46 protein-coding genes (1 of these 46 cut by a window edge) are annotated in these 55,808 nt (G+C 64.9%); 36 read left to right on the top strand and 10 right to left on the bottom strand.

Annotation, left to right across the window (positions count from 1 at the left end; translation table 11 throughout):
- The 4 genes from AC30QB_RS17650 to AC30QB_RS17635 form a co-directional block, all read left to right on the top strand.
- The coding region (locus AC30QB_RS17650; protein ID WP_489547562.1) for a phospholipase D-like domain-containing protein at positions 1–631 on the top strand (631 nt) is incomplete at its 5' end.
- 161 nt (positions 632–792) lie between these two features.
- Complete coding sequence (yghU, locus tag AC30QB_RS17645) at positions 793–1,665, top strand: glutathione-dependent disulfide-bond oxidoreductase (protein WP_489547561.1); 873 nt, start codon at positions 793–795, stop codon at positions 1,663–1,665.
- Positions 1,662–2,294: a glutathione S-transferase family protein gene (locus AC30QB_RS17640; protein WP_489547560.1), complete on the top strand. Its 633-nt coding sequence runs from the start codon at positions 1,662–1,664 to the stop codon at positions 2,292–2,294. Before yghU ends, AC30QB_RS17640 begins: the two co-directional genes overlap by 4 nt.
- Before the next feature lie 79 nt (positions 2,295–2,373).
- Positions 2,374–4,008, top strand: a complete 1,635-nt coding sequence (locus tag AC30QB_RS17635) for a Vgb family protein (protein ID WP_489547559.1) — start codon at positions 2,374–2,376, stop codon at positions 4,006–4,008.
- An 80-nt stretch (positions 4,009–4,088) separates the two neighbouring features.
- Here AC30QB_RS17635 and AC30QB_RS17630 read toward each other — a convergent pair whose 3' ends face one another.
- The 3 genes from AC30QB_RS17630 to AC30QB_RS17620 all read right to left on the bottom strand — a co-directional run bounded on the left by AC30QB_RS17630 (position 4,089) and on the right by AC30QB_RS17620 (position 5,751).
- Positions 4,089–4,493 carry an LIC_13387 family protein gene (locus AC30QB_RS17630; protein ID WP_489547558.1) on the bottom strand — a complete coding sequence of 135 codons (405 nt, stop codon included), beginning with the start codon at positions 4,491–4,493 and terminating at the stop codon, positions 4,089–4,091.
- 155 nt (positions 4,494–4,648) lie between these two features.
- Entirely contained in the window at positions 4,649–5,266 is a 618-nt protein-coding gene (locus AC30QB_RS17625; protein WP_489547557.1) for a hypothetical protein, read from the bottom strand.
- Positions 5,267–5,385: 119 nt separating this feature from the next.
- A complete protein-coding gene (locus tag AC30QB_RS17620; protein WP_489547556.1) occupies positions 5,386–5,751 on the bottom strand; it encodes a DUF6463 family protein in 366 nt (121 codons plus the stop codon).
- A gap of 81 nt (positions 5,752–5,832) precedes the next feature.
- Between AC30QB_RS17620 and AC30QB_RS17615 the strand changes: the two genes are divergently transcribed.
- Positions 5,833–6,405 carry a TetR/AcrR family transcriptional regulator gene (locus tag AC30QB_RS17615; RefSeq protein ID WP_489547555.1) on the top strand — a complete coding sequence of 191 codons (573 nt, stop codon included), beginning with the start codon at positions 5,833–5,835 and terminating at the stop codon, positions 6,403–6,405.
- Positions 6,406–6,448: 43 nt separating this feature from the next.
- Here the strand turns inward: AC30QB_RS17615 and AC30QB_RS17610 are convergent, their stop codons facing one another.
- Positions 6,449–9,196, bottom strand: coding sequence for a serine/threonine-protein kinase (locus tag AC30QB_RS17610; RefSeq protein ID WP_489547554.1), 2,748 nt, complete (start codon positions 9,194–9,196; stop codon positions 6,449–6,451).
- A gap of 531 nt (positions 9,197–9,727) precedes the next feature.
- Between AC30QB_RS17610 and AC30QB_RS17605 the strand changes: the two genes are divergently transcribed.
- From AC30QB_RS17605 to fliP, 25 genes are all read left to right on the top strand, one after another.
- A complete protein-coding gene (locus AC30QB_RS17605) occupies positions 9,728–10,270 on the top strand; it encodes an ECF-type sigma factor (protein ID WP_489547553.1) in 543 nt (180 codons plus the stop codon).
- Positions 10,271–10,628: 358 nt separating this feature from the next.
- The gene (locus tag AC30QB_RS17600; protein ID WP_489547552.1) at positions 10,629–10,889 is read left to right on the top strand and encodes a flagellar biosynthetic protein FliQ; all 261 of its coding nucleotides are present in this window, start codon (positions 10,629–10,631) and stop codon (positions 10,887–10,889) included.
- Positions 10,890–10,897: 8 nt separating this feature from the next.
- Positions 10,898–11,686 (top strand): flagellar biosynthetic protein FliR, encoded by a 789-nt coding sequence (locus tag AC30QB_RS17595; RefSeq protein ID WP_489547551.1) that lies wholly within the window; start codon positions 10,898–10,900, stop codon positions 11,684–11,686.
- On the top strand, positions 11,686–12,789 hold the full coding sequence (locus AC30QB_RS17590) for an EscU/YscU/HrcU family type III secretion system export apparatus switch protein (RefSeq protein ID WP_489547550.1): 1,104 nt from the start codon (positions 11,686–11,688) through the stop codon (positions 12,787–12,789). The genes AC30QB_RS17595 and AC30QB_RS17590 overlap by 1 nt, the downstream gene beginning before the upstream one ends.
- Entirely contained in the window at positions 12,786–14,879 is a 2,094-nt protein-coding gene (locus AC30QB_RS17585) for a flagellar biosynthesis protein FlhA (RefSeq protein ID WP_489547549.1), read from the top strand. Before AC30QB_RS17590 ends, AC30QB_RS17585 begins: the two co-directional genes overlap by 4 nt.
- Positions 14,876–15,625: a flagellar hook-basal body protein gene (locus tag AC30QB_RS17580; protein ID WP_489547548.1), complete on the top strand. Its 750-nt coding sequence runs from the start codon at positions 14,876–14,878 to the stop codon at positions 15,623–15,625. Before AC30QB_RS17585 ends, AC30QB_RS17580 begins: the two co-directional genes overlap by 4 nt.
- A gap of 5 nt (positions 15,626–15,630) precedes the next feature.
- Positions 15,631–16,395 carry a flagellar hook-basal body protein gene (locus tag AC30QB_RS17575; protein ID WP_489547547.1) on the top strand — a complete coding sequence of 255 codons (765 nt, stop codon included), beginning with the start codon at positions 15,631–15,633 and terminating at the stop codon, positions 16,393–16,395.
- Positions 16,396–16,439: 44 nt separating this feature from the next.
- Positions 16,440–17,150 carry a flagellar basal body P-ring formation chaperone FlgA gene (gene flgA / locus AC30QB_RS17570; RefSeq protein WP_489547546.1) on the top strand — a complete coding sequence of 237 codons (711 nt, stop codon included), beginning with the start codon at positions 16,440–16,442 and terminating at the stop codon, positions 17,148–17,150.
- A 92-nt stretch (positions 17,151–17,242) separates the two neighbouring features.
- Positions 17,243–17,749: a flagellar basal body L-ring protein FlgH gene (locus AC30QB_RS17565; protein WP_489547545.1), complete on the top strand. Its 507-nt coding sequence runs from the start codon at positions 17,243–17,245 to the stop codon at positions 17,747–17,749.
- Positions 17,750–17,751: 2 nt separating this feature from the next.
- Complete coding sequence (locus AC30QB_RS17560) at positions 17,752–18,891, top strand: flagellar basal body P-ring protein FlgI (RefSeq protein ID WP_489547544.1); 1,140 nt, start codon at positions 17,752–17,754, stop codon at positions 18,889–18,891.
- Positions 18,892–18,917: 26 nt separating this feature from the next.
- The gene (locus tag AC30QB_RS17555) at positions 18,918–19,238 is read left to right on the top strand and encodes a flagellar basal body rod protein FlgB (RefSeq protein WP_489547543.1); all 321 of its coding nucleotides are present in this window, start codon (positions 18,918–18,920) and stop codon (positions 19,236–19,238) included.
- A 2-nt stretch (positions 19,239–19,240) separates the two neighbouring features.
- Positions 19,241–19,672: a flagellar basal body rod protein FlgC gene (locus AC30QB_RS17550; protein ID WP_489547542.1), complete on the top strand. Its 432-nt coding sequence runs from the start codon at positions 19,241–19,243 to the stop codon at positions 19,670–19,672.
- Positions 19,672–19,995: a flagellar hook-basal body complex protein FliE gene (gene fliE, locus AC30QB_RS17545; protein WP_489547541.1), complete on the top strand. Its 324-nt coding sequence runs from the start codon at positions 19,672–19,674 to the stop codon at positions 19,993–19,995. Before AC30QB_RS17550 ends, fliE begins: the two co-directional genes overlap by 1 nt.
- Before the next feature lie 7 nt (positions 19,996–20,002).
- A complete protein-coding gene (gene fliF / locus AC30QB_RS17540) occupies positions 20,003–21,439 on the top strand; it encodes a flagellar basal-body MS-ring/collar protein FliF (protein ID WP_489547540.1) in 1,437 nt (478 codons plus the stop codon).
- Positions 21,426–22,004 (top strand): hypothetical protein, encoded by a 579-nt coding sequence (locus AC30QB_RS17535; RefSeq protein ID WP_489547539.1) that lies wholly within the window; start codon positions 21,426–21,428, stop codon positions 22,002–22,004. Before fliF ends, AC30QB_RS17535 begins: the two co-directional genes overlap by 14 nt.
- The gene (locus AC30QB_RS17530) at positions 21,992–22,759 is read left to right on the top strand and encodes a FliH/SctL family protein (RefSeq protein ID WP_489547538.1); all 768 of its coding nucleotides are present in this window, start codon (positions 21,992–21,994) and stop codon (positions 22,757–22,759) included. Before AC30QB_RS17535 ends, AC30QB_RS17530 begins: the two co-directional genes overlap by 13 nt.
- Positions 22,760–22,765: 6 nt before the next feature.
- Entirely contained in the window at positions 22,766–24,094 is a 1,329-nt protein-coding gene (locus AC30QB_RS17525) for a FliI/YscN family ATPase (protein WP_489547537.1), read from the top strand.
- Between the two features lie 7 nt (positions 24,095–24,101).
- On the top strand, positions 24,102–24,530 hold the full coding sequence (locus AC30QB_RS17520; protein ID WP_489547536.1) for a hypothetical protein: 429 nt from the start codon (positions 24,102–24,104) through the stop codon (positions 24,528–24,530).
- Complete coding sequence (locus AC30QB_RS17515; RefSeq protein WP_489547535.1) at positions 24,527–25,234, top strand: hypothetical protein; 708 nt, start codon at positions 24,527–24,529, stop codon at positions 25,232–25,234. The genes AC30QB_RS17520 and AC30QB_RS17515 overlap by 4 nt, the downstream gene beginning before the upstream one ends.
- Before the next feature lie 52 nt (positions 25,235–25,286).
- Entirely contained in the window at positions 25,287–25,706 is a 420-nt protein-coding gene (locus AC30QB_RS17510; RefSeq protein ID WP_489547534.1) for a flagellar hook capping FlgD N-terminal domain-containing protein, read from the top strand.
- Between the two features lie 10 nt (positions 25,707–25,716).
- Entirely contained in the window at positions 25,717–26,922 is a 1,206-nt protein-coding gene (locus AC30QB_RS17505) for a flagellar hook-basal body complex protein (RefSeq protein WP_489547533.1), read from the top strand.
- A complete protein-coding gene (locus AC30QB_RS17500) occupies positions 26,919–27,725 on the top strand; it encodes a FliM/FliN family flagellar motor switch protein (RefSeq protein ID WP_489547532.1) in 807 nt (268 codons plus the stop codon). The genes AC30QB_RS17505 and AC30QB_RS17500 overlap by 4 nt, the downstream gene beginning before the upstream one ends.
- A 10-nt stretch (positions 27,726–27,735) precedes the next feature.
- A complete protein-coding gene (locus AC30QB_RS17495) occupies positions 27,736–28,092 on the top strand; it encodes a FliM/FliN family flagellar motor switch protein (protein WP_489547531.1) in 357 nt (118 codons plus the stop codon).
- Positions 28,092–28,427 (top strand): hypothetical protein, encoded by a 336-nt coding sequence (locus AC30QB_RS17490; RefSeq protein ID WP_489547530.1) that lies wholly within the window; start codon positions 28,092–28,094, stop codon positions 28,425–28,427. Before AC30QB_RS17495 ends, AC30QB_RS17490 begins: the two co-directional genes overlap by 1 nt.
- Complete coding sequence (fliP, locus tag AC30QB_RS17485) at positions 28,424–29,179, top strand: flagellar type III secretion system pore protein FliP (RefSeq protein ID WP_489547529.1); 756 nt, start codon at positions 28,424–28,426, stop codon at positions 29,177–29,179. The genes AC30QB_RS17490 and fliP overlap by 4 nt, the downstream gene beginning before the upstream one ends.
- Before the next feature lie 106 nt (positions 29,180–29,285).
- Here the strand turns inward: fliP and AC30QB_RS17480 are convergent, their stop codons facing one another.
- The 3 genes from AC30QB_RS17480 to AC30QB_RS17470 all read right to left on the bottom strand — a co-directional run bounded on the left by AC30QB_RS17480 (position 29,286) and on the right by AC30QB_RS17470 (position 34,704).
- Positions 29,286–31,577 carry a hypothetical protein gene (locus tag AC30QB_RS17480; protein ID WP_489547528.1) on the bottom strand — a complete coding sequence of 764 codons (2,292 nt, stop codon included), beginning with the start codon at positions 31,575–31,577 and terminating at the stop codon, positions 29,286–29,288.
- Positions 31,578–31,648: 71 nt separating this feature from the next.
- Positions 31,649–33,004, bottom strand: coding sequence for an HlyD family type I secretion periplasmic adaptor subunit (locus tag AC30QB_RS17475; protein WP_489547527.1), 1,356 nt, complete (start codon positions 33,002–33,004; stop codon positions 31,649–31,651).
- Entirely contained in the window at positions 33,001–34,704 is a 1,704-nt protein-coding gene (locus AC30QB_RS17470) for a type I secretion system permease/ATPase (protein WP_489547526.1), read from the bottom strand. The genes AC30QB_RS17475 and AC30QB_RS17470 overlap by 4 nt, the downstream gene beginning before the upstream one ends.
- A gap of 286 nt (positions 34,705–34,990) precedes the next feature.
- Between AC30QB_RS17470 and AC30QB_RS17465 the strand changes: the two genes are divergently transcribed.
- Positions 34,991–36,172, top strand: a complete 1,182-nt coding sequence (locus AC30QB_RS17465) for a tetratricopeptide repeat protein (RefSeq protein ID WP_489547525.1) — start codon at positions 34,991–34,993, stop codon at positions 36,170–36,172.
- Between the two features lie 48 nt (positions 36,173–36,220).
- Positions 36,221–36,688: a hypothetical protein gene (locus AC30QB_RS17460; protein WP_489547524.1), complete on the top strand. Its 468-nt coding sequence runs from the start codon at positions 36,221–36,223 to the stop codon at positions 36,686–36,688.
- Between the two features lie 141 nt (positions 36,689–36,829).
- Here the strand turns inward: AC30QB_RS17460 and AC30QB_RS17455 are convergent, their stop codons facing one another.
- From AC30QB_RS17455 to AC30QB_RS17445, 3 genes are all read right to left on the bottom strand, one after another.
- The gene (locus tag AC30QB_RS17455) at positions 36,830–37,276 is read right to left on the bottom strand and encodes a GFA family protein (protein WP_489547523.1); all 447 of its coding nucleotides are present in this window, start codon (positions 37,274–37,276) and stop codon (positions 36,830–36,832) included.
- Positions 37,277–37,801: 525 nt separating this feature from the next.
- The gene (locus AC30QB_RS17450; RefSeq protein WP_489547522.1) at positions 37,802–37,924 is read right to left on the bottom strand and encodes a type II toxin-antitoxin system HicA family toxin; all 123 of its coding nucleotides are present in this window, start codon (positions 37,922–37,924) and stop codon (positions 37,802–37,804) included.
- Positions 37,925–38,449: 525 nt separating this feature from the next.
- Positions 38,450–52,597: a putative Ig domain-containing protein gene (locus tag AC30QB_RS17445; protein ID WP_489547521.1), complete on the bottom strand. Its 14,148-nt coding sequence runs from the start codon at positions 52,595–52,597 to the stop codon at positions 38,450–38,452.
- 243 nt (positions 52,598–52,840) lie between these two features.
- Here AC30QB_RS17445 and AC30QB_RS17440 point away from each other — a divergent pair, with 243 nt between their 5' ends.
- The 4 genes from AC30QB_RS17440 to AC30QB_RS17425 form a co-directional block, all read left to right on the top strand.
- Positions 52,841–53,707 (top strand): 2OG-Fe(II) oxygenase, encoded by an 867-nt coding sequence (locus AC30QB_RS17440; RefSeq protein ID WP_489547520.1) that lies wholly within the window; start codon positions 52,841–52,843, stop codon positions 53,705–53,707.
- Positions 53,708–53,941: 234 nt separating this feature from the next.
- Positions 53,942–54,700: a methanethiol S-methyltransferase gene (mddA, locus tag AC30QB_RS17435; protein ID WP_489547519.1), complete on the top strand. Its 759-nt coding sequence runs from the start codon at positions 53,942–53,944 to the stop codon at positions 54,698–54,700.
- Between the two features lie 49 nt (positions 54,701–54,749).
- Complete coding sequence (locus AC30QB_RS17430) at positions 54,750–55,628, top strand: class I SAM-dependent methyltransferase (protein ID WP_489547518.1); 879 nt, start codon at positions 54,750–54,752, stop codon at positions 55,626–55,628.
- Positions 55,628–55,808 carry the 5' portion of a hypothetical protein gene (locus tag AC30QB_RS17425; RefSeq protein ID WP_489547517.1) on the top strand. It continues 2 nt past the right edge of the window, so 181 of the gene's 183 nt are visible here — the first part of the coding sequence; its start codon is at positions 55,628–55,630; only part of the stop codon is in view: it crosses the right edge, with 1 base visible at position 55,808. Before AC30QB_RS17430 ends, AC30QB_RS17425 begins: the two co-directional genes overlap by 1 nt.

Below are 55,808 nucleotides of genomic sequence, written 5' to 3'. Positions count from 1 at the left end.
CGACGAAGACTTCGCCAGTTTTGCCGGTCCAGTTTTCGTCGGTGACGATGTATTCCCTGCGCTCCAGCCGGCCGGCGAGGTGTCGATCCACGCCGCCTACCTCAAACCCGAGGGCTCGGCGCCTGCGGTGAAGCTACTGCACCACGCTGCCATCTGCATGGCGCGCAAGAGCATACGTATTCAGAACCCGTACTTCATTCCCGAGCCTGAGGCGATCGATGCCTTCGGCCGGGCGGTGGCGCGCGGGGTCGACGTGCGAGTGATGATGCCCTCGACCGGCGGCTCGGACAACCCGATGGTTCAGCACGCCGGGCACCGCAACTTCGAGAAGTTGCTGCGCTGCGGCGTGCGCCTCTTTGAGTACCCGCACACGCTGTTGCACCAGAAGGTGATGACGATCGACGGCGTGTGGAGCGCCATCGGTTCAAGCAACTTTGATGACCGGTCGTTCGAGACGAACGACGAGATCGTGCTGGGGATCTGCGACACGGCCACCGCGGCACGGCTCGACGCGGTGTTCGACAAGTACGCACCGCATTGCACCGAGATCAAGCTTGAGGCCTGGCGCAAGCGCGGGCTGTGGCACAAGTTGAAAGACAACGCCTACTACATGCTCAACGAACTGATGTGAATCCAGCCGAGCCATTTACTGCGCAGGTGTGCTGAGCGCCGGAGAAGTGGACGCGATCGCGCAGCAGGCGCGAGCCTCGCGTAGAGCTCCGCCAAGTCCGTACACTCATTCGCAGCGGGCGCGCTCGTCGCGCCCATCGTCCACTACACGGAGTTCACTGCATGACCGATTCTTCCGGCTTCACGCCACCGACCGTCTGGACCTGGAAGACCGAGAACGGCGGTCGCTTCGCGAACATCAACCGCCCGACCGCCGGGGCGACGCACGACAAAGACTTGCCGGTAGGGCGGCATCCGATGCAGCTCTATTCGCTGGCCACGCCGAACGGCGTTAAGGTCACGATCATGCTGGAGGAGTTGCTCGCGCTGGGTCATGCCGGTGCCGAGTACGACGCGTGGTTGGTGCCGATCAACGCAGGCGCGCAGTTCAGCAGCGGCTTCGTCGCCGTCAACCCCAACTCCAAGATCCCTGCGCTGTCGGACCACAGCGGGCCGACGCCGGTGCGCGTGTTCGAGTCTGGCGCGATCCTGATCCATCTGGCGGAGAAGTTCGGCGAGTTTCTGCCCACGCTTGGGGTGGAGCGTGCCGAATGCCTGTCGTGGCTGTTCTGGCAGATGGGCAGCGCGCCGTTTCTCGGGGGTGGCTTCGGGCACTTCTTTGCGTATGCGCCGATCAAGATCGAATACGCAATCGACCGCTATGCCATGGAGGTCAAGCGCCAGCTCGATGTGCTCGATCGCCGGCTCGGCGAAGCGCAGTACCTCGCAGGCGACCACTACACGATCGCAGACATGGCGATCTGGCCGTGGTACGGCACGCTCGTGAAAGGCCAGCTCTACGAAGCGGGCGAGTTCCTGCAGGTTCAGGACTACAAAAACGTGCTGCGCTGGACCGACGAGATCGCCAAGCGCCCCGCAGCGCAGCGCGGCCGCATGGTCAACCGCACCTGGGGTCAACCGTCCAGCCAGCTGCATGAGCGCCACGAGGCGAGCGACTTCGACACCAAGACCCAAGACAAGCTCAGCGCACCATGATCACTCTTTATGACTGCGCCACCGCACCGAGCCCGCGCCGCGCGCGCATCCTGCTCGCCGAGAAAGGCGTAGCGCATGAGACGGTACTGATCGACTTGCGCACCGGCGAGCAACTCGGCGAGGCCTATCGCCAGATCAACCCGCAGTGCACTGTGCCTGCATTGCGCACCGAAGACGAGCTGCTGCTGACCGACAACGCGGCGATCACCGCATGGGTCGAGGCGCAGTTCCCGCAACCACCGCTGCTGGGCAGCACGCCGCGCGACAAGGCCGAGATCGCGAGCTGGCAATGGCGTGTCGAATTCGAAGGCTTGCTGTCGATCGCCGAGGCCCTGCGCAACGGCTCGCCAGCGATGGCCAATCGCGCGCTGCCGGGGCCGGTCGACTACGCGCAGATTCCCGAGCTGGCGCAGCGTGGCGTCGCGCGGGTACAGCAATTCTTCGCCACGCTGAACGAGCGGCTCGCGCAGCGCGAGTTCATTGCGGCCGATCAGTTCAGCATTGCTGACATCACCGCCGTCGTGGCCGTCGACTTCGCACGCGTCGTGAAGGTCAAGCCCGGCGAGGCGCACCCACACCTGCAGCGCTGGCGCGCGGCGATGGCGCTGCGGCCATCGATGTCACTCTAAATCGGTGGTGCCCTGCTGGCGACGATCCCGCGCGAGGCCTAGACTGCATCCTCGCCCAAAACAAATATCGGAGACGAGCATGAACCTGTTCATTCGTAGTGGCATTGTGGTTGCTGCCTTAGCACTCGGCGCCTGCGCATCGTCTCCCACGCGGCCAACCGCATGGGCAGCCCCCGAGCCGCTGGTCGCTCCCTCGTCGTTCGCCGGCGTGCACGGCCTGGCGGTCGACGCGAAGGGCCGGCTGCTGGCCGGCAGCGTGCTGGGCTCATCGATCTGGGAAGTCGATCGCACGACCGGCGCCGCCAAGGTCTTCATCGCCGCACCGGAAGGCCAGGCCGACGACATCGCGGTCGGCCCCAAGGGCGAGCTGGCGTGGACCAACTACCTGGTGGGCGCGCTGCGCTACCGCGAGAGCGACACGGCGCCGATGAAGGTGCTCGCCAGGGACCTGCCGGGCCTGAATTCGCTCGACTTCGACCGCCGCAACGGCAAGCTGTACGCGTCGCAGGTCTTCCTCGGCGACGCGCTCTGGGAGATCGACGTTGCCGGTACCAAACCGCCGCGCCTGATCGCGAAGGATCTGGGCGGCCTCAATGGTTTCGAGGTCGGCCTCGACGGCATGATCTACGGCCCGCTGTGGTTCAAGGGCCAGCTCGTGAAGGTCAACCCCGAGAACGGCGCGATCACGGTGCTCAACAGCGAGTTCAAGATCCCGGCCGCGGCCAACCTCGACGGCAAAGGCAACCTGTGGGCGGTCGACACCGCCACCGGCGAGCTGAGCAAGGTCGAGCTGGCCACCGGCAAGAAGACGGTGATGAAGCAGCTCAAGCCCTCGCTCGACAACCTCGCGATCGCACCCGACAGCACGATCTACGTGTCGAACATGGCGAACAACCAGGTCGAGGCCTACAACCCCGCGACCGACACGGTGCGCACACTCACCAGCGGCAGGGTCGCCGTGCCAGCCGGCCTGAAGATTGACGGCAACTCATTGTGGGTGGCCGACGTCTTCGGCTTCCGCGAGGTCAACGTGACGAACGCAGAAACGACTGACGTGTTTCGCATGCACGCGACCGACTCGCACATGGAATACCCGTTCGGCATAGGCATTTCTTCACGCTCGTTCGCGCTGTCGTCGTGGTTCACCGGCACGGTGCAGATCATCGACCGCGCGACGAAGAAGACCACCGCGATGATCCACGGGTTGAAGGCGCCGTATGACGCGATCCCGATGGAAGACGGCAGCGTGATCTACGCCGAGATCGCCACCGGCACCATCACGCGCGCCAGCGGCACTGACTACAAAACGACCACGGTCGTGGCCAATGGCCTGGGCGGTCCGGTGCAGATGATCCTCGGCCGCGACGGCGCGCTCTACGTGACCGAGGCCGCAGGCAAGCTGACGCGCATCGATCTGGCGGACGGCAAGAAGACCGAGATCGCCAGCGGCCTCGCGCTGCCCGAAGGCGTGGCGCAAACACCGTGGGGCAGCTTCATCGTCGCCGAGGCAGCGGCCGCGAAGCTGACCGAGATCGATCCGGCGACGGGCGCGAAGCGCACCGTGGCCGAGAACCTGCCGATCGGCCTGGCGCCCGGCGCGCCCGGCTTCCCGCCGCCGAACGTGCCGACCGGCGTGGCAGTGGGTGCGGACGGCAGCATCTACTTCAGCGCGGACAAGAACAACGCGATCTACCGGATTCGGCCGCAGCGCTGACCATTTCGGTCGGACGACGCATTTGCGCCATCGCGACATCGATGGATGGCTCGCCGCGCGCGGCGTCATGGCGTGCCATCTCATCGGCAGGCGACAGACAGTGCCAGCAAACCCAGCGCCACGACGAAACAATTTCTGGGCACGCTGAACCAAAACCGGTGCGCCAGGTAGATGTAGACGACCGGTACCAGCAGCAACCCCAGATTCAAGATGTTGGAGGACTGCAAGTAGCCGGGGTTTTCGAGCGCGAGCGTGGCGTAAAACCCACCGAAGAGGATCAGCCCCAGACTGTGGCTCAGATGGAAGCCCTTGATGCCATTCCACAGATTGCCGGTGGTGGACAGGCCCGCTTTGCCGCTCTTGAGTTGCGTCAGCAGGTTCGGGTCGCGGGGCTCAAACTTCGTGCTGAACAGCATCAAGGCGGCATGTCCAATACCAAGAATGACAAATATGGAGCAGCCGAGTAGCAACAGTGCAGTTTCCATTTTCAATGTGTCCCAGGGTTGGTGGTGCGCACGTGCGCGAAAAGCCTTCAGCAGCTAGGTCAGGCCCTGGTGGGCGCGGTTGGACACCAAGACGGGGGAACGTTCATCCTGACCCGGGATGGCTTCAACTTCGCAGTGCACGCCGCGGACACGTCTCACCGGGCGCCGTAAGTGGCCGTGTAAGCCGCGGGGATGCTCACTGCCTGGATCTTGCCCGCCAGAGACAGAGTGATGGCGAGAGCTGACACGGAACCGAGAACCAGCGCCATGGCGAGGCCGCGTGTTGCGCCGGCGGGAGCGGACTGACGCAACTGCCAATAGATCGCGCAGCCGATGTGGGCGAAGAGTGCCATCACCGCCAGGGTGTAGTAAGGGGCAAAGAACCACTCATAAGGCGGAACATAAAACCCTGCGGCGGCGAAATAGAAGTTCGTGTCCAGGCCCAGCGCAGAGCGCCCAAAGATCACCGCGCCCACATGGACGACCAAAAAAAACGCGATGTACGCACCAGACAGAGCCTGAAGCCAGGCCACCCGCCCGACTCTGGTTGACCACCCGCGCAAGAGCAGCCACAGCCCGGAAGTCACCTGGAAGGCCACGCAGAACAGTAGCAATGACTCGACGACCGGATGTCGATACACGCCTCGAAGCGAAGACATGACCGCAACATGGGTGGCCACGCTGTGCAGCGCTGTCAGGTGGTTGGCGATGTGGAAGAAGGCATACGCGCCAACGACCAGGGCCGAGACACGATGAAGGGAACGAAGTTGCATGGCGGTGGGCTGGGTTGGTCAGCGACTTGTCTGCGCGTTGGGCCCTGAGTGCGGCTGCTTGCGGTTTGTGGCGAACACTGCCGGCCGCGTGCCCATGCCTGGCAAGTCTTTCCATTCAATCACCACGGCAGCCAGCCCCGACCAGCACCGACAAACACCAAGGCGATCGGCAACACACTCCAAAGGGGTGACTTCGGGAAGGCCAGTACACCCACCACCCCAGCGGCCAGCAGGTAGCCGCCGATGGTGCGGACAAGCCCCAGGTCGCCTCGATCTATCGCCTGCAGCGACACCTGACCCAGCAGCGTCAAAAACGGGCCGAAGAGGATGAACCAGAATGCCAGGCGGCGCGTGTCGCTGTGCATGAAGCGCCCCACAAAGCCTTCGGCCACGGCCTCCAGCAGCGGTGCGCGATACCGAATGATGCCGAAGATGACGTGCAGCACTCCGGCGATCAGCAAGGTTCGGGCGGCGATCAACAGCATAAGAAATCTCCATACCAATGGGTATGGATATACTATTTCGACATTCAATGTTCGTCAATACCGATGGGTACGGAAATCCGCATGATTGAAAGACTGGACCGCCAAAGCTGGCTGGATGCGGGTCTGTTGCGGCTGGCCACGCATGGCCCGGAAGGGTTGGGCGTCAGCGCCATTGCGAAACAACTGGGTGTCACCAAGGGCAGCTTCTACTGGCACTTCAAAAGCCAGGGCGAATACCTGACGGCGCTGCTGGAAGAGTGGGAACGCAGCCGCACACAATTGATCATCGAGCACGTCGAACAACTGGCCAGCACGCCTGCGGACAAGTTGCGCCGGCTGCTGGCGCTGACCTTGAGCGCCGACCCGCGGATGACGCTGGCGGTGCGGTCTTGGGCGCTCAGCGACGTGCTGGCCGGCCAGGTCATCGGTCGCGTCGACAAGAAACGCCTGACCTATGCCACGGGCCTGATCGAAGCCCTGGGTTGGCCACCTGCAGACGCGGCGACCTTGGCACGCTGGAACTATTGCGCCTTGATCGGCTACTTCAACCTGCAAGGCAAGGCTCTGAGTGAAGCACAAATCGAGCTGATCCTGAGCATGCTGCTCAACCCACCGCAGGCGCGCAGCAAAGGTGCAGACCGGGCGCGTCAATAGGCTCGGGTTCGCGGCGCAATCATTTCGTTGCTCACCGCGTTGCTCACTTCGGCATGCCCAAAAGCTGGCGGATTTCCAGGGTGGCAGGAGCCGAATCACCGACGCTTGCCTGCAACTCGGTCAGCGCTGCGCGCCAAGATGCCTGTGCCGCAGCGCCATCGCCCCGCGCACGCTGCACCATGCCTTGCGCGACCAGGGCACTGCCCATCCACTCGCTGTGGTTGAAGCCGGCCTTCGCTTCTCGAGCTTGCGTGACGGCGCGACCTGCATGCGCCTCGGCGGCGTCGAGCTCGCCCAGTTGCAGCTCGGTGCGGGCCAGCAAGGTCAGCGCCCGGATGCCGATGCGATTCCTGTCGGCAGCGGCATCGAAGATGGCGACGGCGCGCACCAGCCCTGCGCGGGCACGCTGCAGGTCCAGGTGTGCCAACGCCAGTTGTGCCTGTGTCGTTTCAAGCGTGCCGAAGGTCGAGTGCCCGGGTGGCAAGATGGCCGTCAACTCGGATCGGGCCATGGACAGCAACTCTTCGCAACGAGCGAGCGCGTTGGTGAAGCACCAGGCGCGCGCACCTTGCGCCATGACCGTCGCGCCGGTGCGCTTGTCGCCACGCGCTTTCGATTCGGCGAGGGCGTGCTCGATCAGGGGGATGGCTTCCGGGGAACGGCCCATCTCGATCAACCTGTTGGCGTAGTTGCCTTCAAGTGCAGGCTCTGCGCCACCGAATCCGCGGCCGATCTCGAACGCGTGTCGGTAGGCGTCGACCGCGCCCAGCGTCTGGCCCGCTCTGGACAGCGCCACGCCAACGTTGTTGTACAGCCCGATGGCTTGCCGCGTTTGTCCGCGGCCCATCGCCTCCAGCTCGCTGATGGCAAGGCGGTACTCCTGAACGGAATCGGCCGAGCGGCCCAACTTTGCAAGCGAATCGGCCAGCGTCGCACGCGTCACGATCAACTGGGTGCGCGGCGCGCGAGCGTAGGTTCTCAAAAGCTCCATCGCGGCCTGTGCATCGGTCAATCCGGCCTTGGCATCGCCCCTCAAATTGGCGACCTCGCTGCGGCTTTGAAGGCATTGGGCGAGCGTGCCCTGGTCGGCGTCTGGTGCCGTTCGCAAGCTTGCGATGGCGCTGTCGAACAGTGGGCGCGCCAGCTCTTCTTCGCCAGCGTGGCCGTGCTCGGACGCAATCTGGCACTCGATTTCGGCTTTCAGCGAGATGTCGGGTGCATCGCGCGCGTCGCTGCGAGCACGCAAAAGAAGCGCCTGCCCCTTCGCGCGATAGTTGGCCTGTGCAAAGAGGTTTCCAACGATCAGCTCGAGATGCGCACGCTGCGCCGGGTCGTCGACAAACTGCTTCTCCAGCATCGGTTCGGCTCGCGCCAGCAGCTCGGCCGTCGTGAGCGGCTTGTCGTAGCCCTCTTCCAGCAGGAAGTTGATGAATTCGCTGCTCGACTGCGCGTAGGCCAGCGAGCGCAGTGCGTGGTCGCGCTCTTGTTGCGCCCGAAGCGCCGAGGCCTGCGCGCGTTGCGCCTGCGTGATGGTGCCGATCAAGCCGGCGGTGACCGCGAGCATGACGATCGCCGCCGCCGCCACCAAGCCGCGGCGGCGGCGCACGAACTTGGCACAGCGGTAGGCCAGAGAATCCGCTCGCGCACTCACGGGTTCGTTGGCACGGTAGCGGCGCAAGTCTTCCGCCAGGGCCGCGACGGTTTGATAGCGCTCTGACGGGATCTTGCGCAGCGTGCGCATCACGATGTTTTCCAGGTCGCCTTGGAGCTGGCGGCGCAGGCGCGGCAACGTCGTGTTGCGGTCCAGTGCCACCTGGGCCATCGCAGGCGCATCGTCCGATCGCGGCAGGGTCAGCGCGGTGGCCATGCGCAGCGGGTCGGTGTCCAAGGTGGCACGCATTACCTCGGCGGGCAAGGTGACGTCGTTGGCAGTCGGGTGCCGCCCCGTCAGCAGTTGGTACAAAAGCACACCCAGCGAATAGACGTCAGTGGCGGTCGTGACGGGTGTGCCCTGCAACTGCTCTGGTGCGGCGTACTCGGGCGTCAGCGCACGCTGGCCTTCGGCGGTGACGGGCGAGGCCTCGGGCTGGTCTTGCAGCAGCTTGGCAATGCCGAAGTCCAGCAGCTTGACGCCGCCCCCTGCGGTCACCAGGATGTTGGTGGGTTTGATGTCGCGATGGATCACGAGGTGGCTGTGCGCATGCGCCACCGCAGCCAGAACATCGTCGAACAGTGCCAGGCGTTGCTCCACGCTCAGCCGCCGCAAGCTGCAATGGTGGTCGATGCGCTCGCCGTCCACCAACTCGAGCACCAGATAGGGTTGCCCTGCGGTGGTCACGCCGGCGTCCAGCAGCCTGGCGATGTTGGGGTGGGTCAGCCGCGCCAGAATCGCGCCTTCGTGCTCGAACCTCACCGCACCCATGCGCCCCATCAAGGACAGGTGCAGCAGCTTGATCGCCACGGCGCCCTCGAAGCGGCCATCAGCGCGCCGCGCGCGCCAGACGCTGCCGGTGCCGCCCTGGCCCAGCGCAGCCTCAATGATGTAGGCACCGATCTGCTCGCCAACCAGCGCGCCTGGTGCCGCGTCGTCAGCGTGCGCAGCGATGGCAAGAAAGCTGGCCTGCTCGGCGCGGCTTGACGCGTTCAGCAGGGTGTCGAGCTCATCGGCCATGGATGCGTCAAGCGCACGCAGTTGCGCCAGCCGGTGTTGGCGCTGGTCCGCTTCAAGGTCCAGCAACTCGTCGAGCAAAGGGCTGAGCTGCTGCCAGCGCTGGCGATCCGGTAGGGTCATCTGGGGCTCTCCTCGTGAACGGGTCAAGCGGAAACAGTTCGTAAGTCAATGTCGGGCACGGCCAGGCCATTCCGATACGTCCCCATGGGCTGCGTGCAGAAACTTAGCCTTTTCTGTCCTGTATGGAACGACTGCCACGAAGGCAGCGCGCGACAAACGATGGACTCGCGAGCAAACGTCAGCGACGCTGAGATGGGCGTTGGAGCGGACAAGTTCGAATAATCGAGTCTCATTGCGCGAAGCCTTCGGACTGGCGCGCGGCAAATGTAACGGCGCATGCGGCCTTGCGTCCGGGGGGCCGGCAACTCCGTAAGTAGGGATCTCGGTACATCGCTGAGCTCGGTCGACACTTGCCACGGAGAACCCCATGCAGCGATTTGTTCTGGCCTCATTTCCTCTGATCCTTGCTGCAGCCTGCAGCAGCCTACCCCCTGTTGTTGAATTGCCGGTCCCCGAACTGCCACGTCTCGCTCGGGAGCAGGTCGCGTGAACCCGATGCCCATACCTTCACACACAGCGCAGAATTGCATCGTGAACACCCCCGAGTTTCCGCCTGAGACGCCCAAAGCAGACGCCGATGCGCTGTTCACGACCCTCTACGCCGATCTGTGCCGCCTGGCACGTCGAGAAGTGCGGCGCAATGGCGCCCAAGAGATTCTGAGCACGAGCACGCTGGTGCATGAGGCCTGGATCGACATCAGCCGGCGGCCGTCACTCGCGTTCGAAGGCAACGGCAGGTTCCTCGCGTACGCAGCGCGCACGATGCGCGGCCTGGTGATCGATCGCATACGGGCCAAGCATTCGCAGAAGCGCGGCGGGGGCCTGGTCATCACCTCGCTCGACACGCACAACGCAGACCAGGTCATTCAGCCCGAGTTTCTTCAAGGCATCACCGAGGCCCTGGACGAGTTGTCCAACCTGGAGCCCGAGCTCGCGCATGTGGTCGACCTGAAATTCTTCTGCGGTTTCACACTGGCCGAAGTGGCGACCATGCAGGGTGTCTCCGAGCGCACCGTGCAGCGCCAGTGGGAAAAAGCCCGCTTGTTGCTGTACCGCGCACTCAACGAGGCTTGAGCACCAACGCCTGACTTGGCAAATGGGGCGCGGCCACCCGCGGTCCCTCCGCTCCACGCCCCCGCGCGAACCTTTTTTTCAGCACGCACCCCGCCCGATGTCGGGGATCGGCTTCGAATTGCGATCTCCTTGACTGAGGGGCGACACCCGCGAAGCCGCGGATGCCGCTGCCCATGCTCCACACCGGCAATTTTCATAACGCGTGCGCCTTCGGGCTGCGCGCGCGAGGGGTTTTTTTGTCTGCAGAACGAATCACTGCCAGCACATGTCGGCCTGTTCGATCGCCGCTGAGCGCCTTGCTTGCCCCGTGCAAAGTTGAAGGCGTGCAGAGCGCGCCTGTTGCGGCAGGGGCAGGGTCGTGAACAGCGAAATGGCCGTCGGCCTGGTGTCCGACCTCCTCAAGCTGGCCTTGGTGCTGAGCCTTCCTTTGTTGGTGGTCATCTTGCTGGTGGGCCTGCTGATCAGCGTGCTGCAGGTGGTCACGCAGGTGCAAGACCCCTCCATCGCCTTCGTGCCCAAGCTTGTTCTGTTCGTCATCGTGCTGGTGTTGCTGGCACCTTGGATGCTCAACCGGCTGACGGCTTTCGGCGTCGCCACGTTTGCACGCCTCGCCCAGTAGGTTGCGCTGTGGAATTCGTCCTGTCCGAGCCCATGGGTCTCGACCTTCTGTTGCCATGGGCGCTGTCGATGGCCTTGCTGACGGTCCGCCTGACCGTGGCCTTGGCGCTGTCACCCGCGCTGTCGGCGTACGGCATTCCGGCCACGGTTCGCATCGCGCTCACCTTCGGGCTGGCGTTGGTGACTTTTATCTACCGCGCACCGGCGCCTGCTGCCGCTGCATGGGCGGCAGACCCGGCGCTGCTGGTGATGCCCGTGCTGGCCGAGGTGTTCATCGGCGCGTGGCTGGGCCTGAGCATGCATGTGGTGTTGGCCGCGTTCTCTCTCGCTGGGCGGCTGATAGATGTGCAGATTGGCTTCGGCATCGGCTCCGTGTTCGATCCGGTCTCGCGCAGCAGCGCCAACGTGCTCGGCTCCCTGGTTGGCCTGCTGGGGGTCACGCTCTTCTTCGTCAGTGATGCGAATCTGGCGCTGGCGCAATTGATCTCGCAGTCGATCGACGTCTTCCCGCTAGGCGAAGTGCCGCTTCTGAATGACCCTATGCGCCCGCTGATCGCCACCGGGTCGATGTTCGCCCTGGGGCTGGCCTTCGCGGCGCCGGTTGCAGCGGCCTTGCTGCTGACGGACCTGGTGGTGGGTGTGGCCTCGCGCAACCTGCCGCAGGTCAACGTGCTGGTGCTTGCCATCCCGATCAAGGTGGTGGTCGGCTATGCAGTGCTTGCGCTTTCCGTGGCCGGGTGGGTGCCCTTGATGTGGCAGGGCCTGGCCCGCATGGTCGACGTGCTCGGGGTGCACTGATGGCTGACCAGGGCGAAGACCTCGACCGCGGCGAGCCGGCAACCGCTTCCAAGCTGGAGAAGGCCCACGAGCGCGGCTCCATCGTTCGCAGCGGCGACCTCACCTTCGCCGTCGTGCTGCTCGCCTGCGTGGCCTGCGTTCACGGCCTGGGTGCCCAGACGTTAGACGGTGTTGCCTTGCTGATTCGCCGTGGCCTGCCCTTCATGGCGCGTGGCGAGCTGACGGGGGCATCGGCGCTGGCCTATGTCGAGATGCTGGCGAGCCACGCACTGAGGGTGGTCTCGCCAGTGGTGTTCACTCTGTGGGTGGCCGCTGTGCTCACCGGGGCGCTGCAGGCCCGCGGTGTGTTCACGGCGGAGCCCCTGAAACCCGACTTCGCACGACTCAATCCAGCGAAGGGCTTCAAGCGCTTCTTCTCGGTCAAGTCACTGCACGATTTGTGGCGCAGCGCCGCCAAGCTCGGCGTCATCATCACAGCCATGGCGGTATGGGGCCAGCATCAGCTGGGCGACCTGTTGCGCCTGCTCGTCTTGCAGCCGCACCCGTTGGCGAACGGCCTGCTGGCCCTGCTCGGTTCGGCGCTTGCGCTGCTGGCGGGACTGATGCTCGTGTTCGCGTTGCTCGACTGGAGCTTTAACCGCTGGGAGTTCATGCGCCAGATGCGCATGTCCAAGCGCGAAATCAAGGACGAGCACAAGGAGCGCGAAGGCGATCCGCGCATCAAGTCACGGCTGCGCGAGCTGCGCAACGAGTGGCTGAAGCGCGCGCGCCAGCTGTCCAAGGTGCGCAGTGCCGACGTGCTGCTGACCAACCCGACCCACTACGCGGTGGCCCTGGAGTACCGGCACGGCGAGATGCCCGCTCCCTTGATCACGGCTCGCGGCACCGGCGAGATGGCCCGGCGCATGCGCGCCGAAGCGCGCCGCCGTTCCGTGCCAGTGGTCGAGAACCCGCCCTTGGCACGCGCCTTGTTTGCCGTGCGTGCTGCCTCACACGAGACGCAGGCCTTCGTGCCCGAAGCGCATTTCGACGAAGTGGCCAGGGTGCTGCGCTGGGTCTACGCGGCACGTGGGTCGGGCCGCACTGAACGAGCGGCAGCATGAACGCGCTCGCACGCATCTTCGGGCGCTACAGCGACCTGGCCCTGATCGCCCTGGTCATGGGCATCCTGCTGGTGCTGTTTGCACCCATCCCTGCGGGCCTGCTCGACTTCCTGATCCTGCTGAACGTTTCGCTCGCGCTGCTCGTGCTGCTGATGACGTTCTATGCGCCGCGGCCGGTGGACTTCTCCACCTTCCCCGCCATCCTGTTGATCGCGACCTTGTTCCGGCTAGCGCTGAACGTGTCGGCGACGCGGCTGATCCTGTCGGAGGCCAACGCCGGTCAGGTGATCGCCGCGGTGGGCACCTATGTGGTCGGCGGCAATTACGTGATCGGCCTGATCGTCTTCCTGATTCTGGTGGTGGTGCAGTACGTGGTCGTCACCAGCGGCGCCCAGCGCGTGTCCGAGGTGGCCGCGCGCTTCACGCTGGACAGCATGCCGGGCCAGCAGATGAGCATCGACGCCGACCTGAACATGGGCTTCATCGACCAGGACGAAGCCAAGCGCCGCCGCAAGATCCTGGAGCGCGAAGCGGCGTTCTACGGCGCGATGGACGGTGCAAGCAAGTTCGTCAAGGGCGACGCCGTCGCCGGCATCATCATCATGCTGATCAACATCATCGGCGGGCTGGTCATCGGCGTGCTGCAGCAAGGCATGCCCTGGGGTGAAGCCTTGCGGCACTTCACGCTGCTGACGATCGGCGACGGCATCGTCACGCAGATCCCGGCGCTGGTGATCTCGGTGGGCACGGGCCTGATCGTCACCCGCTCGGCTTCCGACGGCCAGCTCGGCACCGAGGTGCTGCGCCAGCTGTTCGCGTTTCCGCGCACGCTGGTGGTCCTGGCCTTGATGCTGCTGGGCATTGCCATGATGCCGGGCATGCCGGTGATGCCGCCGCTGGCGATCGCCTTGTTCGTGGGGCTTGCCTTCTACTACAGCCGCCAGGCCAGCGCAAAGAAGGATGAAGCTGCGCCGCCTGCAGAAAAGGACGAGAAGACAGACCCCTACGCGGTCTACGACGTGCAGGCGCTTGAGGTCGAATTGGGCGCTGCGCTGGCTGCGCACGTGGGCGGCACGCAAGGCGTGTTGATCGATCGCGTGGGCTCGTTTCGAACCCAGTTCGCGCAAGAGAGCGGCTTCATCGTTCCCAAGGTCAGCTTTCGCGAGAGCGCGTCACAGCTCGAAGAAGACTATCGGATCTCGGTCTTCGGTGAAACCGTGGCCACGGCGCGCATCCATGTGGGAAGCATCCTTGCCATCCACCCGCACGGTGACCAGTCTCTGGTGCCGGGCATCGAGACACGCGAGCCGAGCTACGGGCTGCCGGCCCTGTGGATAGCAGAAGGCACGCGCGAGGCCGCACGCAAAGCCAAGTACACCTTGGTCGACCCGACCACCGTGCTCTTCACGCACCTGTGCGAGGTGATTCGCCAGCGCACCGCCGAGCTCCTCACCCGCGCAGACACCGAGCGCATGCTGGCACGCGTGCGCGAGATGCAGCCGGGCCTCGTCGAAGAACTCGTGCCCACGCAGCTCGCCCTGAGCGACGTGCAAAAGGTATTGCAGAACCTGTTGCGCGAGAAGGTACCGGTGCGCAATTTGCAAGCCGTCGTTGAAGCCTTGATCGACGGTGTGCGCGGCAGCAAGGACCCCGCCGCCCTCACCGAGCTGGTGCGCCAACGGCTTGCGGTCAGCATCTGCAACAGCCTGAGCACCGACCGCAAAACCTTGCACGTGCTCACGCTGGATCCAATGGTCGAGGAAAGCCTGATCGGCGCCACATCCGCGGCCACCACCGGCGCGGCCGAGCCCTCGCGGCGCACCGATCCACGACTGCTGGACACCGTGCTGATCCGCATCGCCGGTGCGGCAGACAAGATGATCAAGAGCAACCTCGTTCCGGTGATGCTGTGCACGCCGGAACTGAGGCGTCACCTGCGCGCGCTGTGCGAGCGCGCCACGCCCCATTTGCGCGTCATTTCGCTGGCCGAAGTCGCGGCCGGCTTCGAGCTGCGCGCCTTCTCGTCCATCACGCTCGCCGCCGCCACCACCACACCCAACCAGGAGGGCCGCTTCCGGGCCGCACCATGAGTGACATCTTTCAGATCGCAAGCATCGGCATGCTGCAAGGCAGGCAGCGCCTGGAGGCGATCAGCCTCAACGCCGCCAGCGCGTCGCTGCCCGGCTACCGCCGACACATCTCAGTGGGGCGCGCCTTCGATTCGGCCCTGGCTGGCCCTGCTGCAGCATCCGGGGCCGCACCCGCTGCTGCGGGGTCTCCCGCCGCCACCCGCTCGGGCGTGACCGGTGTCGACTTGCGCCCAGGCGCGATGACGCAGACCCACCGCGCACTCGACGTGGCCATTGAAGGCGACGACCTCTTCTTCGCGCTGACCGATGGCACGCAGACCTGGCTCACGCGGGCCGGCACTTTTCATGTCGGCGAGACGGGCTTCTTGGAAGGCGAGCGCGGGCTGCACGTCGTGGGCAGCGAAGGCGACATCCACCTGCCCAGCGTTGAGGTGCAGATCGGCGGCGACGGGCGCATCACCTCCCAGGGCGCGGTGGTGGCAACGCTGCCACTCTTCCGACCGAACGATCGCAGCACCCTGCAGGCCGCGTCGGGCAGCTTGCTCACTGCACCCGACGGCATTCAGCCTGCCGAGTCAGGTGTCGGCCGCGTGCGCTCCGGAATGCTCGAAGCCTCGAACACCGATTCGGCGCGCGAAATGCTCGGTGTGGTCGAGATTTCGCGTCAGTTCGAAAGTCTGTCCCACGTGATCCAAGGCTACGACGAACTGCTCGGTCGTGTGATTGAAAAACTCGGTGAGGTTTGAACATCATGCTGGATGCTTTCTATATTTCTTCGATTGGTCTTCAAGTCCAGACCGAGCAGCTGAACTCGGTGGCGGGCAACCTCGCCAATCTGGGCACACCGGCCTTCAAGCGGCAGTCGCTTGACTTCTCTGCCATCTTGAACCGTGCACCGGCAAGCCGAAGTGCCGACGCGGTGGGCCAGGCCGATGCACGGCCCAACCGCATGCTGCGCGTCGATATGGCGCAGGGCGACCTGCGCGCCACCGGCAGGCCGCTGGACGTGGCCATCGGCGGGGTCGGTTTCGTTGAAGTCGACCTGCCAGGTGGCAGCACGGGCTATTCGCGCGCCGGGGCGCTGCAGGTCAACGCCGAAGGCAACCTGAGCCTGGCCAGCGGCCAGGCACTGAAGGCCGACATCCGCGTTCCAAACGGTGCGACCGACTTGCAGATCCAGGCCGATGGCCGAGTCACTGCGCTGTTGTCCGGTGACCGCTCAGCGACGGTGCTAGGCCAGATTGAGCTTGTGAACTTCAGCAACCCCGAGTCCCTGCAGTACCGAGGGGACGGCATCTTCACCGCACCCGAGGCGGGTGGTGAGCCGATTCGGGCTCGCCCTGGCGAAGAGGGCATGGGCCAGCTGCTCGCCGGCAACCTGGAAGGCTCGAACGTCAACATTGTTGACGAGATGGTGTCGATGATGCTGATTCAGCGCGTCTACGAACTCAACTCGCGAGTCGCACAGGCGGCCGACGAGATGATGGGCATGAGCAACAACCTGAGGCGCGGCTGATGAGCGCGGCCAGGCAGTGTGCGGTGCTTCTGGCGATCGCTGCGATGAACGGCTCTTGGGCGACACAGCGCGGTGGCGTGGGCGCGTCGGGTGCCGAGCCCGATGCCATGCAGTCGCTGCAGCAGCGGCTGCTCTCGCTGGCCGACGAGCGCCTGCGACCGGCCGGGCTGTCTCTGGACAGGGCGCGGGTGTGGCTCATTCTGTCGGGGCCACTGCCGGCTGGCGCCGAGATCGTGGTGCAGCCGCTTTGGCCGGCCGACAAACAAATGCCCGCCCTGCCGCTGCGCTTCGAGCTACGGCCGATGGCTCCGTCGGGCGCTGCGGGCACGCCGGTGCAGGCCACACTGGCCGCGCCGCTGCTGCGTGAGGTTGGGGTCGCAATGCGGCGTCTCACCAAGGGTTCAGCTGCCGGCTGCGCCGATGTCAGTGTCCAGCGGCGCGCGGTGCTGCAGTTGTCGCCCTCTGCCTTGGTGACGCCTTGTGATCTGCCGCCCGGCGCGGTGGCCTTGCGCGACGTTTCGGCGGGCGCCGTGTTGCGCCATACCGACCTGGGGCTGGCGCCCGCCGTCATGGCCGGCTCATCGGTGGACGTGCAGGCACGGGTGCGAGGCGTCAGCGTGGTGACGAGTGCGACCGCACTGGCGGATGCGAAGGTCGGAGACCGCATCGACGTTCGCCTGCAGCGCCCTGCGCGCAGGCTCAGAACGGTGGTCACGGGGCCCGGGTCGGTGCAACTGATGGAGGGGTCGCTGTGAGCGCGCCCGTACGACGTTGCGCCGCGTCACTCATGGCTGTTGGGGTGTTGCTGGTCGGTGTTCCCTGTGCGGCGGCCGACGATGCGAACTCGATGTTCAACGAACAGAACTATCGTTCACTGGTGGCGGAGAGCAAGGCGCAGCGCGTCGGTGACGTGCTGACGGTGGTGGTGCAGGAGTCGGCTTCGGCCACATCGAGCGCTGACCTGAGCAGCCAGCGCAACTTCACCGTCTCGGCACAGGTGGGTTCGTCGCAGGTGGGCACACACAGTGCAACGGCGGGGACCGGCAGCGGCAACGACGGTACCGGGCGCACTCAGCGCAGCGGCCGCTTGCTGGCCCAGCTGTCGGTGCGGGTGATGGACGTGATGCAGAACGGTGACCTGGTCGTGGCGGGTCAGCAGAGTTTGCAGATCAACGGCGAAGAGCAGCTCATCACGCTGAGCGGCCTGGTGCGCCAGCGCGACATCGCCGAGAACAACACCGTGTTGTCCAGCCGCATTGCCGAGGCGCGCATCCGCTTTGATGGCGAAGGTTTCGTCACCGACCAGAGCAAGCCGGGCTGGCTCGGCAAGCTCTTCAACTTCCTGGGGCTGTGACGATGACGACCATGGCCCGCTTTGCCGCTGCTGCTGCCTCGTGGGGTCTGCTGGCTTGTGCGCTCGTCGCGCCGTTGTGCCACGCCGCCAACGGCGCACGCATCAAGGACATCGCCCGCGTGCAGGGCAGCCGCGCCCATGCGCTGGTGGGCTACGGCGTGGTCACGGGGCTGGCCGGCACCGGTGACTCGCTGGGCAACCGCGCCACCAAGCAAACACTGTCAAACCTGCTCGCGCAATTCAACCTGAGCTTGCCGCCTGAAGCCATCACCAGCCGCAACGTCGCGGTGGTGCTGGTCAGCGCCAACCTGCCCAACTTCGTACGCCAGGGCGACGCCATCGACATCACGGTCACGTCAATGGGAGACGCCAAGAGCCTGGTGGGCGGCAACCTGCTGCTGACACCGTTGAAGGGCCCGAACAACCGCACCTACGTGCTGGCCCAGGGCCCGCTCACCGTGGGCGGCTACCGCTACGAGGCCAATGGCACTGTGGGCCAGAAGAACCACCCGACCGTGGCGACCGTGCCAGGCGGCGGCCTGGTCGAAGTGGCGCCACCCGCACCCGAGATCGGGCAACAAGACACGTTTGCCGTATCGCTGCTGGAGCCCGACTACACCAACGCGGCCCGCGTGGCCGATGCGATCAATGTGGCGCTGGGGGCCGGCACGGCGCTGGCACGCGACCCCGATGCCGTGAACGTGCGCATCCCTGAGGCTTATCGCAACCGCTTCGTTGACCTGATGCGCGTGATCGAGTCACTGGAAATCGCCCCCGACTTCCGGGCTCGCGTGGTGGTCAATGAACGCACCGGCACGGTGGTGTCGGGTGCCAACGTGCGCATCTCGCAGGCCGCCATTTCTTATGGCGACCTGCGCATCTCGATCGTGTCGGACAACTCGGTGTCACAGCCAACCCTGCTGCGTGACCCGGGGGACTCGATCCGCACCGAGACGGTGGCCAATTCGCGCATCGACCTGCAAGAACAAAACGGCGCGACTCTCGTGACGGAAGCCGGCGGCACCATCGCCGACCTGGTGCAGGCGCTTGGGCGTCTGCACACCAGCGCGCGCGATGTCGTCTCGGTGCTCAAGGCGCTCAAGGCCGCAGGCGCACTGCATGCCGAGCTGGTCGTGCAATGACTCTTCCATTTTTTCAAGGACTGCCCATGACACCCATCGCCCCCTCCGTGATCGACCAAGTCTCTGCCTCGATGTCGGCCACCAGCCTGCGACACCAGGTCATCGCCGCCAACATCGCTAACCGAGACACGCCGGGCTATCAGCGCATGAAGCTGCAGTTCGAACGCGCGATGGGCACGGCCGACGAGTCGGCCAGCGTGGCCACCGACACATCGGCCTCCAACGTGTCACTGGAGCAAGACCTGGTGGCCTTGTCGTCCAACGCCACGCAATACCAGGCCTTGGCTCGTGTGCTGAGCCGCTATTTCTCGATGGTGTCGACGATCACCACGCAAGGCAGGGCTTGAACATGGATTACTTCAGAACCACCGAGATCAGCGCGGCCGGCATGGCTGCGCAGAAGGCGCGCATCGAAGCCGCGACCCTCAACCTGGCCAACATGAACACCAGCGGCGCACCGGGCACGCCGGGCTACCGGCCGGTCATGGCATTGATCCATGCGGTGTCGACCCCTTTTGCACAGGCACTGCGAGGCGGTACGGGCTCGCTGTTGGCGCCCAAGGCCGAGCTGGTGGCGCAGAACACCGGGCCGGCCCGCATCGTCTACGAGCCCGGTCACCCCCATGCCGACGCGAACGGCATGGTGTCGTACCCGGCGGTCGATTCCACGCAGGAAATGATGACTGTGATGACGGCACTGCGCGCCTACGAAGCAAACCTGGCTGCGCTGCAGGCCACCAAGACACTCGCCGCCCGGGCGCTAGAAATCGGAGCTCAATGATGCAATGGGGAATCGAATCGGTGGCCGCATTGGCAGCCGCGCAGGCGGATGCGTCTTTCGGCGGCAGCACGCAGACAAATGGCTCGGCGGGCACAGCTGCGCCCGACGCCTTCGCCAACCTCATGCAGCGCGAACTGGGCGAGCTCAACAACAGCGTCGGTGCGGCTGAAACTTCCATGCGCGACCTGGCCGCGGGCAAGCCGGTAGAGCTGCACGACGTGATGATCAGCCTGGAACGCGCGCGCATCAGCGTGCAGACTTTCGTGCAGGTGCGCAACAAGCTCGTCGAGTCCTACCAGGACTTGATGCGCATGCAGCTCTGAGCCGGCCATGTGGATGTCTGACTATTGGGGCGCGCTGACGGCGCGCCAACGCACGGGCCTGGGTTTTGGTACCGCGTTGATTCTGGCCGGCCTCATCGGCATGGGCGTGTGGCTGCTGCGCGACCCCTACGTGCCCCTCGCCTCGGGGCTGAGCACCGAGCGGCTGAACGAGCTCGCACAGGAACTCGAGCGCGCCAAGCTCAGCTACCGCATCAACGAGGGTGGCGATTCGGTCGCCGTGGTGCAGTCGCAGCTGGGCAAGGCCCGGGCCGCAGCGGGAGGCGGCCCATTCGGCGTGCCTGCCAGCGTCGGGTTGGAGCTGTTCAAGGAGGCCGATTTCTCCAGCAATGATTTCTCGCAGCGCATCAACTACCAGCGGGCCTTGCAGGGCGAGCTGACGCGAACGATCCAAACCATTGCCGGTGTGCGCAGCGCGCGCGTGCACGTGATCCTGCCTGACGGGGGCTTGTTCAAACGCGCTGCAGCCAAGGCCAGCGCCGCCGTGAGCGTGGCCCTGCAACCGGGCAAGTTGTTGACGCACGCGCAGGTGCGCGGCATCCAGCGCCTGGTGACTGCCTCGGTGCCCGAGATCAAAATCGACGACGTCGTGGTGCTCGACGAATCGGGCACCGGCCTCACAAGGCCGGCTGGCGAAGGCGAAGGTGATCTCTCTTCGGCCCAACTCGACCTCAAGCGCCAGGCCGACCAGTACCTTGAAAGCAAGCTGCAGAAACTGCTGCAAGAGATGGCGCCCCAAGCCACGGCCTCGCTGTCAGTGGACACCGTTCTCGACGAACGGCAGCTGCGCGTCACGACCGAAGAGCCGCTGGCCGCGCGCGGACCGAAAGACGCCGAGCACGCCACCGGTGTGCTGGTCAAAGAGCGCCAGTCGCAGCGCGGCCGCGCAGCCACCCTGGTAAAAACCGGCGACACAGGCGATGCTGAAAGCACCGACTGGGAGTACGAGTACAAGGTCGGGCATCGTCTGGAGCAGACCTTGTCGGCACCCGGGTCGATCAAGCGCGTGAGCGTGGCAGTGGCCGTGCAAGGCGCGCCCGCCGAGCTAACCGCCCCGGCCATCGAGCAGCTGGTCGCTCACGCAGTAGGCATCGACCGTTCGCGCGGCGACTCGGTGGCGGTGGTGTTGCTCCCGACCTTGCAGTCCGTCGGTGCAAATGAGCCTGCATCGCTCATGTCGCGCCGCGCGGAGGTCCACGACGCCGCACAGCGGCAACCCGGCAGCGACAGGTCGTTGGCCAACCTCTGGCTGGCAGTGGCTGCCGCCATCGCGCTGGCCATGGCCGTCGCTGTGTGGTGGATGCGCGAGCGATCTGCCCATGCGAAGAAACGGCAGGCTGGCCCCCATGTTGACGTGGATGTCGACGCCGTGACTGCGAAAGTGCGCCAGTGGTTGAGCGAAGGGGCCGGCCATGGCAGCACCTGAGTCGATGCAGGCGCGCCAAGCCGCGTTGCTGCTGCACGGCCTGCCCACGGCCGCGCGGCGCCAGGTCATTGCCCGGCTCGATCTGACCGAGCGTGCGAAGTTGAGTCCCCTGCTGGCCGAGCTGGCCGAACTGGGCTTGTCGCAGTCGCTCGGCCAACAGCTCCAGCTTCAGCTCGCCATGCCAGCGCAGCCGCACGAGCCAACACCCGCAGCGCGGGCGTTGACCGTGCAAGAGCAGGCCGAGCGACTGACGGCAGACGATGTCTTGCGTGGTCTGCAGCCCTGCGCACCCGCGACGGTCGCCCACCTGCTTCATGCGAGCGCCTGGCCCTGGAAGGCAGACGTGCTGGCCGCCATGCCGCAACCTCTGCGCGGCCATGTGATTGAAGGCCTGCGCAAGGATTCAGCACCGCTGGCGCCCGCGGTGCTGGCGTTCCTTTGCGAGCGCCTTTGCCACCAGGCCGCTCTGATGCCAGCTGCATCGGCCCCGCGCTTGAATCACGCACCGCCTGCCCGCGCAGGGCTGAAAAATCGTCTCGGGAGCTTGACCGCATGGATGCGCTGATTCGATCCATCCAATGGGCGCCGTCTCGCACGCGCCTGAGCGAAAAGCCAGTCACCGGTTCGGCAGCTGACGTAGCAGCGAACGCTGCCGCAGGCCCCTCGCCGGCACTGTCACGGCTGGAGTCACTGAGAGAAGAGATCGGCAAGCAGGTGCGCGCCGAGCTGGCCGGCCACATGCAGGAGCTCTCCAACACCGAGCACGAACGCGCACGCGTGGCAGGCTTTGCTGCCGGCATGGCCGAGGCCAAGGTGGCCGCAGCCAAGGAGCTCGCCCAGGCTTGCGAAAAGCTCAAGGCACAGGCGCATGGCGCGTTGTCGGCCCTGGAGCAGGCTCACCAGGCGGTGCTCACGAGGCTGCAGTCCAACGTGGGTGAAGTGGCCTTCGCAGCGGTGTGCCGGCTGGCGGGTCGCAAAGCGGTGTCGCAGGAGTTTGTGATGGGCGTGGTGGAACACACCTGTGCCCAGCTGCGCTCAGAGGTGGTCGCGACGGTGCGCCTTCACCCGCGCGACGTGAACACGCTGCGCGACCTGCTGCAAGACCAGGAGCTGAGGGTTCGCACCGTGGGCCTGAAGGTGGTCTCCGACGAGTCGCTCGAACTCGGCGGCTGCGTGATCGAGGCGGCTTCTGGCCAGTACGACGGCGGGCTTGAGAGCCAGCTGCGCCGCCTGCACGCGGTGCTGGCCGGGCCCACCACGGGCCAGTCCCATGCCTGGGCGAACCCTGCCGAGCGCCCGTTCAGCCTCAACAAGCTCTGAACCACCATGCACGCACTCGCCCGCAGCGTTGCCGCCAGTGAACTCGTCGCCCGTACCGGGCATGTGGTGGCGGTGCGCGGGCACATCGTCGAATCGCACGGCCCCACGGCTCAGGTCGGCGAGCGATGTCGCATCGAAACGGCAGCTCCTGGCGAAGCCATCGAAGCCGAGGTGGTGGGTTTCAACAAGGGCATCACGGTGTTGATGCCCCTGGCTGGAACCGAAGGCATTTCGCTGGGCGAGCGCATCGTGGCGTTAGGCCAGTTGCCCGATGTGCCGGTAGGCGAGGCGCTGTTGGGCCGCATCGTCGACGCGTTCGGGCGGCCAGTCGATGACCGCGGCCCCTTGCACGCCGAGCAGCGCCGCAGTCTGCGCGCCGAGCCGCTGCGGGCCATGGGCCGCAAGCGCGTCGACACGGCGCTTGAAACCGGCGTCAAGGTCCTCGACTCGATGCTCACTCTGGCCCGAGGGCAGCGCATCGGCCTGTTCTCTGGCAGTGGTGTGGGCAAGAGCTCTCTGATGGGCATGCTGGCGCGCGGTACCAAGGCCAGCGTGAACGTCATCGCGCTGATCGGCGAGCGCTCGCGCGAGGTGCGCGAGTTCGTTGAGGACCAGTTGGGTGACGAGGGGCTGCAACGCTCCGTCGTGGTGGTGGCCACGGCCGCGGAGTCGGCCGTGGTGCGCATCAAGGCGGCCTACGCAGCCACCACGATTGCCGAATACTTTCGCGATCAGGGCCACGACGTGCTGCTGATGATGGACTCGCTCACGCGCTTCGCGATGGCGCGCCGCGAAATCGGCCTGGCGGTGGGCGAGCCCCCCACAGCGCGCGGGTACACGCCGTCGGTGTTCTCCGAGTTGCCACGGCTGTGCGAGCGCAGCGGCCCAGGCACCGGAGTGGGCTCGATCACCGGGGTGTACACGGTGCTGGTCGATGGGGATGACCTGAACGAACCCGTGTCCGACACCTTGCGCGGAACGCTAGACGGCCACATCGTGCTCTCGCGCGACATCGCCAACGAGGGCCGGTATCCGGCTGTGGATGTGCTGCACAGTGTGAGCCGCTTGCACAACGCCATTGGCCAGCCCGACGACCTGACGGCGGCGCGCAAGCTGCTGGCGTGCTGCGCCTTGTACGAGCGCAACCGGCAGTTGGTGGAGATCGGTGCCTACAAGCCGGGGGTCAGCCCCGCACTGGACCGCGCGGTGCAGCTGATGCCGCGCGTGCGGGCCTTCTTCGCGCAGCAAACGGGGCTCAGCATCGGCCGCGCCGACGCGCTCGCGCAGCTGAGAAGCCTCGCCGCCGCACTGGGGGCCGACAGTGAATTCCAGTGAGCGCACCTTGAAGGCCTTGCACACACTGGTGCAGTTCGAGCTGGTCCAGGCGGGGGGCGAAGTGGCGCAGGCGGCAACATTGTGTGCCGGTGCCCAGCGTCAGACGGACGCGTGCACGCAACGCTACGGCGCTGCCGTGCAGGAGATGCGCGCCGTGCAGGGGCGCGCGGCGATCAACCCGGCCCTGGTCACCGCGGTGCACCGCCTGCTGGGCGCGCAACAGCAGGCCCTGCGTGACTCGCAGACCAGGCTGCGCGAGCTGAGCGAGCGCGAACAGCAGGCGCGCGCCACGCTGGCCGAGGTGCGCAACCGCGATCGTTCGGTGGAACGGGCATTGAAGTCTGCGCGCAGCGACCAGCAACTCAGCTTGCAGGCAAGGCAGTCGGCGCTGGCCGACGACATGTGGTTGCAGCAGCAATGGAGAGACGCGCAATGACCGCACCCTCGCCTGTTTTCGGCATGTCGGTTTCGCCATCAAGCGAGCGCGGCAACACGCAGTTGTCACTCGGTTCGGAGCGCGGCGACGAGCTGTACGCGCTCTGGAAAAACGTGTTCGACCGCTCCCATGCCGTGCAGCGCAGCGCACAGCCCATACGAGCAGGGACGGCAGCAGAGCGCGATGCCAGCCGGCTCGCTGCCGCGGCGCTGCCCGCGGTTCCAGGCGCTGTCGCGTCATCGAGCGCCGCGGTGGAAGCGGCGCCTCACACGCAGGCGGGTGGCTTGGCTGACGCGGCGAGGCTCGCACCTCAGGCTTTGCTCGTGCCTGCGAGCAGCGAACGTGGCCACGACGCAGCGGCTGCGACGGCTCTGCCTACTGCAGCGGTATGGGTGAATCGCGAAGTGGCCCCCGAAAGCCCGAACGAGCGTGGCCGGGTCGACGCCGTTCAAATCGCTGCGCCGCCGGCGCACGACGCCGCCGGTGATTCCGTCAGCGTGCATGTGCAAGGCACCGCTGTCTCGATCGTGGTCCGCGACGCGGCCTTGTCCGAGCAGGAGGCCTTGCGCCTGGGCTTCGAGACGGCGCGCCGCCTCACCGGCCAGCGTGCGTCGCTCGCTCAGCTCACCTTGAACGGCCACGTGGCCTACCAGCAGCCGGGCCCTTCAGACGAGATCGGCTCGGCGCTGGTGTTCACCTGCTAGACACCCGCCCAGACCAGCACACCTCCAATCCCTCTCACCACGAAAGATCCTCATGGCCACATCACCCATCAGCCCGACGAGCAGCCTGGCGTCGAACGCAGCCGCCAGCCTGAAGCTGGATGATCTGTTGAAGGTCATGCTGACCGAGCTCACGCACCAGAACCCTTTCAAGCCGGTCGAGAACAAGGACTTCATGGCGCAGATCGCGCAGTTCGGCTCGCTGGACGCCGCGCAGCGGCTGAACTCGAACATCGAGCAGATGCTTGCCTTGCAGGCGATCACGCAATCGGTGGGGCTGGTCGGCAAGTCGGTTTCGGCGGTCGTCGACAACGCGACGATCACCGGCACGGTGTCGAGACTGACGCTGGCCAACGGGGTACCGCGCCTCACCATCACCGCGACGGACGGACGGGTGTTCCCCAATGTCGCGATCGGCCAGCTCACCACCGTGACCAACCCGGCCCAGCCTTGAGGAGCGCACCATGATCAATTCGATCTTCATCGCCATGTCGGGCATGCTCGGCCACGAGCGCGGGCTGACCGTCATCAGCAACAACGTCTCCAACATCAACACGCCTGGGTTTCGCGGCTCGACCGTCAGTTTCAGAGACGTGTTCATCGGCGGCGGCCAAACCGGCTCGCACAACCGCCAGCGCTCGGATCAGGGCAACTTCGGTGGCGCGGGCGTGAACGCCTCGCGCACCTCGCTCGACCTGCGGGCCGGTGACTCGCAGCAGACCGACCGCGGCCTCGACCTGATGCTGCAGGGGCAAGGCTACTTCGTGCTGCAAGACGAGGCTGGCAACGTGCGCTACACGCGCAACGGCAGTTTCACCCTCAAGGACGGCGTGCTGATGGCTGAGCGGGAGACGTTCAAGGTCATGACCCGCAATGCGGCGGGCGAGTTGATTCCGATGAGCATCAAAGACCTGGAGTTCAGCCAGCCCCGCGCGACTCACGAGATCCGCTTCAGCGGGGTCATCGACGCGAGCACGGGCAACACCGAGGAGATCATCGACCCCGTCAATGTGCTGGACTCCTTGGGCAACTCGCACGCGCTGCGCGTGGTGCTGACCCGCGACACGACAGAACCGCCCACGACACCTGGCGCCGAGGTCACCTGGGCGGTGGCGGTGTCCGAGGGCACCCAGCAACTCGCGACGGGCAGCCTGCCGTTCTCACCGGACCATCGGGTGATCCCGGGCAGGTCCCCATTGGGGCTGACCCTGGCGCTGAAGGACGCAGGTGCCGCCGACATCGCGTTCAACTTCGACGACGTGCAGAGTCTCGCGCTGCCGGGCAACGTGTCGGCGAGCCCGGACGGCTTTGGCCCGGGCACCGTGACGGCGTCGACCTTCGATGCCACGGGCCAGCTGAAGATCACTTACAGCAACGGGCAGACCGCCGTCGGCCCCAGGCTCGTGCTGGCAGAGATACGCGACGAAGCCAACATCGTGGCGGTGGGCAGCTCGCTGCTGGCCTATGAAGGCGCCCAGCAGGTTGTGCTTCGCGAAGCGGGCGACGACCTGAAGGTACAAGGCGGCACGCTCGAGCGCTCCAACGTCAACCTCACGACCGAGTTCAGCGAACTCATCCTGATGCAACGCGGCTACCAGGCCTCGTCGCAAGTCGTGAGCACGGCCAACGACATGCTGCAAGAGCTGCTGCAGATGAAGGGCGGCCGATGAGCGAATCGGTACGCTCGCTCCACCTACCGGGAGCGCAAGCGTTGGGCGCGCTGCGCGACTGTGTGCAGGCGGCACTTGACGCCTGGGCGCACGAATGGGTGAGCGCGCCGTGGCGGGATGCGCCAGAGGCCACCAAGGTGCAGGCCCGCGCGGCGTGCGAAGGCCAGCAACCGTTGCGACATGAGTTCGACGCTGTCTGCACCGAGGCCGGCTGCCTCTGGGTGCGCTGCAGCACCGAAGACCGTCTCCACTTCGGCCAGGCCGTCATGGGTGCCGGCTTGATGCCGGGCGGCAGCTTCGCAGACGACTGGGTAGCAGGCGCTGTGGACCGCGCCTGGGAGGCGCGCGATCGAGCTTTGTGCGCCGCGCTGTTTGGCACCACCGGATCAAGCGACGCGCCGTTGATGGCGCAGACACCCCCGGCTGAGTTGTTCGCCTTTGGCTCCGGCGCAGTGGAGTTCTCATGCTGGGGCACCGGCCTGCAAGTGATTGCCGAGAGCGCGGTGTGGCGCACGGTGCCGCCGATCGCGCAAAGGGCCGCACCACCCTTGCCCGAAATCACGCCGCTCACCCGCGCCATGCACCAGGCCACAACCCGGCTCGAAGTGATGCTCGGCAGCGTCGAGCTCGACCTGCCTCGGCTGATGGACCTGCGCTGCGGCGACGTGCTGCGCCTGCCGCAACGCCTGTACCAACCCGTCACGCTGCTGTGCGAAGGCCAAGCGCTGGCGCATGCCCTGCTGGGCGAGCTGCATGGGCGCAAGGCTGTGCAAACAGTCGCCCCTCTTCATGACAAGCAATGAGAACCACCCCATGACCCCAATTGCCAACGAGATCGAACTCGAACCCCTGACGGAAGACATGCTGGACGGCAAGGCCGTGCTGAGCTCGGTGCTGCCGTTTCTCGGTGCAGTGAAGGTGCGTGTCAGCGTGCGTGTGGGCGCGGCACAAACCAGCGTGGCCGAGCTGCTGGCAATGAAGCAAGGCGCCGTGCTCGCACTCGACCGGCTCGTGGATCAGCCGCTGGACGTGCTGGTGAACGAGCATGTGGTCGCGCGGGGCATGCTGGTGGCCGTTGGTGAACACTTCGGCGTGCGCATCACCGAAACCGCGACGGCCGAGCTGGCCGCTGCGCAGGGCCAGCCGACGCCTGGAAAAGAAGCCCCCTGATGGACACCTTGTGGCGCATGGCCTGGGCTTTACCCCTGGTGTTGGGCATCGGCTTCTTGGCAGCGCTGGTGCTCAAGCGCTTTGGCGCAAGCGCCTCGCCCCCTGCGCCCGAAGCGTGGCGGATCAGGCTGCACGAGTCGCTGTCGCTCTCCAATGACACCCGCGTGCATGTGATCGAGGTCGATCGCCAAGCCTACATGCTGGTCGAGTCTTCCTTGCAGGCCACTCTGCAAGCGGTGTCTGCGGCGCCTGCGAAGGTTGTGGAAGCACCCCCGATGTCATCGCGCGCAAGCCCGGCCTGGGTGCAGCGCCTGGTCGCGGGCGGCCGGCGATGAAGCGCCTGGCGTGCGCCGGCGCCGCCATCGCGCTGATCGCCTTGCCGGGTGTGGCATGGGCTGCGGGCGATGCGGGCCTGGGGGTTGCAGCGGGCATCTTCGATCTCAACAAGGTGCAGCAAAACCAGCTGACGCCTTACGTGCGCATGCTGGTCGGCCTGTCACTGCTGAGCTTTGTGCCGGCGGCCTTGATCGCCATGACCTCGTTCACACGAATCATCGTGACCCTCTCGTTCGTGCGCCATGCTTTGGGCATGCCTGAGACGCCACCCAACGCGGTGCTGCTCACGCTGGCGCTGTTCCTGACTTTCTTCACCATGGCGCCCACCCTGGAGCAGAGCCACCAGAACGGCATCGCGCCGTATCTGGACGGCAAGATCAGCACCGCGCAAGCGTTCGAGCGCGGTCTTGCGCCGTTGAAGGCCTTCATGAGCGCACACGTGCGCGAAGAAGACCTGCGCGCCGTGAGCGAGATGGCTCACCTGGTGCCCGCCGAGAAGCAGGCCGACACGCCGCTGCGCGTGCTGGTGCCGTCGTTCATGCTGTCGGAGCTGCGCGCGGCGTTCGTGGCCGGGTTCATCATCTTCCTGCCCTTCTTGCTGATCGACTTGATCGTCGCAGCCATCCTGATGGCGCTGGGCATGATGATGGTGCCGCCGGTGTCGATCTCACTGCCACTGAAGGTGCTGCTCTTCGTGCTGATTGACGGCTGGTCGCTGCTGCTGCGTGCGGTGGCCGGGGTCTATGCGTGACGCCGGAAGACACCCCGAATCGCGTTCAGATCGAAACCAGGAGTTCCTTCAGACGCATGGCTGCTTGGTGGCGGTCGCCGCCAAGCAGGGACGCCCAACCGCAGGGCTAGGCGATCAGGGCATCGGCGATGCCACCTGCGGCATGGCTCTCGTGGCCAAGCCCTCCAAACAGGAGATCGTGGTCAGCGCCTGCTGTCAGCGAGCTGGCGGCATCGAAAAACAAGGCAGGGGCGCCACCGTGAATCGCGCTCGTGTCGACTGCATCGCCGACGCCCAAGCCCGAAATGTGGATCTGGTCGAACGAATCGAAGTTCTGGATCACGATCTGTGTCGGCAGCCCATCGACGACGAGCGCCCCGTTTTGCATCGACAGCTTGATGAGGTCCCGACCACTGGTGCCATCGATGACGATGATGTCGGTGACGCCATCGCTGCCTCCGGTAGCCGACAGGCCCAGGTTGATGTTCAAGCGCGACAGCTCGGTGCCGGTCATGTCATGAATGGTGATCGTGTCGTTGCCACCCAAGGCTGCCAGATCGATTTGCTCGACCTTGTCCAGCGTCATCAGGACAGCAGCGATGTTGCGCGTCAGGCTGACCTGCCCACCGAGGGCCGAGATGTCGAAGGCCTCGGATGCATTCGAGCCGTTGAAGACGAGCGCATCCAGGCCAGCTCCGCCGTTGACAATGTCGCTGCCATCGCCCGGATTCCAAACGAAGCTGTCGTTGCCTGCGCCTAGGTTGGCCCCATCGTCACCACGGCCCCCGATGACGACATCATTGCCTGCGCCACCGAAGATGATGTCGTTGCCGTCGCCGCCTTCGAGCAGCAGCGAGAGGTTGCGCGAGGCCGTCGCCGAGGCGTCGATCACGTCGTCACCGCCACCTGCGGCGATGTGAACGGTGTCGAGCCCGGCATCGCCGCCGTGGACAAAGATCGTCGACCCGGTACCGGTGATAGTGACGTTGCCGCTGCCGTTCTTGACGACGATGTTGTCGTTGAAGGTTGACCCGACGATGTGAACGGTGTCGGCCTCGTGGTCCGCAACACCGGTGGATGCGAGGCTCAGGTCGGCGATGAGGGTGGTGACGCCACGGCCGGTCATGTCAGCGATGACCACCTGGTCGCTTCCGGCCCCGGTAGCAAGGCGGATGGTCTCGACGCCGGTCATGTCGAGTGACGCGCCATCCGCAGTGTTGGAGAGCACCACGCCGTTGCCGCTCGCATTGACCGTGATGGCATCGGCGCCACTCGTTCCAGCGAAGCGAACCGTGTCGTCGCCCGTGCCACCGATGATGTGCAACCGGATCGACCCTGCCGCCATTGCGGTGGCGTCGAAGCTGTCGTTGCCGGCGCCGCCGAAGAGGGTCAGGGCGTCGAACGAGTCGGCGTGCGTCAGCGAGACCGAGGCCGCCGCTCCGCTCACGTTGAGCGCGCCGGCATTACCGGTGACGATGAACTTATCGTTGCCGGCGCTTCCGTCAACTTCGACGGTGTCGGCCACAGCGTCCGAAACCCCCAGGCCGAGATCGATGTGAACCTCTTTGATGCCGCTGCCGCTCAGGTCATGAACGTTCACCAGGTCGTTGCCGCCGAGCGTCGAAAGATCGATGCGTTCGATTTTCTGGAGGTCCATGGCGACGCCGCCGACATTGCGCGTCAGTTGGGCTCGAGTGGCGACGGTCGAGATGTCGAAGATCTCTGAAGCGTTCGAGCCGTTGAAGACCAGTGTGTCCAGCCCGGCTGCGCCATCGACGAAGTCGCTGCCATCGCCGGGGTTCCAGATGAAGCGGTCGTTGCCGTCGCCCAGAAATACCACATCGTCGCCCCGCCCACCAGTGACCACGTCGTTGCCGTTGCCACCGAGCAAGAAGTCGTCGCCGTCACCGCCGATGATGGTGTCGTTGCCATCGCCACCGTCGATCGTCAGGTTGGTGAGCGCAGCCAAACCGTTGGTGGCGACGATCACGTCGTCGCCACCCTTGCCAAAGATCAGGACGTCCTCGACGCCGATGGCGTCAAGAACGAAGGCCGATGCGCCGTCGCCGCGGACGATCACATGACCGTTGACCGCCGTGACCAAGATGGTGTCGACCGCATCGCTGCCCGTCACCTCGATGCGGTCGGTTCCCATGCCGCCATTGATCGTGTCGTTGCCATCGCCCGACTTCCAGGTGAAGACGTCATTGCCCTCCTCACCAAACAGAGAATCGTTCCCGGTACCGCCGATGATGACGTCGTCGCCGAAGTCGGCAAAGATCAGGTCGTTGCCGGCACCGCCGTTGAGAATGTCGTTGCCGACCGTGCCGAAGATCAGGTCATCACCATTGCCGCCAGTGATCGTCTTGTCGACGGTGGCATTGAGAAAGTCGGGGCTAGAGAAGTTGGTACCGGACATGAAGGCTCCTGAGGGGTAGTGGTAGAGCGTAAAGAGGGAGGCAGAAATGCAGGGCAGGCTGTGTGCGAGGCTCAGCCCGGTTCACGCAGGGCTCGAAACCAGAACATGCGCAGCGGCTTGCCCAGGTACTCGAGCAGCGTGCGCGAGCCGGTGGTCACAAAGACCTCGGCGGGCATGCCAGCCTGAAGGCGCATCGCGCTCGGGTGACCGCGAAGAGCTGCGGCGTCGACCTCGACGGTGACCTCAAACCAGCTCTTGCCGCTCGCGGGTTCGCTGACGCGATCTGCTGAGACGAAGCTCACTCGGGCGGGCAGCAAGGGTGCATTGCGGGCGTCGGCAGACGTGAGGCGCACGTCTGCCAGGCCGCCGACGGCAACATGCTCGATGTCCTGCGGCTCGATGCGTGCGTCCACCACCAACTTCTCGTGCTGCGGAACGATGTCGAGAAGGGGTTCACGCGGGGCGACGATCGCACCCGGCGCTGCGACGCGCAGCGACATCACCGTGCCGTCGACGGGTGCCCTCACCGTCAATCGATCAGCCTGGTCTCTGGAGGGTCGCAAGCGTTGGTCGAGTTCGCGCACGCGGGCCGCGGCATCCTTGAGCTCATCGTTGGCCTGGCTTTGGTAGGTCAGGCGCAATTGCGCCTCACGCGATTGCAACTCGGCCACGTGCTGGCGCGCCAGTGCCAGCTCGCTGCGCACCTGCTCGGCCCGCGCCTTGTAGTCGGCAGCCACGCGTTGCAGGCCGATCATTCGGGTGCGGTTGATGAACCCCTGGCTCACCAGTGCCTCGTTGATCGACAGCTCTTCTTCAGACAAGGTGCCAGAAGCGCGCGTCGCTTCAGCCTGAGCCTGCAACGCAAGAGCCTGCGCCTGCGCTTGCTGCGACTGCACTTGCAATAGGGCGACCTGCTGGTCAAGCGCCTGCTTGCGCGTCGCGAAGAGCACGCTCTCACGGGCGATGCTGGGAGCGGCAGCGGCATCGCTGCTCAACACAGGCGGTGCTTCGAAGTGCGCTTCAAACCGGCTTTCAGCCCCGACGCGCGCGGCCCTCGCGCTCGCGGCGTACCACTGATCCTGAAGCAGGCTCAATTCGGCGTCCTGCCGCAGGTCGCGGATGATGATGAGCGGGTCTCCGGCATGCACCGCCTGGCCATCACGCACCAGCACCTCACGGACCGTGCCTCCTTCCTGGTGCTGAACCGTCTTGCGCTTGTATTCGACGCGCAGCTGGGCCGGGGCCACAACTGCACCGGCCAGAGGCGCAAGCGCCGACCAGGCCGCCAACACGGCCAGCGCGCCGACCACCGTCAACGCCAGCGAGCGCGCCTGGCGCCGCAAGTCACTCTTGTGCGAGGGACTTGCACTGGCGTCGCGCAGCAGGCCAAGCAAGGCGCCCGAGCGGGCGATGGGCGTCGTCGTCATGCCGCCGCCTGTTTGCCCTGCTTGCCCAAAGCAGGCACCGCATGAAGGGCGCTCGCTCGCAGCTGGGCCAGCATCGGCCCGGCGGGGGCGATGGCCAGTAACGCACCGGCCTGCATGACCGCGATGCGATCGAGCTGAGACATCAGGCCTGCTCGGTGCCCGATGACCACGACCGTCGTGCCGTTGGCCTTCAAGGCGCGCAGGGCTGCCGCCAGCGCGGCCTCGCCCTCGGCGTCCAGGTGCGCGTAGGGCTCGTCGAGCACGACAACTTTCGGCGCGCCGTAGAGCGCGCGGGCCAGCGCAATGCGTTGGCGCTGGCCGCCGGACAGGCCCAGCCCGCCCTCGCCGACCAAGGTGCCGTAGCCGTCGCGCAGGCGCAGGATCATGTCGTGCGCCTGGGCGAGCTGCGCGGCCTGAACGACCGCTTCGTCATTGACCGGACCTAGCCGGGCGATGTTTTGCGCCACCGAGCCGTCCAGCAGCGACACGTCTTGCGGCAAGTAGCCCAGGTGCGCACCAAGCTCGCTGCGATCCCAGTGGTGAAGCTCTGCATCGTCGAGCCGCACGCTGCCGCTCTGGGGGTGCCAGATGCCGACAAGCAGCCTTGCGAGCGTCGTCTTGCCCGAGCCGCTCGGGCCGACGATGCCGAGGCTTTCGCCGGGCTCGATCTTGAGCGACACGCCCTTGACGAGTGCCTTGCGGGTGAGCTCATGCACGAACACGACCTGGTCCAGCGCCAACCTGCCCGTTGGCGCAGGCAGGCGCATCCGGGTCTCGGCGGCAGCCAAGGCATCGGGCTTGCACAGGCGTTGCCAGGCACCGCGTGCGTCGACCAGTTGTTTCCAGCCCGAGATCAGTTGCTCAACGGGCTGCAGCGCACGCCCCAGCAACAAGGTCGCTGCGACCATGATGCCCGGCGAAGCGCCTGAGCCGATCACCAGCCACGCGCCAAAGCCCAGCACGGCGATCTGCACACCTTGGCGCGTGGCACGGGCCAACGCGGCAAGGCGCGCCGACATCGCAGAGAGTCGCCCTTGCTCGCCGAGCAATTGGGCATGACGCTTGCGCCAGGTGGCCACGGCATTCGCCGTCATGCCCAGGCCGAGCAGCGTTTCAGCATCACGGACCAAGGATTCGGCCAACCGACCGACGTCACGCGATTGCCGCAGTACCGTCTCCGTCGTGGTACGCGTGATGCGATCGGTGACGACGGCGAGCAAAGCGAGAGCACCGCCGCCGAGCGCTGCAATGAGGGCAAGCAGGGGGTGCATCAAGCCGATCACGAGCAGGTAGACAGGCAGCCAGGGCGCGTCGAACAGTGCGCGCACGCCACTGCCATCGAGAAAGCGCTGCAGCTGCGCGACGTCGCGCAGGCGGTCGGCATCGGCGCGGCGCCCGCCCAACGCCGCCTGGCGCAAGGCCTGCTCGAGGGCGGCAGGCGACAGCGCTTCGTGCAAGCTGCGGCCGGCCGCTGCCAGCGCGCGTGCGCGGGCGACGTCCATGGCATAGCCGAACGCCAGCGCGGCCATCGTCAAGGCACTCAAGGTCAGCAGCGTCTCGACGCTGCGGCTGGAGAAGACGCGGTCGAATACCTGCAGCGTGTAGAGCGAAGGCACGAGCATCGCCAGGTTCAGAAGCAAACTCGCGACGGCCGCGAGGGCAACCTGGTTTCGCAGCAAGGGGGCGAAGAGCCAACGCATCAGCTGCTTTCGGCAGGGCGTGAAGGGGCGGTGAAGTCGCGGGTCATGGCAAGGAACGTCTGGGCAGGTGTCGTCCCCTAGCAGATCGCAATTGAAGCGAGCGAACCGCCACGGCTTGACAGCAATTCACCCTGACAGCGTGCCTATCAGATCCGGCACAGGTCGGCACATGACCAGATTTATCTGTTGCAAACGATAATATTTTTGAGTGGCTGGCCCCTTTGCGTTCGTGAATTCGATTCTCTAGTTCAAGCGGTCATTGATTGACCGATCTCAAAAGAAGTCAATGTCAATCTCCCACCCCTCCAGCGCCCGGCTCGACCGTCTGTTGAGCTACATCGAGCGCAATGCCGGCAACCTGTTGCTTCGCAAAGATGCCATTCAAGAGGCCATGGCCAGCGGGCTGTGGGACATGGCGCGAACGCTCATTGACGCCGGCCTGCAGATGTGCGCCGACGATGCAGAACTGCTGGCGCATTCGGCTCTGGCCCACCTGAAGGCCCAGCACTACGCCAACGCCGAATTTGCCTTGCTGGCTGCGCTGGCGGTGGCACCCGACGTGGCAGACCTTCACTACAACCTCGCCTTCGCTCACTTCATGCTGAAGCGTTACGACGACGCTCTCGAGCGCTTGATGCGGCCCGGGCTGGTGCAGGCGCTGCCACTGGCGCTGACCTTGCGCGCGCGCTGCCACTTTCACCTGCAGCGCCCGCTGGCGGCCATCGCCGATTGCAAGGAGCGTTTGAGCGTACCGCCCGATGACGCCGAAACACGCGGGCTGGTGGCGCTCTTGTTGTATGAGCAGAGGCAAACCGACGATGCGATGGAAAACGTGACCGCGGCCCTGAGGCTCGCCCCCAGGCAGTTGGAAGCCATGCTCACGCTCGCATTGCTGCAGGCAGACGCGCAAGACCACGACGCCGCGCGCAGCTCGTTCGAGAGCTTGCTGCAGGCCCACCCGCAATGCGGGCGGGGCTGGCTCGGCTTGGCACTTGTGAAACTGAGCCTCATGGAGATCGAGGCGGCCCGCGCCGACATTGAACTCGCAGCGACCTACATGCCCGATCACATCGGCACCTGGCACACACTCGCGTGGATACAGATCATGCAAGGCGATGTGGCGGGCGCGGGCAGGTCATTCGAGCAAGCCCTGGGGCTGGACCGCAACTTCGGCGAGACGCACGGCGGCGTGGCCGTGATCGCGGCGCTGCAGGGCCGCGAGGTCGAGGCGGGGGCCAGCATCCGGCGCGCACAGCGCTTGAACCCGCAAGGCCTCTCGTCGCAGTACGCCGAGATGCTGCTGCTCAAACGCCATGGCGAAAACGACGCCGCGCAAGCCGTGTTCGATGCCTTCCTGGCGAGCACGGTGCCGGGTGCCGGCATTCAATACCGCGACCTGGTCGCAACCCACATGAAATCGCTGGCCATGCGTGCAGCAGATCGACCCAACGGGGCCACGCTGCACTGATCTGCCCACGGCCGCGCAGGCCGGTTGCCCTGGCGAAGGAAACAGACCATGTACACACTCTCTCGACATCTGCTTTTGGTCATTGCCTTGCAGTGCCTCGCCGGCTGTGCAGCCATGATCTCGAGAACGGGGACCGATGAATCCGAACTCATCCACGCCGGCGTGACAAAGGCGCAACTGAGCGAACGCCTCGGGCCGCCGCTCCGATCAGCAGACGTTTCGCCTCCTATGCGAGCTGCGGAGCTCGGGGAGAGCGACCACCAAGTGATCTACTTGAACCGATTCGATCCGGCGGTATCCGCGGCGGTCTTCAAGTTCACTGGAAGATTGGGAAAGGATTCTCGCGCTGTTCAGGCGAGCTTCGATAGCTTCATGACGCTCGGGCTGGCTGAGATCTACCTGATTCCCAAGGCATTGTGGGAACGTGTCACGGACGAACACCTTCAACTGACCGTTTGGTTCGATACCGAGGGGCGCGCGGTGGCCTACAAATGGGCAGAGGCTCCAACGCACTGACGCCCATTCAAGGTCATGTCTCTCAACAAGCACTCACAGGGTGATTGATCAGTCGCGCCAACTGAGCACGGACTGAAGTGGAGCGGCGCGCCGGGCCGCACGTCGCTCCGAACGAGTGACTGCTCGCGAGAAGAAGGCCGCCTACTCCGGCACGCTGTCGCCCGAGCCGCCCATTTCTTTCGGCAGGTCCTTCAACTTCGGCAAGCCGTCGTGAACTCGCAGCGTCGCCTCCCGGTAGTTGACATGCACGCCGGCCTGGAAGGGGAACTCCGGGATGACGCCGGCATAGACGTCGGTGAGGCCCCAGCCCGGATGCTCGGTGAAGACGTGGCCACCACACGCTGAGCACCATTTGCGAAGGCTGTTCGGCGTCTTGCTGTAGCCGGCAATTCGGTCGGCACCCTGAGTGACCTGCACCGTGTCGGATTTCCAGAGCGAGAACGCATTGATGGGTGCTGCCGCCCAGCTTCGACACGAGTCGCAATGGCAATAGCCCATGGCCGCGGGTTCGCCGCTGACGGTCAGTTGTACCGTGCCGCAGAAGCAGCTCCCTTTGTAGGATTTGAGTGTGTGGTCGGTGGACGCCATGTTGCGAGTTCCTTTCGGTTGGCAAGGGTGATGTGCAGGTCGACAAAACAAACCGTTGGGCGACGCTTGCATTTCACAGATCGCAAAAGGTGCTGAATTCCAGTCACGCGCGCATTTTTCTGACGGCTGACTCGTTGGGCGATCAGCTTGCTGGGCGGTTCTTGCTTTGTGGCCACCAGCCTGCGCCCCGGCAGGCGCGACGCCAATTCGAAGGAGGCAAATTCAGGGGGAATCGACCGAACGACGAGCAGCCTCCCATGGTCGGCATCCCGCACTGCTGGACCACAACTTCGTCTTGGTGAGCACTGTGCCGGTACCGACATTCAGTACCCCGACCGGGTCGCGACGTACATGAAATCGCGGGCTCTGCGGGCCGCAGCGCGACCCACATGAAATCGCTGGCCCTGCGGGCGGCAGATCGACCCGACAGTTTCACGCTCCACTGCATCGTTTGGGCGTGGCGAAGCCGACTACTTAGTTACCTTACGCTTGTTCGATGAACATGGCATAGCGCATGCGTTTCTCCTACCTCAGGCCTGCTTGCTTCAGGAAGCTGCTCAACATTCCAGGTGCCAGAAGGTCGCTTGGCTTACCGGGAACGGTGGCTCGGCCGGGTTTGTTCGAGTGCTTGAACGGCGTGGCGCGCAAGGCCGGATTCGATGACCGACTGCGGGCGACATCAGGCAGGGCCTGAAGATGGCTAAGCAATTCCGATGTTTTGATGTGGCTGACGCGCGGCGCCTAGGCGCCGCACCGCGGTTGCCTGAGATCGGGCACTGGCGGATATCGGCAGTGACCTGCATGGAGCTGGCACAAGGCTGCCGAGACTAGGGCGATCTGGCGCGTCGAACCGAGCTGCTGCCGATCACGCCCGCGATCTCACAGCGGGCCGCCGAGTTGATCTACGCGCTGGCCTTGTTGTTGAGACCTCGACCGCAGGTGCAGCGGATGCGTCGTCGCAAGACTTGAACCTCGCGTCATGAACTGATCCGCGTATGAGGTCACGCGCGGTAGCCTCATAGGCGGGCGCAGGCGAAGCGTCACTGCAAGACTTGACCCTGGCGAAGACCCCCGCAGCAGACGATACGGCCGACCCGGATAACCCGGCCCGAAAATCGCTTCTGGTGGCCAGCACGTCGCCGGTAGCTCAGCGCACGCTATTTTGACTCCTTGTCAATTTATTACGTCCAATCCACGAGGATCAGGGACATGTTTAATTAAGGCCCAATCGCCGTATTTGTAATCATGTTCATAGTGGTAACCCAGCGGTACTATCTGCCCGCTAACGATGGTGTGGAGCTCATATGATTGCAAATCAACAAACTGCTTTCCTTCGGTGTAAACGCCGGCCTGCACAAGCGCTTGAGCAGTGGAATATGGAATGAATGGCACATTAGGTTGCGCATAATCTTTTTGAATTTCCGTGTGTTGCGTACCAACGCCGATTTCGTCACCATTTATGTCGTGCGCCAATACGACACCTCCGGTCTTCCAGTATTCAATGCCTTGCGCGACGAATTGCAAGGCATTTAGCCCAATGCCCAGCGCTTTCGCGCCGCCGTTGAGAACGCGCCCGCCTCCGGAAACTTCACCCACCGCCTTGACGCCAGGTGCATCTGCTGCATTTGGAAAACGCTCAACTAGCGTTGCCTCCGGCGCCAACGCAGGGGTCAAGCTCTGAGGTTCCTTGATGAGATCGAATTCAAACTCAGCTAGGTTGAAGTCATTCTTTTTGTGAAAAGTAGACGCAACGCCGCCTGCCTCTTCCAGAGTATGTCGCGCGAAGAGTTCACCCGATTGTTCTAAGATCTTGTTAGATTCTAAATAACTCTCCCCGCGGACTGGCTCATTTGGCGTAGGTGCAAGATGAGGTTCTGGCGGCTCGCCGGAGTTCGGGCCACCATCTAACCTTGGCTTGTCCGGAGTCGCGGCCTTCTTTCTTAAACCATCATGAGCTTTTTCTATGGCGTCTCCCACTGAATCCCTTCGCGTGGCCAAGAGGTGCGTATGTGGATCCATTCCTGTCAGTTCGATAATTAACCTAGCTGCACCAATAAGCCCCTGTCCCTTCTGCTTTAGTACGTCCAACCAAGAGGTTGGCGGCCGGAACTTTTCAATCGCTCCACCTGGTATCAGGTCCATTCCGGTTTCAATTACATTGGCAGGTATATTAACCGGCTCGTCGGGCGCGTCGCCCGCAAATACTACTTGCGAAGCCGTCAACCTCATTCTGGGTAAGCCAGATGTGACCTTATTGAAAAGAGCTTCTGCGCCGTTGCGAAGAGCTGCCGCTGCGTCTGCGACTTCCCCCGCCGCATCGCTGATGCTGTGCTCTCTCGAAGCCTTGATCTGCGCAATGGCCTTGCCCGTCGCGACGCTGGCAAATGCTCCCGCCGCTTGACTGGCGATACTGGCCCAGTCGCGCGACTTCGCATTGAACACCCAGCCGGAATCCGGATTCAGCGCATTGGCGGCAACCCGCTCGACGGCATCCCCCCAACTCGGACCAGCCTCGGTTGCTCCAAAGCCGCCTGCGACGCGAGCACCATGGAGTGCCAATTGCGTACCAAGACTGAACAGAGCGCCTTGAAGATCGACGCTGTTCCCGCTGAGCGCGCTGCCAACGGTGCCGACCAAAAAGTCCTGCGCCACGTTGGCGAAGGAGTTCTTAAATCCGCCAACGGCGTTGAATACCGAATCGGTGCTACCGGCGGCAACGCCGCTCTCCACCAGGGTCGCAGCCCCGCCCAGTGCGCCCGTGACGGCGCCCGTCAACACCTGCTGACCACTGATGCCTTGTTGCATACCCATGCCCCAACCCGCCACTTGACTGGAGGCACTGCCGGCAGCGCCGGCGATGGCGCCCGCAACGATCGGCCCCAGCTGAGCGCTGAGGGCTCCAGCGGTGAAGTACGACACCACCGCCGCCACGGCCACGATGATGACTGTCGCCAAAACGGTGCCAATGCCACCGCACGCGGCGCCCGGAGGCGGGGGCAAACCCGGCGTCGGCGCGCTGCTGCCGATGATGTCGGCCGCGCTGTAGGGCCTGAACGTGCCGGCGTTGTTGTGGGCGTTTGCCACCACGTTGGGGATGCGATAGGTCTTGCCCACTTCGTTCTGGGGCAAGGTATCGCCAGGCCCAAAACGCAGGCTGTTGGCGTCGGCGATCAGGTACCACAGCTGAGCGTCGCCGAAAACGTTTTTCGCGATGCCGGCGAGCGTGTCGTTGGTGGCCACCACATAGCTGCCAGGGATGGCGGCCGGGTAGGCGGCGCTGATCGGCGTGAAGTTGCCGTTGAACTGCGCCGTTTCGAGCGTACCTGTGCCCAAGGTGCCCACCTGTTGACCGTTGGCATAGAAGTAGTCTTGAATGCCCTTCTTCTCATCTCCTTGCGCTGGCTTCACGCTCTCGTACTTGGTGACGATGTGGCCGCTGTTGTCGTACCGGAAATTCAGCGTGCGGGTCTCGGCGGGGTTTGCCATGACCTGTTTCACCAGGCGGCCGCGCCCATCGTAGAAATCATTGGTGACGCCATCGCCTGGCAGCGTGGCGTCGGAGTTGGCGGCCTTGGTGGCGTGCACCTTGATCTGGGTCTCTTTGTATCCACCGAGTTGGGTGCTGTACTGGTAGGTGTAGTTCAGGACGATCTGGTCCGTCCTGAACGTGGAGAGACCGGCGTTGTCCGTGATGTGAGACTCCGGCGTGTATTCGTAGCTGCGCAGAACACCGGCGTTGTCATAGTGATTCGTCAGCGAACCGCCGATGTCGAAGCCGGTCTTGCTCGTTGCCTGGCCCAACAGCAAGCCGTCGTCGCGGTAAAGCAAACCCGTGGTGCTGTTGACGGTCGGATCGGCTACCCCCACGTCGGCCACTTCCGGATTTCCGGACGCGCTGAGCGCCGTGTAGGTCTTGCGGTTGAACATCGCACCGCGCAGGTCGAACAGTCGCGTTTCCAGCACCTTCCACTGGCCTTCGCTGTCATCGAGTTTCTTCACGCCCGGCACGTTTGAGACGATCTGGGTGCCGTTGCGGCGTACCAACCGCTGCTGGATCAGTGTCAGCTGGCCCAGATCGTTGTAGCTGTATTGCTCGCCACGGAATTCGTCAACTCTGATCGTCGTGCCGGGCTCGTAATCACCTGCAGGCAGCGCTTCGACGCCATGAACTGAAGGGTCGTTGCTGAACACACGCGCCCGGTCGAACTTTTCGACGGACAGGCGCTGCCCGAGCGCGTCGTAACTGACCACGGTTCCATCGTGGCCCGCTCTGATGCCGCCGGCCTTGCTGTCAAACTGCCCGTCGACGATCTTCATGCGGCCTTCGGCGTCGTAGGTGAACCAGTGGTCGATGTTGCCGGCCTCGTAGCTGGCAGCAATCCGGCGGCGGTTGCCGAACTCGTCGTAGGAGTAGTCGAGACTGTTCAGCGCGCGGCGGCCCGGGTTGGCCGCCGCAGGCGCGGTCACCTTCGTCATGCGGCCCAGCTCGTCGTAAGCGGTCGTCGTGAAGCGGCTTTCGACCTCCACGTCGCCGGTGCTGCGATGCTCGACTTTGCTAAACCGCTCGGTGGCCCGTTCGCCAAGGGCGGTGTACTCGTAGGTCAGCGTTTCGGCCGCAGCCACGACGGTGCCACTGGCCGCGAGGCGATCTTGCGTCGATTTGAGCAAGCCGTTGGTTTGGTACTCCAGGAAGCGATCGTAGGCCCCCAATTGGTTGGTGCCAGCGCGCTGCTCCCGCACCAACTGGCCGAAACCGTTGTAGGTGTAGGTCATCGGCTTGTTGCTCACGTACACGCTGTCCACCACCGTGGTGCTGACGAGCCTGCCCACGGTGAAGTCACCCGTGGTGTCGTAGACGGAATTCTGGCCGTTGCCGTTGAAGAACGTGGCGGCGTTGGTGTTGGCGTCACGCTCGCCGACCTTGTTGCCCAGCACGTCGAACTCCGCCCGCATCAGCACGCCGGAGGCATTGAGCTGCTTCAGGCCCAAGCCGCGCTCGTCGAACTGCGTGTACGAAAATACTTGCGCTGAATTCTCCGATATCGTCACGCCACTGGCCGTACGGCGATTGGCCTGGTCATACTGGTACTGGTTGATCGTGACGAGCGACAACGGCGTCGTCGCAGGGTCTTGCCCGCTGCGGTACTCACTCGTGCGGTTGGCTCGGCGAAGCACGCTGTGGCGCGTGAGGTTGCCGTTCTTGTCGAACTCGTCGATGAAGACGGTGCCCCGTGCGTTGCGCGTGCCAACACGGTTGCCGTTGCTGTCGTACCGGTATTCGGTCTTGATGCCCGTGGCGTCGATCTCTTCCAGCAACTGCCCGGTGGCGTTGTATTTGCGAGTGCGCGAGCGCAACTCGGTGGCCTCGACAACGGCCGTGCCCGCGTCATCAACCACGTCGCGCTCCCGCACCGCGCGGCCGAGCAGGTCGTAGTGCAGCTCGTGGCTCAGGTTCGCCCGGTAGGTGGTGTTGTTCTCCCGGAGCACAGTCACCGTCGGCTGACGCTCGACGATGACCTGGTTGTCGGCGTTGTATTCGAATTGGGTGGTTCTGCTCTGGTCGTGGCGGACGCTGCTGTCGTCGTAGACGAGGCCATCGACGGACCGGGTCAGGACGTTGCCCCAGCGGTCGTAGGCCAGCAGATTCAGAGTCAAGACAGTCCGGCGCGTGCTGTCGTTCGGGACGATCTGCGTTTGCGTGGACGTGAACGTGGGCAGGATCTGGAGGACGACACGGCCTCGCAAGTCGTACTGCGACTCGGTGATGCGCGTGACGGCGGTGGCCGCGCCGCTGCCATCGATGGCCGTGCCCAGCTGTTCCTGTCGGGTCACCTGGCCGGCGAAGTTGTAGAGGTAGCTCGTCGTGCCATCGCCGGCCACCTTCTGGGTCATGTGACCGGCGTTGTCGTAGGTGTACTTCGCCACCAGCGGGCCACTCAACGCGCTCAGGGCCGTGACGCTGGCAAGACCTGACACCCGGCGCTCTTCGGTCACTTCGCCGAAAGCGTTGTACACGCTGCGCTGGCCGCTTTGCCTCTGCACCGCCGCGGCGCTGGGGTCCACGCGAATATCCAGGTAGACGTCGACGGTCTCTTTCTGGCGGCCCAGCAGGTCGTAGCCGAAGCGGCGTTCCAGCGTCTGGGCCACCGTGCCCAGGCCGCCCAGGGCCGCGCTGATGGCCCGGGTCTCTTTGAGCACGCGACCGCTGTAGTCGTACTGGCTGAGCTTCTCGTTGTCGTTGGCGTCCTTGCTGCTGATGGCGTTGCCCGCTGCGTCGTAGCTGGTCTTCGTGGTGAGTGTTGCGCCGCTGCCGAGGCCACCACCGGCACTGCGCTCTTGCACGCAGATCTGGCCGAAGGCGTTGAGCGTGAACGTGGTCACCGGCGTGCTGAATACCTGAGTGACGAAGGGGTCGACTGCCGTGCCCGCAGCGGCGGTTTGCCGCGCCGGCTCGGTGACGCTGATCACCTGGCCGAGCGCGTTGTATTCGGTGGTGGAGGTGTTGTTCAGTCCATCGGTCTTGGTATGAATACGCCCCATCACGTCGTAGGTGGTGGTGGCCACCGTGGTGGCCTGGCTCATGGCCGTGGTCACCTCTTCGAAGACCGTTCCGTTGACACGCGTGTAGCTCAGCCCGAAGCGCTGGACGCTGGTCTGCCGGTTCAGTGCGTCGTAGGTGAAGCCCGTCACGCGGTCCTTGCTGCTCGCGCCCGGCGTGACCGGGGGCGTGAAGACGCCGCTAGCGCCCGAGTCGCCCATGTTGGCGTACTCGATGGTCTTGACCAGGTTGCCGAAGTTGTCGAAGCTGCGCTCGGTGTGCACGCCCTGCGCGCCAGCGCCGGAGCCGGCCGCCAGTTCGATGGTGCGGGTCTCATGGCCCATCACGTCGAAGTAGTGCCAGGTGTCGCGCGACGGCTCGCCTTCGTTGACCTTGACGGCCTGGCGATGCACCTCGCCGAAGGCGTTGTACTCGTAGCTCGTTGTTGCAGCCCCGGTGACCGGTACCGCAATCGCGAAGTAGTTGCCGGCGCTGTCGTTGTAGTAGCTGCTGACGGTGGGTTGCGTCACCTGGGTCTTGCGGCCCAGGTTGTCGTAGGCGATCGTGACGGTGCGAGCGAGCGCATCGGTGCCGATGGCCGTGACCAGCGCGCTCGTGGTCCACAGGCCAGTGGCCCCGCCCGCCGGAGCGCCCACGCTCTTGCTGTAGCGCGTGACCGTCTTTTGCTCGCCAAACGCGTTGTAGTCAAAGGCACTCACATTGCCGAGCACATCGACGTCGTGCACCACCCGGCCGAGCACGTCGTAGGTCTTGTACTCGTTGATGACGCTGCTGGCGCCGGTGCGAATCTGGTGTCGCACGTCGTTGCCGAGTGCGTCGTATTTGGTCTCCAGCGTGCGCTGGAAGCGGCCCGTCGCCGACGCAGTTTCCACCCGGCCTGTGGCCGGGTCGTACCAACCGGGCAGCGTGGTCATCGTCTGCCGACCGAGCAGGTCGTAGTCGTAGGCCGTGACGCGCGCTTCGGTCGTGTTCTGGGCCTCGGTGCGTGTTTTGAGGTTACCCAAGGTGTCGTACTCGAGCAGCGTGACCAGGCGGGTCGCACCCACTTCGCCGCCGACCTGCACCGTGACGTCTGGCGATGTCTGCGTGCGCAGACGCCCGAGCGGGTCATAGTCGTAGTTCCAAGTCTTGCCGCTCTTGTCGGTCAAGGTGCTTCGGTTGCCGAACGCGTCGTATGTGTAGCGCTCGGTGTGGCGCAGAAACGTGCCGCCGGCATCGACGCTGCCGGCATCGGTACTGCTGAGCAGGCGCCCGGCGGCATCGTAGACGTAGCTCATGCCGCGGGTGACACCGTCGCCCACTTTCTTGCCACCGCGTCGGCCGGCCAGGCTGTCTTCGGTCATCTGCGCGCCGGAATCGAGCAGGCGATCGAACTGACGGGTCTCCACGACCTGGCCCAGCGCGTCGTGAATCGACTCGCTGAACGACTTGTCCGGTGCCACCGTGAAACGCAGCTGGCCAGCCTTGTCGTAGATGAACTGCGTGCTGCGGTTCATGGGGTCGCTCGCAAGCCCGCTCACCGCCGCATCCAGAGTGGCCTGCTTGTAGTCGCTCAGCGTGAGCAGCACGGCGGCGTACGCGGTCGTGCCGGTCAGGTGCAGCGCGTCGAAGGTCTGACGTGTCACGATCTGCTGCGTGGCCACGCCCGAGCCGTCGATGGCCAGCACATCGATCCGGTAGACCTCGCGTCCGGCAGAGTCGAATGTGTGCGCGGTACGCCTATCCGACGCGGAGGCGCTTAGCTTGGCGGCCACGGTCGCGTCGCTGTAGTCCGGAACTCCTGCAACCAGAGGCATCGCACCCAGCACCGTGTCGTAGGCGGTGGTGAGCACCACGCGGCCGACGGCGTCGCGGCGTTGCTCGTACACGAGTTGCTGCGTCGCCTTGCCGATGCCGTCGCTCGCCAGCACATGGATGCTGAAATGCAAACGGCCCGCCGTGTCAAAGGTGTAGTGGCTCACCTGGTTGGCGATGTTATTGCGGTCGACCTTGCCATTGATGGACTTGACGTCGAAGGCTGCGAGCGTCGGACGCACGGCGTAGCGCACGGTCATGACCGCGTTGCCCGCGGCGTCGTAAGCCGTCTCGCTCACATCGCCCAGCGCGTCGACCGTGAAGCGCAGCTGGTTGGCTGCGTCGTAGGCGAACCTCGTGCGCTGGATGAGCGTCAGCGTGCTCGGGGTTGCGTCGTCGTAACCCAGCGTCGTGAGCTCAGCGGCTACCTCGGCGACGGTGACGCTGCCCGAGGCGGCGATCGCCGTCACCCGCGCCTGCGACAAGGGTTTGTCGTAGCGGCGCGTCTCGACGACGTTGCCATTGTTGTCACGGCGGGTCTCGCTGATGACCCAGTTCGAGGCGTCCACGGACTGAAGCGTGAAACGCGGGCGGCCGTCGTCGTCGCTGACGAAATAGCTTCGATGGTCGACACTTGCGTCGGCAGTGGGAGTCACCGTGGTGAGGGCATCGCCGAACCCGGCGACCGTGCCCACGGCGAGCCGCGTGCCGTAGCGCACGCTCTGCGCCACTCGGCCGTTGCTGTCGTAAACGCTCTGGCTGACTTCGCCCAGCGCATTCACGGTGTAGGTGAGCTCGCCGGCATCGTTGTAGATGAACCAGGTGCTCTGGCCATTGGCGTCTATGCGCCGGCTGACGCGACCGGCTGTGTTGTAGCGATATTCAGTGGTCAGGTCGCGCGCCTGCGCCGAGCCGGCGCCAAACACCGGGCTCGGGGCTGCAATCTCCTTGATGCGCTGCCCCAGCTTGTTGAACACATACTGCGTGACCAGCTGATTGGGCGCGCTCAGCGTGCCCTGCGCCACTTGGACGACTTCACCCACTCCGTCGTAGCTGGTGGTGGTGGCCAGCGCCAGCCCGTTCGGATCGGTGATGGTCTGGAACACGCGACCGTTCAGGTCGTACCTGTAGACCGTCAAACGGGCGCCGTTACTGCCTGATCCCTCGGTCACTTTGACCTGCTGCCCGAAAGCGTCGAACTCGTAGGTCGTGAACAGGTCCAGCCCCTTGGGGTTGACTCCGGCCACCTTCGGGTCTACGCGGCGCGTCAGAAGTCGATTCGCGGCGTCGTAGGTGAAGGTGGTGATGATGCCCCGCGCATCGGTGACCTGCTTGAGCAAGCCGTTGGTGTCGTAGCCGTTGGTCGTGACCACCACGCCCAGCGCATCGGTCACCGTGGTGACTTGCCCATTGCGGTTGTAGGCGTACTTGGTCACGCCGCCCTTGCCGTCCGTCACGCTCAGGGTTTCACCGAACCGGGTCCGGGTCGTCGTCATCACGATGCCCTCGGGCGTCTTCACCGTCATCGTGCGTGTGACAGGGTCGTAGTCGTACGTGGTGATCTTGCCGCTGGGATCGATGTGCGTGAGCACGCGCGAGAAGGGGTCGTACTCGTCGTGCGTGGTGCGCGTAAGCGAGCCGGCCACCGGCGCGGTGACCTCGATCACGCGGCCGCTGGCCAGGTACTCGGTCTTCGTGACCGCGCCGACGGCATCCACCGAGCGGATGACGCGACCGAAGGCGTCGTAGCCGGTCTGGGTGTTGAAGTTCAGGCCACCGAGGTCGTCCGTTCTCGACAACAGATTGCCATTCAGGTCGTAGTCGAACTGCGTGGTGGTGGTCTTGGCCGCCGCGCTGCCGGCCGCCTTGGCGATGGTGCGTTGCTGGGTCGCGAGGTGGCCGAACACGTCGTACGTGCTGGTGGTGACGAACCCCAACGCATCGGTCGATGTCTTGACTTGCCCGCGCTGGTCGTAGGTGAAGGCGACGACCCGGTTCTTGTCGGCCGGCATGGCGGCCAACGCGTTGACGAGCTCGGGCTGCCCCTTGCTGCCGTCCATCAGGCCGGCCAGCAGGGCCGGGTCCTCCAGGCGCTTGCCGTAGCTGCGTTGCGTGGTCACCTGGCCCATCGCGTTGTAGGTGAGTTCGCTCACCTCGCCCACTGCGTTCACGCTGAACGTCAATCGGCCATCGGCGTCGTAGAAATTGCGGGTGGCATGCTGTTGGTCTGCCGCGCCGGTGGGGTTGGCGTCGAGCGTATTGGTCAGTTGGCCCAGGCCGTCGTAGACGAAGCGCTGGCCGTACTGCGCGATCGCCGCGGCGATCTGCTCGGGTGTCGCCGTGGTGGCAAGCGATGCATCGCCTTCGCCACCGAGCTTGGCTATGACGTCGCCGAAGGCGTCATAGACGGTGCGCTCTGCGCGCTGCTCGGCCGCGATGCCGGAGGCACTCACCTGGCGAATCACTCGGCCCGCGGTGTCGTATGCGTAAGTGGTGAAGGTGGTGCCGTCCGCAGCGGTGCGCTTGGTGACTCGACCGAAGCCGTCGTAATCGACCTTGGTGGTCTCTGACTTGACGAGAAGCGTAGTACTGAGCGCCTGGTCGCGCACATTGGTCAGCGTATTGCCAGCGGCCACCGCCACGGCGCCCATGTAAGAGATGTTCTGCTGCTTGTTCGACTGCTCGTCGTAGACGGTTTCGGAGAGGAAGCCGCGTTCATTAACCGATGCGGTGAGCCGGCCTTGCGCATCATAGAAGTGGTAGCTGTGCAGATCTTGCGCGCCCGCGGTGGGTCGTAGCGAGGCGAGCGGGTCGACGGGTGCGGCCACAGCGGCTGCAGCCACCAGCGGAAGCGGGGCGGCAGTTGGCACGGGCACGACCTGCGGTACGGGGGCAGGTGCGAGCACGGGTGAGCTGCCGGCAACCGGCAACGGTTCGGGCTTCGGCGCTGGGCTGCCGGTCGGCGCACCCGGGGCTGCGTTTTGTTGAATGGGTGGGCCACCGGGGGGAGTGCCACCGCCACCGCCACCGCCGCCACCACCGGTGGGCGGTGGCGGCGCTATGACGGTGAAGCTGAATGTGCCGAACGCGTTTGCACCATGCGAGTCGGTGGTCACCAGGGTGACCGAGTACGTACCGGGATTGGCAAGGGTGCCACTGAACGTCTGGCTGAGCGCGCCGCTGTAATTCAAGCCCTGGATGAACGTGATGGAGAGAATGCCGTTCAGGGCATCCCCATTGGGGTCGATGAAGGTGTCTGTCGGCAGCTGGAAGCTGAATGGGACGCCTGCCGTGATCTGCGGCACCGTGGGCGCGCGGTTGTAGACCGGCGCGACGTTGTATTGGGTCAGCATCACTTGCTGCACCAGCGACGCCCCATGTCCGTCACTCACGGTCACGGTGAGCGGGAAATCGCCCACCGCGTTGGACGTGCCGGTGATGAGGCCGCTCGCCGACATGGTGACCCCCGCCGGCAGGCCGGTGACGCTGTAGACCAGGGTGTCTCCGTCAGCATCCGTCGCCGGAGGGATCTGGTAGTTGTACGGCGTCCCTGCATATTTCTGCAGGATGTCCAAGGTCGGCCAGGTCGGCGCCCGGTTGACCACGTTCACGGTGAACGAGACCTCGGAGATTTCACCAAACTCGTCCTTCGCTTCGAGCTTCACGGCGTCGAAGTTGTTCTGTGGCGCGTCTGCCGGCGGCGTGCCGCTGAGCACGCCCGCGTTCAGGCTCAACCAGCTGGGGCCGTTGACGATGCGGTAAGTCAGGGACGTGCCGTCCAGATCCGAGGCGGTCACGGGCAGGCTGAACAGGCTGTTGCGATTTCCAGTCTGCGGCGGCACCGCGGGCCAGCTCGGCCCCTTGTTGGTCACCTGCAGCACGAAGCTGCGTTCGGTGAACAGGGGCGGCGTGCCCGCATCCGTCACCCGCGCGGTGATGGTGTAGGTGCCGGCTGTTGTCGGCGTACCGCTGATCGTGCGGCCGCTGAAACTCAGCCCCGGTGGCAGCAGCGCCGGGTCGATCGAGTAGGTGAGACTGCCCACGGCCGTCTCGTTGTCGCTGGCGGCGGGCAAGACCAGGCTGTAGCCGGCGGTCAAGGAAGGCACCGTCGCATCGGGCAACGGGCTCCAGGTGGGTGCCGAGTTAGCCACCGTGATGGTGACCGTGGTGTCAGCGGTGCGCGGGGTGGGGATGCCGTTGTCGCTGACGCGCAGCTTGACCGTGTAAGAGGTCAGCTTTGCCGGCGGGGTCCCCTTGAGCACAGGGCTGCCAGGCACGCTCGTGTCCAGGCTCAACCACGCCGGCGGGGTAGGTGTTCCGAGCAGGCTGAAACTCAGCGTGTCGCCGTCGGCATCCACGGCGTGCATTGGGTAGCTGAACGGCTTGCCGCCCGTGGCCGTCTGGTTGGTCACGCCGATCCAAACTGGCGCGCTGGCGTCGGTGGCGGCGCTGCTGCGCTGGTTGTAGCGCACGGTCTCGGTCAGCTGCCCCGCGCCGCCGAACTTGTATTCGGTCAGGTAGCCGCGCGGGTCCAGCACGCCGACCCGATTGCCGTCGCCGTCGTAGTAGAAGCGCGTGGTGGCGCCACCGATTTGCTGGCTGGTGACGTGCGAAGTGCCGTCGTAGTTGGTGGTCGTGACGACGCTGGCTGCGTCAGTCGTGGTGCTCAGCCTGCCGGCCTGGTCGTAGGTGTAGGTGGTGGTTCGATCGGTGTCGGGCGTCATCACCAGGTCGATGCCCGCGCCGGCGGCCGTCCCGAGAACCAACGTGGTCTTGGCCATGCCTGTGACCTTCGGCGGCGTGCCGCTGTCCAGGGTGACCCAGCTGTCGGTGCTGCCCACCGGCACGGCGTACTGCGTCGACGTCAGAACGTGGCCGGCCTGGTCATAGGTGTAGCCCACGGCGGCGCCGGTGGGGTCCACCGCGAACGTCAGGCGCCCCGCGGCATCGTAGAAGCTGAAGCGTCGGTTGCCCTGGGGATCGAGCGTCAACTGCGGGCGGCCCTGCGCATCGTAGAAGTACTGAGTCGTGCGCGTCGTGCCGCTGCCGGTCTGGCTCACCGCGATGAGGTGACCCACGAGGTCGTAGGCGCTGACCACCACGAGGTTCGCTGCGGTGGTCAGCGTGATCTTGTGGTGCGCATCGTCATACGAGGTCGTCTGTGTGCCGCTGCCGTCGGTGCGCGAGATTTCGCGACCCAGACCGTCGAAGACAATGCTGGTCTGAGTCCGCTGGTCGCGCGCCGCGCCGCGCACCGCAATCGTGTGCACCAGTTCGCCATGGCCGTCATAGACGAATTCGGTCACCGTGGCCGCGGCGTCGAGCGTGCCCGCACCGCTCGCGGTGTCGACGTTGGCGAAATCGACCCGCTTGCTCAGGTTGCCGCGGAAGTCGTAGGTGTACTCGGTCAGCTGTTGATGGCTCTTGTCGGTGATGGCACCTGCCCAAGCCGCCAGATCGCTCTCGCCGAACGCCGCAGCGCTGTAGCGGTCGGTGGTGTAGTGGATCGACGCCAAGAGCAGGCCGTCGCTGCCATACCTGTTTTCGGTGACACGGCCCTCGGCGCTGATCGCGAAACGAAGCCGAGTGTTCAAGTCGTAGGCGTAGCGCGTGACCACCGGATCGCCCGCCACGCCCGCGCCGGCGCCATCCGGATCCGGCGTGCGGTAGTGGGTCTCGGTGAGCACCTGGTTGTTAGCGTCAAACGTGCGTGACAGCGTGTCGCCCTTGGCATCGCGCTCGAGCGTGCGGTTGCCCTTCGCGTCGTATTGATAGACCACCGCGAAGCCGCGCGCATCGGTGACCTGGATCAGGTTGCCGCTGGCGTCGTACTGGAACTTCGTGACCAAACGCGCGGCGCCCGCCGTGGGAGCGGGTGACGCGACCTGGGTCAGCTGCTTGGACGTGGCGTCGTAGGTGTAGGTCCAGGTCTGGGTGTTCTTGTCGGCCGCATCGCTGATGGCGATGTCGGTGCTCGTGCTGCCGTAGCTGAACTTCTGCTTGCCGTTGGCATCGGTGACGGTGAGGATGCGGTTGGACGAGTCGTAGGTGAAGTCAACCCGGAAGCTGGTCGTCGTGCTGTCGCCTTGCGTGACGCTGGAAACGAGGGAGCTGGTGCTGCTGCCGTAACCGTAGGTGGTGAAGAAGTAGATCGGCGTCGCGGCACCGGGATTCAAGATCGTCTTCACCGTCCCGAGGCGGCCGTTGTCGTAGCTGTACTCCACCTGCTTGACGGGCGCCGTGTTCACCACGGGCGGGTCGAGCAGCTTGCCGGTCGTGGTGTTGACCTTGAGCTCATAGGTATCGATGCGCGCGAGCTTGGCCGGCGTGCCGGAATACACCAGCACCATTTGCTGGCCACTGCTGGTGTCCGTGATCGTCTGCAGGCGGTTGCCGCTGTCGTACGTGAAACTGATGACGTTGCCGGTCACGTCCTTCTGACTCTTCAAGCGCGCGACGGCGTTGCTCACGCTGTCGTCGTAGCGCTCCTGGAGCCGTGTCGAACCGTCGGTCCACACCCATTGCTTCGCGGCGTCATCGAACTTCGCGCTGTCATGCGCACCGTCGCCTTCCGTGCTCACGTAAGTTGCGGTCGTCGCGTTCCAGACGTAGGACGTCGAGTGCCCGTCTCCGAGGGTGCGCACCAGCGTGCCCGACACGTTGCGCTCGCCAGCGGTCCCGCTGAACTGCACGGTGCGTTCGCCGTCCCAGCGCCAGCCATCGCTGTCTGCGTCGCTGCCGCCATCAAGCGCACCGCGCGAGTTGTAGGTTCGCAGTTGCAACAGGTCGGAGCCACGCCCGCTTAGCATCTCGTCGCCCGACTGCAGCACCAGGTTGCCGGTGACGGCGTTGACGTACGAGCGACCCGACTGACCCAGGGTACCCTGCCCCAGGATCCCCGAACCGCCGAGCACCGTCGCCGACGTGTTGAACAAACCCAAACCATTGCCCGCGACCACTGCCACCATGATGCATTGCTCCACTGAGAGAAATTGATTCGAACTGCACGCGGCTGAACTCAGCGCAGATGTGCAGCAATGGCATGGAAGTTATCCGGGGTCCTGGTGGCTGAACAGATGAAATTCGTCATGGGTCAAGTGCGAATTTCAGACATGGCGTGTCTGGTCGCGCGCAACATTTGCGATCTCTTCTTTGCACCCGAGCCGATCAGGCCTCTGCATGAAAAACCCTCGACCACAGCGCGCACTTCGATGAACGTCGTGCAGCACCAGCCCCAACAAGCCACCGACGAGCTGCGCCAATGGATCCTGGCGCAAGCACAAGCGGGTTGTTCGGTCGAGACCGTATTTCAGGCGATGAAGGCCAGCGGCTGGCAAGAAGACATTGCCACCCGCGCGTTGGAGGAAACGCTGCTTGTGAAGCTTGCCGGCGAGGTAAGTCAACACGGGCTCCCGCCACCGACACGTGTGCCCGAGCCCAGTCTTCATGAATCCCCTGCGCAACTCTGGGCGGGCGACCGCGTTGTGAATGTCATCATGGCGATGCGCAACCCGCGTGTCGTCGTCTTCGGTGAGCTTTTGACCAGCGACGAATGCGACGAGCTGCAAGTGCTGGCGCGACCACGGCTGGCACGCTCAACGACTCTCAGCAACACCAGCGGCGACAGCGAGGTCGACGTGGCACGTACCAGTTACGGCATGTTCTTCGATCGAGGTGAGAACCCGCTGTGTGCGCGCATCGAGCAGCGCATCTCGGCGCTGTTGAATTGGCCGGTCGACAACGGCGAGGGCCTGCAGGTTCTGCGCTACGGCCCGGGCGCGGAATATCGCCCTCACTACGACTACTTCGATCCTCGGCTGCCTGGCCGGACTCCAAGTCTCGAGCGGGGCGGGCAGCGTGTCGGCACGCTGGTGATGTACCTGAGCACGCCAAGCAAGGGCGGCGGCACGCTGTTCCCTGATGTCCAGCTCGAGGTGAGCCCACTCAAGGGCCACGCAGTGTTCTTCAGTTACGACCGCCCGCATCAGATGACGCGCACGCTGCACGGCGGCTCACCGGTCATTGATGGCGAGAAATGGGCCGCCACCAAATGGCTGCGCGAGCGCGCCTTCGCGTGAGCCTGCCAGGCGGGCTATAACGCGCCCGGATGCGCGCCCCAATTTCCAAATGTCGGGAAATTGGGGCGAATGCGATAACACAAGAGAGCTGTCACGCGATCGTCAACAGGCACCCCGGCCTGGAGACGACGCACGGCGGCGGGCTTTTGTTGCTTCACAAGGCGTGAAGCAACCCCGCGAGGCGGCTGTCGGCAGGCCGCCCGCCGCTGCTTTGTCCGAACCTTGGAGATCGATATGCCTGGAATCTTGATGAGCTTGTACGGCGTCGTCACGTACGCCTTCTTCTTTGCCACCTTCCTTTACATGATCGGCTTTGTCGGCAATCTGCCGTTGCCGAAGACCGTCGACAGCGGCGTGGCCGGGCCTGTGGCTGAGGCCGTGATCGTGAACCTGCTGCTGATCGGCCTGTTTGGCTTGCAGCACAGCGTGATGGCACGACCGGCGTTCAAGCGCTGGTGGACCCGCATCGTGCCGGAGCCCATGGAGCGCAGCACCTTTGTGCTCGCCACGACGCTGGTGCTCGTCTTGCTGCTCTGGCAATGGCGGCCGATCACCGAGCCGCTGGTCTGGAACGTCGAGCAAGCCGCAGCGATCATCGCCATCAAGGTCGTGTTCTGGGGCGGCTGGGCGGTGCTGCTGCTCAGCACCTTCTTGCTCAACCACTTCGAGCTGTTCGGTTTGCGCCAGGTCTATGCACGGCTGCGCGGGCAGACCTTGCCTGTGCAGCAATTCAGGACGCCGTTGCTCTACCGCCATGTGCGGCACCCCATTTATTTCGGCTTCCTGCTGTCGTTCTGGGCCACCCCGCAGATGACAGCCGGGCACTTTCTGTTTGCGCTCGGAAACACGATCTATATCTTCATTGGCATCTACTTCGAAGAGCGAGACCTGGTCGCGCATTTCGGCGACCGCTATCGCCGCTACCGCGAGCAGGTCAACATGCTGCTGCCATGGCCGCGCAAGGCGCCCCGCCAAGGCCCAGTGAACGAATGAGCGGCGACGCACGCAGCACAAAAATGCAGACAAGGAATACATCACCACCATGACTGAAAAAAACGACGGCATCATCCAGGCGTGGAACACGGTCCTCTTCGACAAGTTCTGCCGCTTCAAGCATTTATTGACCGAAGGACTGGCCGGTCACAGCGATGAAGCGCTTGCGCGTCACCCGCCTCGGCGCGGCACGCGCGTGCTGGACATTGGCTGCGGCTTCGGCGACAGCACCGTTCAGATTGCAAGCGGCATAGGCCCCGAGGGGCAGGCGGTCGGCGTCGATTGCGCCGGCAACTTCATCGATGCAGCAACCCGCGACGCTGCGCAAGCCAGCGCCCGCAACGCCACGTTCTTCGTGGCAGACGTTCAGGGCGACGACTTGCGCGGGCTCTACGACAGCGCGTTTTCGCGTTTCGGCACCATGTTCTTCAATGCACCCGGGGCGGCGATGCGCAACATTCGCAACGCCCTGGTCCCCGGGGCCGACCTGACCATGATCGTGTGGCGTCGTCGAGAGGACAACCCGTGGCTGCACGACGCCGAGCGCTGCGTCAAGGCGATCGTGCCGGTGGTCTCGCACGAGGCCTCTGGTCAAGTGCATTGCGGGCCGGGCCCGTTTTCGATGGCCGAGCCCGACATGGTGAGCAGCATGCTGCGCAGCGCCGGGTTCGAGCGCATCACCTTCGAGCGTTTCGACACCGACATCTGCATCGGCCGCGACATCGACGAAGCGATCGAGTTCGCGATGGCACTGGGCCCCGCCGGCGAGGTGATTCGCCTGGCGGGCGAAGAAGGGGCTCGCCGCAAGGGCCAGGTGACCGACGCCTTGCGAGACGTACTGGGTGCGTATGGACGCCCCGACGGGGTGTGGGCGCCATCGAGCACATGGTTTGTGACGGCGCGCAATCCGCAATCGACGAGTCTCTGATGCCAAGCCACGCCGAACGCGGCGAGTACGCGATCTCCACCGACCCGCAGCGCCTTGACCTCGTTGCGATTCACACATCTCTCACGCAAAGCTACTGGTCGCCAGGCATCCCGCGCTCGACGGTCGAGCGCGCCCTGGCCCACTCGCTGTGCTTCGGTGTGTATCGCGCGGCCGCAAGCT

Origin of the sequence: Rhizobacter sp. (assembly GCF_046595475.1) — a bacterium.
Taxonomy (GTDB): domain Bacteria; phylum Pseudomonadota; class Gammaproteobacteria; order Burkholderiales; family Burkholderiaceae_C; genus Rhizobacter.
Note: the sequence above shows the minus strand (reverse complement) of the source record. Positions and strands in the feature narration are given on the sequence as shown.

Bases quoted from the DNA above. Each gene is read 5' to 3' on its own strand.
- yghU (WP_489547561.1), top strand. From the start codon at position 793: ATGACCGATTCTTCCGGCTTCACGCCACCGACCGTCTGGACCTGGAAG.
- AC30QB_RS17640 (WP_489547560.1), top strand. From the start codon at position 1,662: ATGATCACTCTTTATGACTGCGCCACCGCACCGAGCCCGCGCCGCGCG.
- AC30QB_RS17635 (WP_489547559.1), top strand. From the start codon at position 2,374: ATGAACCTGTTCATTCGTAGTGGCATTGTGGTTGCTGCCTTAGCACTC.
- AC30QB_RS17630 (WP_489547558.1), bottom strand. From the start codon at position 4,493: ATGGAAACTGCACTGTTGCTACTCGGCTGCTCCATATTTGTCATTCTT.
- AC30QB_RS17625 (WP_489547557.1), bottom strand. From the start codon at position 5,266: ATGCAACTTCGTTCCCTTCATCGTGTCTCGGCCCTGGTCGTTGGCGCG.
- AC30QB_RS17620 (WP_489547556.1), bottom strand. From the start codon at position 5,751: ATGCTGTTGATCGCCGCCCGAACCTTGCTGATCGCCGGAGTGCTGCAC.
- AC30QB_RS17615 (WP_489547555.1), top strand. From the start codon at position 5,833: ATGATTGAAAGACTGGACCGCCAAAGCTGGCTGGATGCGGGTCTGTTG.
- AC30QB_RS17610 (WP_489547554.1), bottom strand. From the start codon at position 9,196: ATGACCCTACCGGATCGCCAGCGCTGGCAGCAGCTCAGCCCTTTGCTC.
- AC30QB_RS17590 (WP_489547550.1), top strand. From the start codon at position 11,686: ATGGCTGACCAGGGCGAAGACCTCGACCGCGGCGAGCCGGCAACCGCT.
- AC30QB_RS17585 (WP_489547549.1), top strand. From the start codon at position 12,786: ATGAACGCGCTCGCACGCATCTTCGGGCGCTACAGCGACCTGGCCCTG.
- AC30QB_RS17580 (WP_489547548.1), top strand. From the start codon at position 14,876: ATGAGTGACATCTTTCAGATCGCAAGCATCGGCATGCTGCAAGGCAGG.
- AC30QB_RS17575 (WP_489547547.1), top strand. From the start codon at position 15,631: ATGCTGGATGCTTTCTATATTTCTTCGATTGGTCTTCAAGTCCAGACC.
- flgA (WP_489547546.1), top strand. From the start codon at position 16,440: ATGAACGGCTCTTGGGCGACACAGCGCGGTGGCGTGGGCGCGTCGGGT.
- AC30QB_RS17565 (WP_489547545.1), top strand. From the start codon at position 17,243: ATGTTCAACGAACAGAACTATCGTTCACTGGTGGCGGAGAGCAAGGCG.
- AC30QB_RS17560 (WP_489547544.1), top strand. From the start codon at position 17,752: ATGACGACCATGGCCCGCTTTGCCGCTGCTGCTGCCTCGTGGGGTCTG.
- AC30QB_RS17555 (WP_489547543.1), top strand. From the start codon at position 18,918: ATGACACCCATCGCCCCCTCCGTGATCGACCAAGTCTCTGCCTCGATG.
- AC30QB_RS17550 (WP_489547542.1), top strand. From the start codon at position 19,241: ATGGATTACTTCAGAACCACCGAGATCAGCGCGGCCGGCATGGCTGCG.
- fliE (WP_489547541.1), top strand. From the start codon at position 19,672: ATGCAATGGGGAATCGAATCGGTGGCCGCATTGGCAGCCGCGCAGGCG.
- fliF (WP_489547540.1), top strand. From the start codon at position 20,003: ATGTGGATGTCTGACTATTGGGGCGCGCTGACGGCGCGCCAACGCACG.
- AC30QB_RS17535 (WP_489547539.1), top strand. From the start codon at position 21,426: ATGGCAGCACCTGAGTCGATGCAGGCGCGCCAAGCCGCGTTGCTGCTG.
- AC30QB_RS17530 (WP_489547538.1), top strand. From the start codon at position 21,992: ATGGATGCGCTGATTCGATCCATCCAATGGGCGCCGTCTCGCACGCGC.
- AC30QB_RS17525 (WP_489547537.1), top strand. From the start codon at position 22,766: ATGCACGCACTCGCCCGCAGCGTTGCCGCCAGTGAACTCGTCGCCCGT.
- AC30QB_RS17515 (WP_489547535.1), top strand. From the start codon at position 24,527: ATGACCGCACCCTCGCCTGTTTTCGGCATGTCGGTTTCGCCATCAAGC.
- AC30QB_RS17510 (WP_489547534.1), top strand. From the start codon at position 25,287: ATGGCCACATCACCCATCAGCCCGACGAGCAGCCTGGCGTCGAACGCA.
- AC30QB_RS17505 (WP_489547533.1), top strand. From the start codon at position 25,717: ATGATCAATTCGATCTTCATCGCCATGTCGGGCATGCTCGGCCACGAG.
- AC30QB_RS17500 (WP_489547532.1), top strand. From the start codon at position 26,919: ATGAGCGAATCGGTACGCTCGCTCCACCTACCGGGAGCGCAAGCGTTG.
- AC30QB_RS17495 (WP_489547531.1), top strand. From the start codon at position 27,736: ATGACCCCAATTGCCAACGAGATCGAACTCGAACCCCTGACGGAAGAC.
- AC30QB_RS17490 (WP_489547530.1), top strand. From the start codon at position 28,092: ATGGACACCTTGTGGCGCATGGCCTGGGCTTTACCCCTGGTGTTGGGC.
- fliP (WP_489547529.1), top strand. From the start codon at position 28,424: ATGAAGCGCCTGGCGTGCGCCGGCGCCGCCATCGCGCTGATCGCCTTG.
- AC30QB_RS17480 (WP_489547528.1), bottom strand. From the start codon at position 31,577: ATGTCCGGTACCAACTTCTCTAGCCCCGACTTTCTCAATGCCACCGTC.
- AC30QB_RS17475 (WP_489547527.1), bottom strand. From the start codon at position 33,004: ATGACGACGACGCCCATCGCCCGCTCGGGCGCCTTGCTTGGCCTGCTG.
- AC30QB_RS17470 (WP_489547526.1), bottom strand. From the start codon at position 34,704: ATGCGTTGGCTCTTCGCCCCCTTGCTGCGAAACCAGGTTGCCCTCGCG.
- AC30QB_RS17465 (WP_489547525.1), top strand. From the start codon at position 34,991: ATGTCAATCTCCCACCCCTCCAGCGCCCGGCTCGACCGTCTGTTGAGC.
- AC30QB_RS17460 (WP_489547524.1), top strand. From the start codon at position 36,221: ATGTACACACTCTCTCGACATCTGCTTTTGGTCATTGCCTTGCAGTGC.
- AC30QB_RS17455 (WP_489547523.1), bottom strand. From the start codon at position 37,276: ATGGCGTCCACCGACCACACACTCAAATCCTACAAAGGGAGCTGCTTC.
- AC30QB_RS17445 (WP_489547521.1), bottom strand. From the start codon at position 52,597: ATGGTGGCAGTGGTCGCGGGCAATGGTTTGGGTTTGTTCAACACGTCG.
- AC30QB_RS17440 (WP_489547520.1), top strand. From the start codon at position 52,841: ATGAACGTCGTGCAGCACCAGCCCCAACAAGCCACCGACGAGCTGCGC.
- mddA (WP_489547519.1), top strand. From the start codon at position 53,942: ATGCCTGGAATCTTGATGAGCTTGTACGGCGTCGTCACGTACGCCTTC.
- AC30QB_RS17430 (WP_489547518.1), top strand. From the start codon at position 54,750: ATGACTGAAAAAAACGACGGCATCATCCAGGCGTGGAACACGGTCCTC.